This is a genomic window from Thalassococcus lentus, from assembly GCF_028023555.1.
Taxonomy (GTDB): Bacteria; Pseudomonadota; Alphaproteobacteria; order Rhodobacterales; family Rhodobacteraceae; genus Thalassococcus_A; species Thalassococcus_A lentus.
The window spans coordinates 684,384-740,357 of the sequence record NZ_JAQIOY010000002.1; the positions used below are offsets into that span (position 1 = coordinate 684,384).

Below are 55,974 nucleotides of genomic sequence, written 5' to 3' on the forward strand. Positions count from 1 at the left end.
CAGATCGTCATCACCAAAACCGCCGCGCAGCAGGTCGGCATCCGGGCCTCCCAGCAGGCGATCGTTGCCCGAGCCGCCAGACAGCGTGTCATCCCCTTCTCGACCCAGCAGAGTATCATTCAGGGCCCCACCATGGGCTACGTCGTCGCCTTCACCCCCATCAATGGAATCGCGCCCGTTGTGGCCGCTCAGGACATCGTCACCATCTCCGCCATCCAGCGTGTCATCACCGGTCGCGCCGAGCAGCGTATCATTGCCATCTTCGCCACTGATGTCGTCGTTGCCCACACCGCCGGTCATGTAGTCATTGCCCAGGCCTCCGCGAATGATGTCGTTCCCCCGCGCACCGTCTAGATAGTTGTTGCCCGCGTTGCCGGTCAGAACATTGCGTTGCGCATTGCCAACGCCATTCAAATCCGAGGCACCCATCAGGGTCAGCCGCTCGACAAAGTCAGGCAAAGCATAATCAACCCAGGATTCCACCCTGTCCGCATTGCCTTCACCCGCGACCTCGACGATTTCGACGGTCGGATCGTCAATGCGGAAAACATCGTTGCCATCATCGCCGCGCAAGGTCCCGTTCAGGATCCCGCCCCGACCATCGAAAAAGTCGGACCCGCCGCCAAGGCTGATATTGCCGTTAATGACACCCGAATTGATCAGATTGTCAGCGCCGCTTCCGCCCAAGTAGGCAAAGTCGGACGGGTTGAAGGGCTGGCCGCCTGTGATGGTGCCTGTGTTGGTAACAAAGGTAATCCCGTCTGCAGATGCGGAATTGTCGATGCCTTCGTTTGTTCCACTGATCACCCCGTGGTTCTGAAACTCGGTAAAGCCAGAGTTGGCTATCTCAAGAACCACAGCCGTTGAGGTCGAGGTGATCGTGCCTGTGTTCACCACATCATGGTTTACAGGTATCACGGCAGCGGCATCCGCTGTCAGGGAAAGTGCCGTTCCTACCGCGGAAATCGTCCCGCTGTTCAGAACGAGGCTTTCGGTCGTCACATCTGCCGTGATCCCGTTACCCGCAGATAAAATGGAACCCGATGCGCCAACCACCAACTCAAATTGCGTCGTCCCAGACGCTTCAATGGCCGTTGCAAAGGCCTGAATAGATCCGTTGACGATCAGGTCTGAATTCCCGGACATGACAATGCCATTTCCAAGGGTCAGGACCGACCCGTTTTGGCCGATTGATCCGCCTTCATTGTTGTTCAGGGTTTGTGTCGCGGTGACAGAATTGTCGATTAGAAAACTGGGCATGGTTGCGCTCCTTTCAGCATCAAGGAAAGCGGACCACACGCCGAAAAAGGGCAATAACAGGAACAAAATCAAAAGCGCTTTTGAAATACGTCAGCGCGAAGTCCCACCTATAGAATGCAGGCAGTGTGGTATTGGTCGGGGTGTTATGTCAAAGATTCAGTGAACGGCCCAACCATAGCGGGTACGGCGACAGGAGCGGAATTTGGCACAATTGCTGACAGCAGCCCAGATGCGGGCCATGGAACAGGCGGCGATTGACAGCGGCGCGGTGACCGGACTTGAGCTGATGGAACGGGCGGGCGCTGGGGTTGTCGAAGCTGTCATGGAAGAGTGGCCCGAGCTGGCCCAGGGCACGCATCGCGCTGTGGTGCTTTGCGGTCCGGGCAACAACGGTGGCGACGGGTTCGTCGTGGCGCGTTTGCTGAAGGAACTTGGCTGGACAGTCGAGGTGTTCCTCTATGGCGATCCGGAAAAACTGCCGCCGGATGCGAAGGCTAATTTCGAACGCTGGCAAGCCTTGGGCCCAACAAGTGACATGCTCGACATGGATGCGGCCAGTTCTGTTGCTCTGGATCCCTCCGAAGACGGGATCCTTCTGGACGCGATTTTCGGCACGGGCCTGAGCCGAGGCTTGGAAGCTGATTTGCGCCTTGCACTCAGCAGCTTTCGCAGCGTTGTTCCGGTTTGCTTTCTGAAGTCCGTCAATGTCGATGTGCCAAGCGGGCTTTGTTCAGACTCAGGCAAATGGCTGGTTGGAGAAGACGGCTTTGACACCGCATGGCGTACCGACCTGACCGTTACTTTTCATCGCCCGCGCGTGGCCCACTATCTGAGTGATGCGCAGGCCCAAAGCCTGCGCGTGAAGGATATTGGCCTCGATGCCATCCAAAGCCAGCGGCACGCCAGCTCGATTGCGCCAGGCCTCACCGCCCTTTTGTCAGACGCCGCGTCACGGACCTATCCGCTTGAGATAGAGAGCTCTAGCTTTGGCGCAAAGGACATGCTGGATGCTGTTGCGCCGCAACCGGCGATCACTGAATTGCTTCAAGGCTGCGACGGCTTGATCGACAAGGCCGAAACGGGTGGACACAAATACACCCATGGACACGCCTTGGTTCTGTCAGGTGGTTTTGGCCAGACCGGGGCTGCCCGACTGGCTGCGCGCGGGGCGTTGCGTATCGGCGCGGGGCTGGTGACTTTGGCGGTGCCCGGATCGGCGCAGATGGAAGTGGCCTGTCAGATCACCGGTTTGATGATGCAGCGGGTGGAAGACGCGGCAGAGCTGACCGAAGTGCTGAGCGACGCGCGTTTGAATGCGCTTTGCCTTGGGCCGGGACTGGGATTGGAACGGGCGCGGGACGTGGTGCCTGCGGCATTGGCTTTTGAACGGCCAACGGTCTTGGACGCTGACGCGCTCAGCGCCTTTTCCGACAATCCCGAAATGCTCTTTGCCAATCTCCACGGCGCTTGCGTGATGACCCCCCATATGGGCGAATTTGCCCGGCTGTTCCCCGACATTGCCCAAAAGCTCAACGCCCCGGCCAAAACCGGCCCGGCCTATTCCAAGGTCGACGCCACGCGAGACGCCGCAGCGCGGGCAGGCTGCGTGGTTCTGCTGAAAGGCCCGGACACCGTCATTGCCGCACCCGATGGCCGCACTGCCATCAATGCCGCACTCTACGAGCGCCAAGCCCCCTGGCTTGCCACTGCGGGATCAGGCGATGTACTTGCGGGCTTCATCACAGGGCTTTTGGCGCGCGGCTTTGAGCCGATGCAGGCCGCTGAAACCGCCGCTTGGTTGCATGTGGAATGTGGGCGAAGCTTTGGTCCCGGCCTGATCGCCGAGGATCTACCAGAAATTCTGCCAAAGGTTCTGCAAAGCAGGATGGGCTGAGCGACAGCGCCCGATCAGTCCCAGTCGAAGACCGCGAAAACACCGTGATGGTCCGAGCCCAATTTAGGTTGGGTCAAAACGGTCGCGGAAAAACCCTTGCTTGCCATGACGTGGTCGATGCCCACAGGCAGTGGAATCACCGGCAGCTCAAAGGTGGCAGAATAAGTGCCGACGCGACGCGTACCGCTGGCCTGCCCGATCCGAGAAACCGTATGTGACCACGCAACGGCGTTGAAGTCCCCGGCGAGGATTACCCGACCGTCCAATCCACTGAGGAAAGCCTCTAGTCTGTTAACCTGATCAGCCTGACCATAGGGCCATGGCCAATGCAGATGAATGGAGACCAACCAGATTGGCCCACCCTCTGACATGAGCTGAACAGCCGCGGCCCCTTCCCGACCAGCACAGCGCGCAGTGCCGGGAACCGCCGGGAGCCGGGACAGCACGGCCACACCACCGACCGTCGCAAAGTCGCAATAGATCTGCGTCGGATATTGGTCTTTTAAGGCCGCAAGAATGGTCTTGTTGCACCCTGAAACCTCTTGAAGGGTCAAAACGTCGGGCATTTGACGCGTGACAGCCTCCAGCCATGCCTGATCTTCCTTGCGACTGAAGAGCAGGTTCTGCTGATACAGGGTCAGCGCCTTGCCCGAAGTGTCGCCCGGACCGTTGGCGGGAATAAAACGGCTGTATCCATGCGGAACAAGGACCGCCACCATTGCGGCCACGCCAAGTCCGCGCTGCCATCCTCTGGCCCCCAGTGCGAACAACAGCATTGCACAAATCGCGAGAGGCACCCGGAACACCGCGAAACTGTCGGCAGCAGGATGCCATTGGCCAAAATACCCAGCCAGCACCAAAGCGGCCACCAGCCAGGCCCCTGCGCCAAGAACACCCCTGATCAAGCTCATGTGACAATTCCCGAAACAAAAACCCGACGGTTTGAAACATGCCTCACCGGGGCGAACACCTTATCTCACAGCGCCGTGACAGCACTGACACGCAGCTTGCCCGCGCATCCGGGAAAGCCCAGTCTATTAACGCAACACCAAAGGACCCTGCCATGCCTACAGAACGCCTTACCTTTCCCGGCCACTCCGGCGACATGCTGTCGGCGCGTCTGGACATGCCCGAAGGCCCACATCTGGCTACCGCTCTTTTTGCCCATTGCTTTACCTGCGGCAAGGACATCCCCGCCGCCCGGCGGATTGCCGCGCGGCTTGCGGCGATGGGGATTGCTGTGTTGCGGTTCGACTTTACCGGGCTTGGCCATAGCGGTGGCGAGTTCGGGAACACGACTTTCAGCTCGAATGTTGCAGACCTACAGGCCGCTGCAGCCTATCTGGATCAACGCGGATTGGCCCCTGATCTGCTGATCGGCCACAGCCTTGGCGGCGCGGCCATGCTGCGTGTTGCACCGCTGATCGAGAGCGCTCGGGCGGTTGTCACGATTGGTGCGCCCTATGATCCGGGGCACGTGACCCATGTATTCAAAGAGGCCCTGCCCCAGATCGCGGCGCGCGGTAAGGCGCAGGTCGATCTGGGCGGTCGCCCCTTCACGATCACGCAGGCCTTTGTGGATGATCTGAGTGCTGACCCCGTGGGTGCCTCTATTGGCACAATGAAGAAAGCCCTGCTGGTGCTGCACGCGCCTCGCGATTCAGTTGTCGACATTTCCAACGCGACAAACATCTTCACCGCTGCCAAGCACCCCAAGAGCTTTGTCACACTGGATGAGGCGGACCACCTGATCTCGCAGGCGGCAGACGCTGAATACACCGCCGAAGTGATCGCTGCCTGGGCCGGCCGCTACCTTTCGCTCACGCCACCGGCACCGCCCATTGGAACACCCGAAGGCGTGACCCGCGTATCCGAAGCCGATCCCAAAGGGTTCCTGCAGGATATTCAGAATGGCCCGTTCCATCACATGCTGGCAGATGAACCGCTGGCCTATGGCGGCACCAATCGCGGCATGTCGCCTTATGGATTTCTAGCAGCAGGTCTGGGTGCTTGTACGTCGATGACGGTACGCATGTACGCACGCCGCAAGGGCTGGCCGCTGACGCATGTGTCGGTGGATGTAACGCACGACAAGGTGCACGCACAGGACGCCGCAGCCAGCGCAGGTATGCGCGCGGACCGGTTTGTCAGACGGATCACGCTTGCCGGTGATCTGGACGACGCACAGCGCGCGCGGCTTTTGGAAATCGCCGACAAATGCCCGGTGCATCGCACCTTGGAAAAAGGGGCCGAGATCGCGACAGAGTTGGTCTGAATGCAAAAAGGCCGGGCACTGGGCCCGGCCTTTGAAATCCAGATCGGCAGGCGCCTTTTGCGCCCTACCCGGTTCAGCCGCGCGCGCGGCCCACCAGTTTCCAAGCGGCAGGCAGAACCAGAGCGGCCAGGGCCAGCTTGATCGCGTCGCCCAGCAGGAACGGTGTCAGACCCCACTGCAGGATCGGCTTGTCCCAGCCGTAGAGCATACCCAGCCAAATCAAGCCCGGAACATAGATCAGGGCATTGCCGATCAACATGGCGCCGGCCATTTTGCCAGCGCTGCGATCCCAGCCCGCGCGCGCCAGAGTACCCAGCGCCAGCGTGGCCAACACGTAGCCCACAAGATAACCGCCTGTGCCGCCCATCATGTATTCCAGACCGAACTTTTCAGCGGACGAGCCTGCAAACACGTCAAAGCCCAGTGCGCCAATGATCATGTATCCGAGGATGGTCGCCAGACCGAGGCGTGCGCCATAGGCTGCACCGATGGTCAGCACGGCAAAGGTGCCCATGGTCATCGGAACCGGCCACATTGGCACTTTGATTTTTGCAGCCACTGCCAGCACGGCGATGCCCAGAACAACAAGCGCGGCCTGCTTGAGACGCAGAGCGGCCCCTTCACTTGGCCCAAAGGCTTCGGCCAGCACCGGACGGTTGAGAGTCAATGTCATGATGGGGTCCCCCGTGTGATCGTCATGTATCAAGTAACATTGTGCAGGGTTTTGCCGCAAATGCCGCGCTGCCGCAAGTCCGCAACGCGCATAGTTTGCAAACCCATACTTTGCAAAAGCAAAGGGCCCGCTGTTTCCAGCGGGCCCTGCAATCGCTTTCATGCGGATTATGAGATCCGGTTAAGCAGCTCGTTCAGGCTGTCCTTGGCGTCGCCATAGAACATGCGCGTGTTCTCTTTGAAGAACAGCGGGTTCTCGATACCCGAGTAACCGGTGCCCTTGCCGCGCTTGGACACGAATACCTGCTTGGCCTTCCAGCATTCCAGAACCGGCATGCCGGCGATGGGGCTGTTTGGGTCATCCTGCGCGGCCGGGTTCACGATGTCGTTCGAGCCGATCACGATGGCGACATCCGTTTCCGGGAAGTCGTCGTTGATCTCGTCCATTTCCAGCACGATGTCATACGGCACCTTGGCCTCGGCCAGCAGCACGTTCATGTGACCAGGCAAACGACCCGCAACCGGGTGGATTGCAAAGCGCACTTCCTTGCCCTTGGCGCGCAGACGGCGGGTCAGTTCGGCCACGCTCTGCTGTGCCTGAGCAACCGCCATACCGTAGCCGGGGATGATGATGACACTGTCGGCTTCTTCCAGCGACTGGGCCACACCATCGGCGTCGATTGCGATTTGCTCACCTTCGACAGCCATCTGTTCGCCGGCAGGGCCACCAAAGCCGCCCAAGATAACCGAGATAAAGGATCGGTTCATCGCCTTACACATGATGTAGGACAGGATCGCACCGGACGAGCCAACCAGAGCACCAACGACGATCAGCAGATCGTTGCCGAGGCTGAAGCCAATGGCCGCAGCCGCCCAACCAGAGTAGCTGTTCAGCATCGAAACCACGACCGGCATATCGGCGCCGCCGATACCCATGATCAGGTGATAGCCGATGAACAGCGCTGCGATGGTCAACAGAACCAGTGTCCAGCTGCCTGCGCCGCCCAGATACATGACCGCCAGCAAGACCGACAGGGCCGCTGCTGCGATGTTCAACAGGTGGCCGCCGGGCAGTTTCTTGGCCGAGCTGTCCACTTTGCCAGCCAGTTTGCCATAGGCGATCACGGAACCTGTAAAGGTCACCGCGCCGATCCAGATACCCAGCACCAGCTCGACACGCAGAATGCCGATCTCGACGCCACTCTTCTTCGCAATCAGCTGACCAAAGGTGGACAAGGTTTCGTTGATTTCTTTTGGCAGGCCGATGGCTTTGTAACCATCCGCGCCAACCGCACCGAGCACTTGGCCATTGGCTTCGTACAGCCCCGAGACGTGGTTGATCATCAGATCAGCGTTGAAGCCGACAAAAACCGCCGCGAGACCCACCAGCGAGTGCATGATTGCCACGAGTTCCGGCATCTGGGTCATTTCGACCCGCGTGGCCAACTGATAGCCAACCCCCGCGCCCAGCGCGATCAGCACCAGCGATGCGAACCACATGCCCGAACCGGGGCCAACCAGCGTTGCCACAACGGCAATGCCCATACCAACGATACCGTACCATACGGCACGCTTAGCGCTTTCCTGCCCCGACAGACCGCCGAGGGACAGGATGAACAGGACGGCTGCGACAGCATATGCCGCGATCGTAAATCCGAATTCCATTGGTTCTGTCCCCTCTTAGGATTTCTGGAACATGGCGAGCATGCGCCGTGTCACGAGGAAGCCGCCAAAGATGTTCACCGCGGCCATGAAGACCCCGAGTGCGGCAAGCAAGGTAATCAGCAGACTGGACGAGCCGATTTGCACCAGCGCACCCAAAATGATGATCGACGAAATCGCGTTGGTCACGGCCATCAGCGGTGTGTGCAACGAATGCGCAACGTTCCAGATCACCTGGAAGCCGATGAAGACCGACAGAACGAATACGATAAAGTGCTGCATGAAGCTGGCGGGCATACCCGGGATCAAACCCAGCCCAAGAACCAAGGCACCACCGACCCCCAGCAGTGTGACCTGCTGCTTGGTCTGCGCCTTGAATGCGGCCACTTCCTGTTCGCGCTTTTCTTCCGGTGTCAGTTCCTTGATCGGCTCTTTCTTTTGCGCCGCAATCGCCTGCACCTTCGGAGGCGGTGGCGGGAAGGTCACGGCCTTTTCATGGGTGATGGTTGCGCCGCGAATAACGTCGTCTTCCATGTCGTGATTGACCTGTCCGTCCTTTTCTGGCGTCAGATCTGTCATCATGTGACGGATGTTGGTCGCATAGAGCGTCGAAGATTGCGTCGCCATCCGGCTTGGGAAATCGGTGTAGCCAACGATGGTCACGCCGTTGTCGGTGACGATCTTCTCGTCCTTGACGGTCAGTTTGCAGTTACCGCCCTTTTCGGCAGCAAGGTCCACGATGACCGAACCGGGCTTCATCGCTTCGACCATATCCTTGGTCCAGAGCTCTGGCGCTTCGCGGTTGGGGATCAGCGCCGTGGTGATGACGATGTCCATCTCGGGCGCCAGTTCACGGAACTTGGCCAGCTGTGCCGCAGCAAATTCAGGGCTGGAAACCGACGCGTAGCCACCGGTTGCAGCGCCGTCCTGCTGTTCTTCCTCGAAATCAAGGAAAACAAACTCGGCGCCCATGGATTCAACCTGTTCGGCAACCTCGGGGCGCACGTCAAAGGCATAAGTGATCGCGCCGAGCGACGTGGAAGTACCAATCGCGGCCAGACCGGCCACACCGGCGCCAACAACCAGAACCTTGGCCGGCGGCACCTTGCCCGCAGCTGTAACCTGACCGGTAAAGAAGCGGCCAAAGTTGTTGCCTGCTTCGATGACCGCGCGGTAACCGGCAATATTCGCCATGGACGACAGAGCGTCCATCTTCTGGGCCCGGCTGATACGCGGCACCATGTCCATTGCGATGACCGATGCGCCCTTCTTGGCGGCAGAGGCCATCAGCGCTTCGTTTTGCGCAGGATAGAAGAACGAGATCAGGAGCTGACCATCGCGCAGACGCTTGGCTTCTGCTTCCATCGGAGGGCGAACCTTGGCGACGATATCCGCGCCTTTCCACAGAGCTGCCGCCGTTTTGACGACCTCCACGCCCGCTTCCTTGTAAAGCGCATCCGAAAAGCCAGCCGCGGCACCCGCGCCGGTTTCGATCATGCACTCATAGCCAAGCTTTTGCAGCTGGCGGGCCGAATCCGGGGTCATTGCAACCCGGGCTTCACCCTGCTCTAGTTCTTTCGGCGTCCCGATTTTCACGTCTTGTATCCCCCTTGCGGTTGCATAGGTGTCGTAAACAAAGTTCACGTCGTCGGTTTGCGTCTACATTGCTGACCTAATGGTCACAAGCAGTCAGCGCGGCCATAACGATAGTGCTGTTGAGAGTCAAAGCCATCTTTTCGTTTGTTGCGCGTATCTGGCGAAATCCGCACGAAACTTGCGACGCAACCGATCCTCTTCCGGAACGATAAAGCGCTTTTCGATCACCCAAACAAAGATCGGCACAAGTGTGAGCGCAAACACGGCATCCCAATAGAGGATCATTCCGAGCAAGAGCATCGAATCACCCAGATAGATTGGGTTGCGCGTCCGTCGAAAGATCCCAGTGGTCACCAAATGATCCGCGTCCATATGCGGAATGACCGTGGTTTTGGCCCGTCGCATTTCGTAAACGGCCAAAGCCATGAGGAGCAGACCCCCGCCGACCAGCAGGCCACCCACGAGATCAGCCCAGACCGGGCCAAACCCCAGCCCCATGGGAAAATGGGTCTTTTGCAACCAGGCCACCACCAGGCCCCCCAAAAGCCAGACCGGCGGCAAATCAATCCACTTCAGCATGTTCTACATCTCTTTGACGGCAAGCGCCGCGCGTTGGCCCCGGCCTACAGCTGTTTCACTCTGGTTGATAGGCTGCATTCGCCTGCCAGCCGTCAAAGCCGCTTTGCAACACCACGACGTTCTCATGCCCCATCAGTCGGGCCGCAAAGGTCGCCTGCGCCGACAACGTGCCTGTGTTGCAATATAGAACGACCTTCTTGTCGGCAGGCAATTCGTCCAGACGCGCCGGAATTTCGCGCCACTCAATGTGGACCGCTCCGGGAATGCTCCCCGCATTGAACTGGGCTGCATCCCGCGTGTCCACGAAATACAGCGCATCCCAGATGTCTTCGGTCAGTTGTTCCGGCAGGATAATGCCCGCATCGTAGGTGGCAAAATCCATGTATCCGATAATTTCATCCGCCAGATCCTGCGCCGAAAGCGGCGAGGCGATCGATGCTATCAAGGCAATTGAAACGGCGGCCTTTTTGATCGTTCTGCGGATCATTCCCATTCCATTTCTTCAAACACGCGGCCCGCATTCTTGGTCGCCAGTTCCTTAAAGGTGTCCAGATGATCCCATTCGGACTGATCCACATAATAGGCCCCTGCCAAATCACCGCCCTCGTCGATATGGGCTGCAATCTTGGCGCGCAGGTCCTTGACGTATTCAGACGTGTATCGGGTGACCTGCGCCATGTTGGTCGGATGGCCATGGCCCGGGATCACATAGGTGGCACCCAGATCGGTAAAGGGCCCTTCAAAGGTTTCCACCCAGGCATCGGTGTCGGTTTCGGGAAAGATCGGCGGCATGCGTTCGTGAAAGGCAATGTCTCCCGCGATAACGATGTCCCACTGAGGGATCCAGACCTGAACATCGCCCGGGTCATGCGCCGGCCCAAGGTGCAGAACCTCGATCGTGACACCCCCCATTTCAACGATGTGCTTGTCTTCGAATGACAAGTTCGCCGGGACCACCCGGGTGCCTTCGGCCTTGTCGCGGTTATAGCGCTGCATGCCTTGCAGGATGAAGTCGCCGTTTTCCTCGACTTCAGCGGTCGCATCCACATGGGCCAGAATATCAACGCCCAGATCGGCCCAGTAGGAATTGCCGAGCATGGCATGTCCCTGCCCGTTCTCGTTGACTACCAACTTGACCGGTTGATCCGTGACGGCCTTGATCTCGTCGTGCAGCGCCGCCGCCAGACGCGCAGAAGCACCGCCGTTGACAACGATCACACCTTCGTTCGTCACAATGAAGGACAGGTTGTTGTTATGCCCGCTGTTCTCGTAGGTCGGAGGCGCCGTTGCGCCAATGGCGCTAAAGACATGAGGGATCACTTCCACCGGTTTGTTGTACAGCTCGGACTGCGGGTATTTGTCCGCGATATCCTCGCTCGCCGCAGCCATCGTGCCGAATGCGCACAAGGCAACCAATGCATATTTCATGGTGAGTCCTCCTAAAATTCAAATACACATTCGCATGCGTGAATGATTAAGCCAAGAGCGAACTGCAGCGCCCTTGTCACTTGGGCGGCAGCGGTTAGTCTTGCCCAAAACAAGGGAGACGCAGATGCTCGAGGGAAAACATGCACTGGTGACAGGCGGCGGCACCGGAATTGGCCTTGCGATTGCGCAATCGCTGGCGGCTCAGGGCGCCGTGGTCACCATCACTGGTCGCCGTGCCGGCCCGCTGGAAGATGCTGCCGCATCCTCGGCATCGCTCTTTCCCGCGGTCATGGACGTCACCGACGAACAGGCCGTCTGCGAGACCATCGACACCGCGGTTCAGGCCCGCGGTCCCATCCAGATTTGTGTTCCGAACGCCGGGATCGCCGAAGGCCGCGCCCTGCTCAAAACCGACATGCAGTTCTGGCGCCAGATGATGGCGACCAATCTAGACGGTGCATTTCTGACCATTCGCGAAAGCCTGCGGTCCATGACCCAGACAGATTGGGGCCGCGTGATCGCCGTCAGCTCCATCGCGGGTCTCAAGGGGCTCAAAGGGGCGCCCACCTACAGCGCCTCGAAACACGCCATGCTGGGATTGATCCGCGCGCTGGCGGCGGACTACGCGACCAAGCCTTACACCTTCAATGCGCTTTGCCCGGCATATGTGGACACGGATATCATCACCCGCAATACCACCTCGATCATGCAGCGCACAGGCATGGCCGAAACTGAAGCCAGAGCCCTGATGACGGATTTGAACCCGCATGGACGGCTGATTGCCCCCGACGAAGTGGCGCAGGCCGCGCTTTGGTTGTGTCACGCGCAGTCCAGCAGCGTGAACGGACAGGCCATTCAGATCGCCGGTGGCGAGGTCTAAAAGCCCAACAGCAACCGATCGCGGCAATGGACCGGACCGGCGTCAGCCGGGTTCGGGCTGATCCTGCGCGCCGCAGGCGCACCATGTAACAACGGATGCTTTATTTGGGGGTTGCCGCCAAGGCCCGCCCAAAAACCCGCGCGATACGCACCAGATGGGCCTCATAGTCCTCATAGGTTTCGCCCTTGCCAGCCTCCAGCGCCGCCAGCATCGACGCGGCCATGTCTCCCGCATCATCGTCCAGCACAATGCGGCCGGACGCAGCTTCGCGGCTCATCCATGCAGCAAACAATGCCCGCAACCGACCCATTCCCTGCGCCGACAAATCTGCCGCGACGCTAATCCCGGCATCCATGAGTTCCTGTCCGTGCGGGGACTCCATCATCACTTTGACCGAAGCCCCGCCCTTGGCACGAAAGGCCCGCTCCAGCACCTCGGCAGGCGCACCCTGCTCCTCCAGCGCTCTTTGCACGTTCATTTCAGCGTCCTCAAAGAACTTCGCAACCATGGTTCTTGCGATGTCGTCCTTGCCGCTGAAGTGCTGATAAAGCGCCGGGCGCGACATGTTCGCCGCCTGCGCTATGTCCGCCATCGACGTCCGGCGAAAACCGTAACGCGCAAAGACATCAAAGGCCGCGGCCAGAATGGCTTCGGTCTTGTCCTTGGGAACCTCTATGCGAACGGTCTGATCCATCATGTATACACTCTGACATTTACAGTCATTTTTGTCAATTGACGGCCTGACATTTTTTGCCTATATTGTCAGAAAGCCGAAACGCTTTCTCGGCGCCTGCTGCATCCAAGTATGAGGTTACCATGACCACGCAATTGACCATCAACGGCGACACGCATGACGTTGATCTGCCCGAAGACGTGCCCCTGCTGTGGGTGCTGCGCGACCAGCTTAACATGACCGGCACAAAATTCGGCTGCGGCGTTGCGGCCTGCGGGGCCTGCACCGTTCACATCGACGGCGAAGCGGTCCGATCCTGTCAGGTTGCGCTTGGTGATGTCTGGGGCGACGTCACAACCGTGGAAGGCCTCGGTACTCCGGAAAACCTGCATCGCCTTCAGGCGGCCTGGATCGAACATCAGGTGGCGCAATGCGGCTACTGCCAGTCCGGCCAGATCATGCAGGCCGCTGCTCTGCTCGCTGAAAACCCGAACCCGACCGATGATGACATTGATCAGGCTATGGCCGGGAACCTGTGCCGCTGTGGCACCTACCCCCGCATCCGTGCGGCAATCAAATCTGCAGTTCAGGGGGCATAGATCATGGCAAGTATCGGAAAAATCGCACGTCGTACCTTCTTGTTTGGCGCTGTTGCCGTCGCAGGCGGCGCGGCTTTTGGCGCTTGGTACGTTGCCAAACCGGCCCCGAACCCACTCGATCCGGCAGACGGCTCGCTCAATCCCTTCGTGGTGATCAATGGCGATGGCATTGCGCTGATCGCACCGCGCGCAGAAATGGGTCAGGGCACCCACACCACGTGGGCAGCTCTGCTGGCCGAGGAACTGGACGTCACTCTGGATCAGGTTTCGGTCATTCACGGCCCGCCTGCACAGGCCTATTTCAACAGTGCAATGATGTCCGAAGCCCTGCCGTTCAAAGGCTATGACGCGTCCAGCTTCCAGCACAGTCTGGGGCAGATGCTGGGCCAGCTGGGCAAGGTCTTCAACATGCAAGTCACCGGCGGCTCAACTGCCATGAAAGATGGCTTTGAACGCATGCGTGTGGCCGGTGCCGGCGCACGCGAAATGCTCAAACAGGCGGCTGCGGACCGGCTGGGCGTTTCGATTGCCGATCTCAAGACCGAAGCTGGGCAGGTCATCGCCCCGGATGGTACGGCTCTGGACTATGCGGATCTGGCTGCCGAGGCTGCCCAACTGGATGCCCCAAAGGTCACGCTGCGACCACGTTCGGAATGGACCTTGCTGGGCAAGACTCTGCCCCGCGTCGATATCCCGGGCAAAAGCACCGGAACCGCTGAATTTGGCATCGATGTGCGTCTGCCGGGCATGAAATTCGCGGCTGTGCGCATGGCGCCCACCCGCGCGGGCATGAAGAGCTTTGACGGCTTTGAGGCCTCCAGAATGGCAGGCGTTGAAAAGGTCATCGATCTGGGTGACGGCGTTGCCGTGATCGCGTCGAACACCTGGCTTGCGCAGCAGGCCGTGGATTCGATCCCGATCGAATGGGAACCGGCCGCCTATCCAGCCGATACGGACGGTATGTTCGCGGCACTCGAAGCGGGCTTTGATCTCGATCCTGACAGCACGATGCGGGATGACGGCGACGCAGCCAGCCTGCCCGTCGAAGGGGCCATCACGGCTGAATACCGCGTTCCGTTTCTGGCACATGCAACCATGGAGCCGATGAATGCGACCGCGTGGTTCGACGGAGGCAAGCTGCGCCTGTGGTGCGGCAATCAAGGCCCGACGTTCCTGCGCACCGCCTGCGCCGATGCGGCCGGGATCGCCGAAGAAGACGTGGACGTAACCGTCACCATGATGGGCGGAGGTTTTGGCCGCCGCGGCGAATTTGACTATGCCGTATTGGCCACGCGCGTCGCCAAGCAGATGCCCGGCACGCCAGTACAGGTCACATGGTCGCGCGAAGAAGACATGCGCCATGATTTCTATCGTCCCGCGGCCATGGCACGCATGCGCGCCGCGTTGACCGATGGCAAACCGAGCCACCTTGATGCGCAAATATCCGCGCCCTCGATTTCGGCGCAGGCCTTGGAACGCTGGATGGGTTTTGCGCCGTCCGGACCGGATCGCTCAATCGTCGATGCCGCGTTCAATCAACCTTACGGCATCCCGAACTATCGCGTGCGTGGGCACCGGGCCGATGTGAACCCGCCCATGGGGTTCTGGCGGTCCGTCGGCGCCAGCTTTAACGGGTTTTTCCACGAATGCTTCATGGACGAAATCGCCCACGCAGCGGGCGTAGACCCGATGCAGATGCGTCTGGATCTGACCCGTGATGAATGGCTGCCTGCCTTCCTGTGCCTCGAAGCTGTCCGGGATATGTCCGGCTGGACCGGCAGCACGCCGGACGGTGTCGGGCGCGGGCTGGCCATGGTTTACAGCTTTGGCACCCCGACGGCCATGGTGGTCGAGGTCAAGGATGAAGACGGCCTGATCCGCATGACCAACGCCTGGATCGCAGCCGACCCGGGCATCGCACTGGACCCCGGCAATGTCGAGGCACAGTTGACAGGTGGCATGGTCTACGGTCTGTCCGCCGCGATCGGCGAGCAGATCACCTTTGCCGATGGCATGGTTGAGCAGGGCAACTTCCCGGATTACGAGCCGCTCCGCATGCCGCAAATGCCTCAGGTCGCCGTGCAAATTCTGGAAAACCAGGAACACCTGCAAGGCATCGGCGAACCCGGCACACCGCCGGCAGCCCCGGCACTGGCCAATGCGATCTTTGATCTGACCGGCCAGCGTATCCGCGAAATGCCCCTGAACCAGCACGTCGATTTCTATATCTGACCGTTGGAACGATGATTAGGCGCCCGGCCCCACGTGGCCGGGCGTTTTTCGTTTGGCCCGCGGACACTGCACTAAGGCCGCGCAAAATCCTGTGCACTCAGACGTCCCTGAACCAGCAAATGCTGGAAAACCCGCGCAACCGATTGCGCATCCCCCAAAGCATCGTGCGCCTGTTCGCCCTGCTCGGGCAAATCGAAATACGGCAGCATCGTATGGCTGCGCATCTGCAGGATATCCTCGACCGGCACACCGGCCTGCATCATCAGGCTTGGCCCATTTCCAAACTGGGTCGCAGGCATCGGCGGAGCAATCCCTTCGACATAGCAGCTGATTGCCACTGCGTGGAACTCATCCTTGCCCCAGGCCCAGACGGGCGCGCCCCTGCAGTAATCCGCGAACCGCTCCAGTGCCTCGGCCAATGGCACGCCATCACGCGCCACCGCATCGGCGCTCAAACCCGTCAGTTTACAAAAGAAGGCCGAGGGCTGGATCGCCTCTCCAAACCTGTCGCGCGGCCGAACCAGCATCCTGAACGGTGATGAAATTTCAAAGGTCCCTGTCATAGACAGACGGACTGCCCCCAACTGAACCAAAACCGGATCAGGATCGGTGGGACCGCACCACATGCGCTGCATCGCGCCTTGATCTGTCAGAAATTCCGCGTCCCAAACGATGATTTCGCTCGGAACCGCCATCGGTCAGGCGCTGCGCTTGTGCGGCAGCCCGCGTCCATCCGACCAAGCCCGGACAGCCTCGCCAAAGGCGGCGAACAGGGGCCGGGACACCGGGTCATTTGCAGCATCCCATTCCGGATGCCACTGCACCGAAAGGGTGAAACCCGGCGCGTCCTTGATGAAAATTGCCTCAGGCGTTCCATCTGGCGCATGGCCATCAATCTCGACCCGCGCGCCGGCAGTCTTGATCCCCTGCCCGTGCAATGTGTTGGTCATCACTTCGCGTGCGCCAAACAGACGGTGAAACACACCGCCCTCACTCAATGTCACGATATGGCGCAGTGCGAATTTTTCTTCCAGCGAGCCGTCCGGCGGCATGCGATGGTTGTCACGCCCCGGCAAATCACGGATTTCCGGGTAGAGCGTTCCGCCCATGGCCACGTTCACTTCCTGAAAGCCGCGGCAAATTCCAAGAAAAGGCTGCCCCCGCTCCACGCAGGCCCGTACCAGCGGCAGGGTGATCGCATCACGGGCGCGGTCATAATCGCCATGGGCATCCGTGTGCTGCTCCCCATATTCTTCCGCATGCACGTTGGGGCGCCCGCCCGTCAGCACAAAGCCGTCACAAACCTCCAAAAGCTCTTGCACCGAAACAAAGCGCGGGTCCGCAGGGATCAGCAGCGGCAGACATCCCGAAACGTCCGAAACCGCTTCGGAATTCATCGTACCGCCTGCATGCGCGGGGTACTGATCATTGATCAGATATTGGTTGCCGATAATTCCGACGATGGGGCGGGTCATGCGCGGGCCTCTTTGGCACTACTCAAAGGCTATGTACCCCACATCTGCGGCCGGCGAAAGATGTGCCGCGCGCCTCAGCGCGCAACACCTGTGCAAAGGCCTGTCACTGCCTGCAGATTAATCTGCGCAGCGCTACTGATTACAGATCGGCCACAAGACCGACAGCTTCCACCGCGGCTTTGCCCGCCGCCGCATCATTGTCCGAGGTATCCCCTGTCACGCCAACTGCCCCCAGCACCGCGCCTTTGGAATCGCGTAGCAAAATGCCGCCGGGCACCGGAATAACCTGTCCGCCAAAGACACCGTTCACAGCGGCCATGAAATAGGCCTGGTCTTCAGCGCGCTGCATCTGCGCACTGCCCGGCATCCCCAGCATCACGGCGCCGTAGGCCTTGCCGTGGGCAATCTGAAACCGGCCCGGGCTGGCACCGTCTTCGCGCTCAAAGGCCATCACGTGGCCCCCCGCGTCCAGCACCACGACGGACAAAGGCTTCAGCGCCATCTCGCGCCCCTGCTCCAGTGTCTTGCGAATAATCGTGCGCGCGCGGCGCAAAGATAGGTTGGCCATCAGGAAAACTCCTTCATCCTGTCGATTGTGTGTTTCTTCTCTGGTCAAATACTCCGGGGGCGCAGCGGGGCAAGACTCCGCTGCGGGGGCAGAGCCCCCGGTGCAAACCGGTCTGTCCTGCGCCCCACGGTCCATCCATAGGTTGGCGCGTGCTGGCAAAGCCGGCACGCGCCCACGGCGACCCGCAACGCGGGGCGCAAAACCTCTTTTCCTCAGCCCAGGCTGGCTTTCAGCTCAAGCCGGCGGCGATGCAGAACCGGCTCGGTATAGCCCGAAGGCTGCACCCGGCCTTCAAAGACAAGATCGCAGGCCGCCTGAAAGGCAATCCCGTCAAAACCGGGCGCCATGGGGCTGTAGGAAGCGTCCCCAGCATTCTGCTGATCCACAACCTCGGCCATGCGTTTCATGATTTCCATCACCTCGTCGCGCCCGATAATCTCATGATGCAGCCAGTTTGCGATGTGCTGCGCCGAGATGCGGCAGGTGGCCCGGTCTTCCATCAGGCCCACATCGTTGATGTCAGGCACTTTCGAACAACCGACACCCTGATCAACCCAGCGCACCACGTAACCAAGAATGCCCTGCGCGTTGTTTTCCACTTCGCGCTGCACCTGCGGACCACTCCACTTGCGATAGGACGCCAGAGGTATGTCCAGAATGGTGTCCACATGCGCCCGGCGTCCGCCCTTGCGCAGTTTGTGCTGTACGGCAAAGACATCCACCTTGTGATAATGCAGGGCATGCAGGGTTGCCGCTGTCGGCGAAGGCACCCAGGCACAATTCGCACCCGACTTTGGATGTTCGATCTTCTGCTCGATCATGGCCGCCATCATATCCGGCATGGCCCACATGCCCTTGCCGATCTGGGCCTTGCCCGACAGTCCGCATTCAAGACCGATATCGACGTTGCGGTTCTCATAGCCGCCAATCCAGGCCTTGCGCTTGATAAAGTCCTTGCGGCTGAATGGCCCTGCTTCCATCGATGTGTGGATTTCGTCGCCGGTGCGATCCAGAAAACCCGTGTTGATGAAGGCCACGCGATGCTCGGCTGCCCGAATGCACTGCTTGAGATTCACGCTGGTGCGGCGCTCTTCGTCCATGATTCCCAGCTTTACGGTGTACTGCGGCAGCCCAAGAACCTGCTCCACGTGGCTGAAGATTTCATCAGCGAATGCCACCTCTTCGGGGCCATGCATCTTCGGCTTTACCACATAGACCGATCCCTGCGTCGAGTTGCGGGTGCCTTCGGTCTTGTTCAGATCATGCCGCGCAATCATCACGGTGATCATGGCATCCATTAGCCCTTCAAAGATCTCAGAGCCGTCCTTGAGCAAGATGGCCGGATTGGTCATCAGGTGGCCCACATTGCGCACCAGCATCAGGGCCCGGCCCTTCAGTGTGATCGGTCCGCCATCCGCACCGGTCAGCGCCATATCAGGGCTGAGCGAACGCGTGACGGTTTCACCGCCCTTTTCAAACGATTCCGACAGATCGCCCTTCATCAGGCCCAACCAGTTCGAATAGGCCTGCGCCTTGTCTTCGGCATCCACACAGGCGACGGAATCTTCGCAATCCATGATGGCTGAAATCGCAGATTCGAGACGCACATCAGCCAATCCGGCCTGATCGCGGGCACCAATGGGATGCGTGCGGTCAAACACCAGCTGCACGTGCAGGCCATTGTTGCGCAGAACAACGCTGTCCGGCGCCTTCGGGTGCCCGGTGTAGCCGATGAACTTCTCTGGCTGGCTCAGCGGCTGGTCATCGACCAGCAAAGCGCCCTTGTCCACAAAGTACCGCCGCGCATCCGCATGGCTGACACCATCAACCGGAAAGGCTTCGTCCAGAAAGACCCGCGCCCGCGCAACAACCCGCGCGCCCCGGCCTTTGTCATATGGCCCCTTGGGCGCCGCGCTGCCCATGGCATCCGTGCCATAAAACCCGTCATAAAGACTGCCCCAACGCGCGTTGGCGGCATTCAGCGCGTAGCGGGCGTTGGTGATTGGAACAACCAACTGCGGGCCGGGAACCGAGGCAATCTCGGGGTCGGTATTCGCCGTCTTGATCTCGAATGCGTCACCCTCGGGCAGCAGATAGCCGATCTGTTCCAGAAACGCCTTATAGCCCTCGTGGTCATGCGGCTGGTTTGCATGCGCCTTGTGCCAATCATCGATCTGCTTTTGCAGGTCTTCGCGCTTTTCCAGCAGCGCCGCATTGCGGGGGCCAAAGTCATGGGCAAGCTCCGAAAGCCCGGCCCAAAACGCGTCTGCCTCGACACCGCTGCCCGGCAACGCCTGCGTTTCAATGAAATCCGAAAGGTGTTTGTCCACCTGCAATCCGTGACGATCTACCCGCTCAGCCATCGCTCTCCCCTTGCGTATTGTATGCAGCTGTCCACCATCTAGAAAACTTGTTTCCGATAGGCAACAGGCTGCAACGCGGAAGGCTTTCAAAAAGACCCGAATAATCGCCGAACCGCCCGGAATCGCGGCAAAGACCCACCTCTGGCATGCAATCTCTAGCCAAGACCGCTATCCCGAGAGGCTCTTGCGGCGTGATCTACAACGGGAACGCAATCTATTTTGTCATCAACCTGTTACATTCCCTCGGTAGGTGCAAAGTGCATAGAAAGAGAAAACACAGGAGGCTCCGATGACCTCTCTCGACAATCCGCTATGGGAGCGGATCGCAACGCACGAAATGCCTGAGGATGCCGCAGGCAAGCCGTTTCTGAAACAGATGATGGCCGAATACCACATCTCTCGGGACACCGCTGAAGTCGCGATTTCCGAATATCGCAAGTTCATGTACCTGTGCGCGACGCGGAGATCACGCAACGTGCCATCCAAAGCGGTAGATCTGGTTTGGCATCTGCACATGCAACACAGCCGCGACTATTGGGAAGTGTTTTGCGTGAAGCTGAATAAACGCATACACCATAACCCCGGCGTGCCGCGTGCGCGTCACCTCGAAGACTACAAAGCCACTGTGGAAGCGTACAAAGACCTGTTTGGCACACCGCCCAAAGGCATATGGAAAGAACACAACAGGGTAAGCGCAGTGTTAAGCCTTGTGTTCTCGGCGGCGTTTGTATTCCTCGGGTTCATCGCCATGCTCTCGGGTTTCAATCCGATCTTCACTGCGGTTTTGCTCAGCCTGCCAATGCTAATACTTGCGAAGTCGCTGCTCAGCCTGACAAGCAGAGGAGAATTCACCCTGACCTTTGAAACCGGCGATCCCTTCTCAGACAACCAAGCTGGGGACTGCGGCTCAGGCGATTGCGGCGGATGCGGCGATTGATCTGATTAACCAGCCCAACAACCCGCACCAAAGAGGATCTTGTTAGCCGTTGGGTGGCAGATGCCAGTTCCCAATGAACAGCACCCAGTTTCATGCATGGCAGAAACTGGCAAACACGGGTCTATTACATCGCTGGACGGAATCCGCTGTCAGGCTGCGTCGTCTTCGGCCTGTTGGCGATGCCAGAGCTGTGCGTATCGTCCCGATTTGGCCAGCAGCGCGTCATGCGTGCCTTCTTCGACCACTTCGCCTTTCTCCAGAACCACGATCCTGTCGGCATCGGCAATGGTCGACAGCCGATGTGCGATGGTGATCACCGTGCGTCCTTCGCCAGCAAGGCGCAGCGCGTCCTGAATGCTGGCTTCCGTTTCGGTATCAAGCGCCGAGGTCGCTTCATCCAGAAGCAGGATCGGCGGGTTCTTGAGCAGAGTGCGCGCAATGCCAACGCGCTGTTTTTCCCCGCCGGACAGTTTGAGCCCACGTTCGCCCACGGCTGTGTCGTAGCCTTCCGGCAAGGCCTGAATAAAGTCGTGGATCTGGGCCGCCTTGGCGGCCTCGACAATTTCGTCCTCGCTGGCTCCGGCTTTGCCATAGGCAATGTTGTAGCGGATTGTGTCGTTAAAGAGCACGGTATCCTGAGGCACGACCCCGATCACCGCATGCAGGCTGTCCTGCGTCACGTCGCGCACGTCCTGCCCGTCAATGGTCAGCGCGCCGGCCTGAACGTCGTAAAACCGGAACAGCAAGCGCCCGATCGTGGATTTCCCGGAGCCCGAAGGCCCAACCAACGCGACGCTTTTCCCAGCCTCGGCCTTGATGGAAACGCCTTTCAGGATGGGCCGCGCTGCGTCATACCCAAAGGCCACATCCTTCAGTTCGACAATGCCGCCCTGCACATCAATGTCCGGCGCACCGGGTTTGTCTGCCACCTCGCGCGGCTGGCCCAAAAGGCCAAACATCTCGCCCATATCGACCAGCGCCTGACGGATTTCACGGTAGACCGTGCCAAGAAAGTTCAGCGGCATGGTGATCTGGATCATATAGGCGTTGACCATGACGAAATCGCCGACAGTCAGCGTGCCGTTTTGCACACCCAGCGCCGCCATCACCATGACGATCACCAACCCCGAAGTGATCAGTAAGGATTGGCCGAAATTCAGGAAAGCCAGCGATGTGGCTGTCTTGATCGCCGCGCCTTCATAGGCGCGCATGGCACTGTCATAGCGCTGCGCCTCGCGCTCTTCCGCGCCAAAGTATTTGACCGTTTCAAAGTTCAGCAGGCTGTCGATGGCCTTTTGGTTGGCATCGGTGTCCTGATCATTCATCTCACGGCGCAGCTTTACCCGCCATTCGGTGACCTTGAAGGTGAACCAGACATAAAGCGCAATGACCCCCGCGACGACAGCGAGATACCAGATGTCGAACAGGAAAAACAAAACTGCGCCCACCAGCAGCAGTTCCAAAATAAGTGGTCCGACGCTGAAGAGCATGAACCGCAACAGGAAATCGACGCCCTTGACCCCACGCTCGATGATCCGGCTGAGACCGCCGGTCTTGCGGGTGATATGGTAGCGCATCGAGAGGCGGTGAATATGGGTAAAGGTCTCAAGTGCAAGCGTGCGAAGCGCGCGCTGCCCAACCTTGGCAAACACCGCGTCCCGCAACTGCTGAAATCCCACCGTCATCAGCCGCGCGACACCATAGGCGATGGTCAGGCCCACTGCGCCGAGCATCAGGTCAGGCACGTCACCTGACAGGCTGTCGACTGCGCGCTTGTAAAGGATCGGAGTGAAGACCGCGATCAGCTTGGCCAGAATGAGAAAGGAAAGAGCGATGACGACGCGCTGTTTGACCCAGGGTTTGTCGTCCGGCCAAAGGTACGGGCCCACACGCCGGATGGTACGCCAGCCAGATGCCCGTTCTTCGCGGGCAATTTCGGCATCGGTCATTTCTGGCGGCATCGCGCGTCTCCTGTCTTGTCCTGCACCCCTATCGTTTGAACGCAGCAACCGCCAGCCCCGGGGGCTGCACTTTGGACGCGGACAAAGACCATGCGGACCACATCAAATAGGCGCGCGTCCTCAGCGCGCCAAGACCATCGGAGCCGAAATGTATGAATTTTTGGCCAAGCGACCTGCCCGGCTGCCCGCAAGTCCGCCGGGTTGGTTCAATCAGTCCTCGGGCAGATCGAAAATCTGACCGGGGTAGATCAGGTCCGGGTTGCGAATACGATCCTTGTTGGCTTTGAAAACCTTGACGTATTCCACGCCCTCACCATAGCGATCCTGCGCAATGGCCCAGAGCGTCGCGCCCGGCTGCACGGTGACCGACCGCACCGGTCCCTCGCCTGCGGCTGCGGCTTCGAGCACTTCGGGGCTTTCGCGCAAAAACGGGCTTTCGACCCGCGCCGTCACGTCGCCGGTTTCATCGATCTGATCGACACGCAACGTGTAGGTTCCGGTATCGACTTGCGGCAGCGTGATCCTCCAACGGCCGTCGCCTTCGATGCGGCTGTCGGTTAGCGGCTTGTTGTCCAGATAGACCCGGACATAGCCGCTTGTATCGCCGCGCCCGGACAACAACACTTCACCTTCGGCATCATAGCTGATGGCATCCAAAGCAACATCGCCCGGCGCAAGTGGGGCCGACTGCAGAACTTCAACGCCGCGAGCGCTGCTCAGCAACACTGCGGGCGCGGAAGGCGCGGCAGGTTCGGCCACATCCGCTACCTTGGGCGGCGCGGCTGGCTGGCGTTCCGGCGCGGCGTCTTGCTTGGCGACAGACACGCCCGGTTCAGCAGGGATTTCAGCGGGTGCGGCAGGTGCCGCCGGATCCGCCAGAGCGGCCTCGACCTGTGCGGGCGCCGCCAGATCGTCACCGGCATCCGGATCGACCATCGCCATTTCCAGTGCTGCCACGACCTCGGCCTCTTCTTCAGTCTGTTCGGGATCAGCCTCGGCCAACGCTTCCTGCTCTGCAGGCACGGCGTCTGTGGCATCTGCAGCCACTGCTGTCTCTTCAGCAACCGGATCATTTTCGACAACCGGCTCTGCTTCGCCCTGATCATCAGCCTGAACTTCGGCCTCAACGATCACGTCCGCTTCGGCCTGGTCAACGGCAGCCTCGGCTACGGTGTCGGCCGGTTGCTCGGGCGCATCCTCAACAGCCTCGGCAACGGCCTCCGGCTCTGCTTCTGTGTCCTCAGGCACGGCCTCGGCCACCGGCTCGGGCGCAACCGGATTGGGTGCAATGATGACCTCTTCGTCAGACATCACCACCACGTCGCCCAAAGTCTGTCTCAGGCTCAGCACACGTGCGTTTGCAGAAGGTGGCAAATCCAGAAACCCTGTAAAGCCGCCACCGGGCGACACTTCAGCCGCGGCCAGCATCGATCCGTCCACCATGAAGTCGACCATGGCTCCGGGCGCGCCCTTGCCTGCCACCAGCGTCAGCCCTTCAGGCTCCACACGCACCAAATCAAAAACCGGCGAGGCCACGGTTGCGACGGCGGCGGGCTCCTCCGGTTTGTCCGGAACTGCTGCGATCTCCTTGTCAGAAACAACCGCCACTTCGGCCGGGGTCTCATCCAGGCCCTTTTCGGCAGGCTGCACCAAAGCAACCGGCTCTTGAGGGGCAGAACGCCGTTGCGACAGATCCAGCACGCCAGTGGCGACGGCAACACCGACGGCACCGGCCGTACCCAGCCCGCCCCACAGGCTATAAGCGGCGATCTTGCTCATGGCAGCAACCCTTTCGAAAGCGGTGCCTTTTTACCTTGCAACCGCATGCAGCTAGCTGTGTATATCAAGGGCATACGTCGCGGTCAAAACCGCTGTAAAACCGGCCTCAAGGAGCCCTGTAATGACCCTGAAATCCGTCTGTGTCTACTGTGGGTCCCGCAATGGGCGCGAAGCTGAATATGCCGATCAGGCCACGGCGCTTGGCAGCGCCTTGGCGCAGGAAGGCTGGCGGCTGGTCTACGGTGCCGGGGATGTTGGCCTGATGGGCACCGTTGCGCGCGCTGCGCAGGACGCAGGCGGTGAAACCTTTGGCGTCATCCCGACCCATCTTTTGGAATGGGAAGTCGGAAAACGCGACCTGAGCACCTTTATCATCACAGAAACGATGCATGAGCGAAAAAAAGTCATGCTGATGAACGCGGATGCGGTGGTGGTCATGCCCGGCGGGGCCGGTTCGCTCGACGAATTTTTCGAGGTGCTGACATGGCGGCAACTGGGTTTGCACAACAAACCGATCGTTCTTCTGGACGTTCTGGGGTACTGGGGACCGCTGCGCGGTTTGCTGAGCCATGTTGTCGATCACGGCTTTGCTGACGCGTCACTGCTGGATTTTGTTCAGACCGGTGTGTCCTGCGAAGAGGTCATGGCTATCCTGCGCCGCGCCTTGTCCTGAGCCAGCGCATTGGCCGAATAAAGCGCCAGCGCGACCCAGATCAGCGCAAAGGTGACGGCGTGGACGATGCCAAAGGGCTCTGAGAACACCAGAACGGCGCAAAGAAACTGAAGCGTCGGATTGATGAACTGCACCAATCCGACGGTCGCCAGCCGGACCTGCTGTGCCCCGCGCGAAAACAGCACCAGCGGAAAGGCCGTAATAAACCCGGAAAAGACCAGCAGCGCCGAAGTTGCGATATCCTGCCCAAACACTCCGGGGCTGGGTACGTCGCGGCCCAGATGCAGCCACATCAGCCAACCCAGCGCGAATGGCATCAGCACCAGCACCTCGGCTGTGACACTGACGACGGGGCCTGCGGCCATCTGCTTTTTGATCAGGCCATACAAACCGAAGGTAAAGGCGAGGATCAGCGAAATCCAAGGTGCAACACCCTGCCCGACCGTCAGAACGCAAACCGCAACACAGGCCAGTGCCACCGCCAGCCATTGCGCCCGGCTGAGGGTTTCGCGCAAAACAATCACCCCCAACAGCACGGCAACCAGTGGAAAAATGTAGTAGCCCAAAGCGGTTTCCGTGACCCGGTCAATTTGAACCGACAGGATGAAAAGGCCCCAGTTGATGGAAATCATGATCGCCGACACCAAGGTGATCCATAGGGCCCGTACCGAGCCCAAGGCCATCCCCAATGCCTTGACCCGACCCTGCGCGGCCAGCAAGGCCAAAAAGATAATCGCAGACCACAGCGTACGATGCGCCAGTAATTCGGGTGGCGGGACGTGGATCAAAAGCTTGTAGTAAAGCGGCGAAAGCCCCCAGATCACACAGGCCGCACAAAGTGCGACAACACCGCTGCGAGCCTGATCCATACGTGCCTCCTGCCTATGGCTCTATGCCTGTGTTGCGGTCAGGTCCAGAAAAACCGGTGAGTTGTCATTTGATTGTCTCGGGCTCGGCCTTCCCTGCGCGTGGGGTTGCACAACGAAAACGGGGCGCGGCCACGCCGCACCCCGCAAAACTTGACTGTCCGGAACGGATCAGGCGCTGGCCAAACGGGCCGCGACGTTTTCCCAGTTCACGAGATTGTCGAGGAAGTTGGCAAGGTAGGCCGGACGCTTGTTGCGGAAATCGATGTAGTAGGAATGTTCCCATACATCGCAGCCCAGCAGCGCGGTCTGACCAAAGCACAGCGGGTTCACGCCGTTTTCTGTCTTGGTCACCTTCAGGGTGCCGTCTGTGTCTACAACAAGCCAAGCCCAACCCGAGCCGAACTGACCCGCGCCTGCAGCCGAGAACTGTTCCTTGAACGTCTCAACGCTGCCAAAGCCGTCCTTGAGACGCGCTTCCAGCTCACCGGGCATACCGCCGGTACCGGGACCCATCATTTCCCAGAACTGGGTGTGGTTCCAATGCTGCGAAGCATTGTTGAAAATGCCGTTCTGAGCGACCGCGCCAGCATCATAGGTGCCCTTGACGATCTCTTCGACGGATTTGCCTTCCCACTCAGTGCCTGCAATCAGCTTGTTGCCGTTGTCCACATAGGCCTTGTGGTGGATGTCGTGGTGATACTCCAGCGTCTCCTGGCTCATGCCTTTGGAGGCTAGCGCGTCGTGTGCGTAGGGAAGGTCGGGAAGTTCAAATGCCATGGTCTCACCCCTCGTTGTGTTGTGGCGCATTCACTCGCATACCTGTGCCGACGCCCCGCTGGCGTCAAGGGGCTTTGCACCCGAGACACAGACAATCTGACGATCAAAGCGCCTTGAGCGCCTTATTTTGCGACCTTTACTTTACATGTCCCAGAGGCGTGAAAGTTATTGGCATAGCCCAAAGGCGTTGCATTGAGCTGCAGCTTTCCTTCGGACTTCACATAGGTCGCCCGGTAGTTCATCTTGGCCCGCTGGTTCGATCTGCTCTTGGTCACGACAACCCATGATACTGTCATGCGTTTGTCATTGTTCTTGACCAGTTTGCCCTGCATCGGTTGGCGGTCGTTGTTGTACAGAATGATTGGATCGGACACGATCACTTCGTCGGTTTTTTCGTTGTGCCCGATGAACAGCACCGATGGCAGCCAACCCCTGTTGCTGCGGTTCTGATCAATTTCACACTGGTAAGTCACGGTTTTTGCAACGGCGGGCGCGGCGAAAGCGGCAATAGCCAAACCAACAATAGCGAAAGTCTTTTTCACGGGAAGCTCCTGTTTTTCAGGAGAAAATAAGCATTCAACCAGAGGGCGCAAGTCAAAAGTGACGTTATTTGACGTCAGACCTAACCGCGTCAATGATGCTGCTCATGTCAAAGGCAGCGGCCACGTTCAACGCACGCAGCCACCGGCCAATATCAGAAAAAGTCGACTGCCGACGCCGGATCAGATGCAACGCTCAGAAGATCAAACATGTACCGCGCCACAGACCGGAAGCAGACCACATGAACCGTTTCCTGATCTTCCATCCAGAAGGCCCCCGCGACCTGTGCAAAGCGGGTCCGGCGAACCATGCCGGGCTCAAAGGCACCCGGCGCCATATCCACCGGAGCCAGTTTGGCAATCACTTCGCGTGCGGCCGGCCCACGCAGGGAAAACATCGCGCGGGCGTCCGATACATTGACGGCAAGGGCGTGCACTTTGCCCAATGACTTGGTCAATTTGGCCAGCGCCGCGTCTACCTCGGCGTAGGGGACCAACAGCATGGCTTCGTCCGGGGACATCCACAAAACGCCCTGCTCCTCTTGCACTGATGCGCCGCGGATGTCCGGCATGGTTTGGCCAGTGGCCGCCTTGATGGCCTTTTTCACAGCTGCATCAGACAAGTCCGCCCGAAGCGTGATCATACCCTGCAAAGGAGCCTCAGACAGGTGCACCAAGCCGTCAAACGCGCTGCCGCCGAGCGGCTGTACTGCTTCAGACATTTTGCTTCTCCCCTTCGGGGTCATAGAAAACCGGGCTGACAATCGTGGCCTTCATCTCGGTTTCGCCGTCTTCCTTGATGAAGGAAATCACCTCGCCCATTCTGTCAGGCCCGTTCAGCACCAGACCCATGGCGATGCCCTTGTCCAGAGTTGGTGAATAGTAGCTGGATGTAACCCGCCCTTGGGTGTTGCGCTGTCCGTTGTCGTTGGTTCCGTCCGCCGCTGCATAGGCACCATCCGGCAGCACCGATCCGTCCAGCGTTTCCAGACCAACCAGCTGCCAACGGTTCGGGTCTGTCATATGGCTGCGCTGTTGCGCCCGTTTGCCCAAATAGTCTTCTTTCTTTTTGGACAGCGCCCAGTGCAGGCCCAGATCCTGAGGGATGATTGTGCCATCGGTTTCATCGCCGATCATGATGAAGCCCTTTTCGGCCCGCATCACGTGCAACGCTTCGGTGCCATAGGGGGTCGCGTTCCATTCGGCGCCCTGCTCCATCAGCATGTCCCAAAATGCACGGCCCTGATTGGCCGGAACCGCGATTTCGTAGGACAGCTCGCCCGAGAACGAAATGCGGAAAACCCGCGCCTGAATGCCACCAAGGGTGCCGTCTGCCCACTGCATGAAAGGCAGTGTTTCCTTGGACACATCCATCCCGCCCAGCTTTTCCAGCAGCTTGCGCGCGTTCGGGCCGACCACGGCGATCTGTGCGTATTGCTCAGTGGCGTTCACGGTCCAGACTTTCCAGTCCCACCATTCGGTTTGCAGCCACTCTTCCATGTGCCCATGGATGCGGTCCGCGCCGCCGGTGGTGGTGTGGCAAAGCCATGTGTCTTCATCCAGACGCGCCACGACACCATCGTCCGTCAGGAACCCGTTTTCCGTACACATCAAACCATAGCGGCATTTGCCGATGGGCAGTGTGCTCATCATGTTGGTGTACATCATGTCGAGGAAACGGCCCGCGTCAGGCCCCTTGACGATGATCTTGCCGAGCGTTGAGGCATCCAGCAGTCCAAGGCTGTCACGGGTCGCTTTGATTTCCCGATTGACCGCATCGTGCACGCTTTCCCCCGCGCGCTGGAAGCAATAGGGCCGGCGCCAGTGGCCGACAGGCTCCCAATGGGCTCCGTTTGTCTCGTGCCATTCATGGATCGGCGTGCGCCGGATTGGTTGGAATACGTCGCCGCGCGCCTCACCGCCGATCGCGCCCATGGAAATGGGTGTGTAAGGTGGACGGAATGTGGTCGTTCCAACCTGTGGGATCGCTTCGTTCAGAGCATTAGAAAGCGTCGCAAGACCATTGATATTGCTCAGTTTACCCTGATCCGTTGCCATGCCGAGCGTGGTGTAGCGCTTGGTGTGTTCGACGCTCTCAAAGCCTTCTCGCGCCGCCAGCTGCACATCGCTGACCTTTACGTCATTCTGGTAGTCCAGCCAGGCTTTGGCGCGCAGATCACGGCTTGCGCCCTGCGGCATAAGCCAGACCGGTACAAGCGCGGCCTCATCCTCGGAAACGGCTTCGGGGGCCTTGGTGCGCTTGGGTTTGAAACCAGCCATCTTGGCAGCAGCTTTGCCGACTGCATCACCATCCAGAACACCCTGCGCCAGACCCATGTAGCCATTGGCGCTGCCTGCAACGCTGACAAAGGCTGCGCCATCGGCGCCGGTGGGCGCGCGATCGGCATCTGGCCGGAAGAAGGCCTGCTCATCGTCCCATGTCAGCTTGCCGCCGCAGTGCGACCACAGGTGCACAACCGGAGACCAGCCACCGGACATGGCCACCACGTCACAGGGGATTTCTTCGAGCATGGCGCCAGAGCCCGCTTGATCGCACATGTAGACACTGCTGACGCGCTTGCCGCCCTTGACCTTGGCGATGCCGCGTCCGACTTCGACCCGGATGCCCTGATCCCTTGCCGCTTGCATCAAAGCCCCGCCCCCATTGGGGCGCGCATCGATAATGGCCGGAACCGCGAGACCGGCGGCCTTGAGGGCCAGTGCTGTGCGATAAGCATCGTCATTGTTGGTCACGACAACCGTGCGGTCACCCGGTACCACACCGTAGTTCACGACATAGTCGCGCACCGCAGAGGCCAGCATGACGCCGGGAATATCGTTGCCTGCAAAGGACAAAGGCCGTTCGATTGCGCCTGTTGCGGTGACAATCTGCGCCGCGCGAATGCGCCACAACCGGTGCCGCGGCCCGTCCATCTGCGGGGCGTGATCTGTCAGGCGCTCGTAGCCCAGAACATACCCGTGATCATAAACCCCAGCGCCCATGGTCCGGCTGCGGACCGTGACGTTTGGCATGGCCTGCAGGGCGGCAAGCGTTTCGTCGATCCATGCCTCGGGTGCCTGACCGTCAATGGAACCGCCATCCACAGGTGCACGGCCGCCCCAATGGGCGTTCTGCTCAATCAGCAAAACCTTGGCGCCCGCATCCCCAGCAGCCTTGGCTGCCTGCAATCCGGCAACACCGCCGCCAATCACCAGAACATCAACGAATGCGTAGAAATGTTCATAGGTGTCGGGATCACGGGTTTCCGGATCCGGCGCCCGGCCCAGACCCGCCGACTGGCGGATGAAAGGCTCGTAGACGTGTTTCCACAGCGGACGCGGGTGAATGAACATCTTGTAGTAGAAGCCCGCAGGCAGGAACCGCGACAGATGGGTGTTTACCGCGCCCACGTCAAACTCAAGGCTGGGCCAATGGTTCTGCGAGGTCGCCGCCAAACCGTCAAACAACTCGGTGGTGGTTGCCCGGGCGTTTGGCTCGTGCGCCGTACCCTTGCCCAGATTTACGAGGGCATTCGGCTCTTCGGCACCCGAGGCCACGACACCGCGCGGACGGTGGTATTTGAAGCTTCGGCCCATCAGCATCTGGTCTTCGCCCAGCAAAGCCGAGGCCAGCGTGTCACCGGCATAGCCCTTGAAGCGCTTGCCGTTGAATGTGAAAGCCTGCGCTTTGCTACGATCGATCAGGCGGCCGCCTGTGGCAAGACGGGTGCTCATGGCTCAAGCCTCCGGGATTGAGGAGAGGTGCGTTCAATTTGAGTATTTTTGCAGAAAAGAAGGATCATTTGAGATCTCTCCACGTCCAGCCGGGGCGTTTCTTGGCAAGAATTTTGTGGATTTCCTCGGGCGGTTCGGTGGTCTGGGCGCTGTAGGTGCCGAACACTTCGAGCGTGTTGGTGCAGCGTGCGGCGTGGAACCACTTGCCGCAGCCATTGGCATGGCGCCAGCGTTCGAAATGCACACCGCGCGGGTTTTCACGCATAAACAGGTAGCCCTCGAAATCGTCATCCGAAGAGCCGGGGCCAAAGCGTGTCAGATGCGCTTCGCCGCCTGCGTGCAATTCGGTTTCTTCGGCATCGATGCCGCAGTAGGGGCATTGGAGGGTTAGCATGAGAACGGCTCCACGCTGTGCTGTTGCAAGTGCTTTTCACTCTTGCTTGTGGCTATTGGGCTATCTGTCCGAACCAATAAAACAACATATTGACGGAAATTGCCGGGATGACACCAAATACGGGGGGCGCTTTTACCCCCAGAAACATACATTTTTTTCCCTGTTGAGTGACGCGCGCGCCAACGCTTATCTTGCGAAGCTGGTTCTTGCTCACACGACTCTGGGGACATATATTGAACAATTTTCGACGCCACTTGCTTATGGAATACCAAAATGTTTGCGACAACGAAGATGACGCACGCCGTGAGATGTCGCGCAGGGCGCGCATCTACCAGCGCGCTGAAGCCACGACTCAAGCATGTGAAAAACGGCTGGAAAACGCCCAGCAGGCGCAACGCTTTGCGAAAGAGAGTTTGCGAAGAGTGAGCCTTCGGCATGCATCTGTTGCTCAAGACAAGGGTGAGATTGAGGATGAGCTTTTCGCAAACGATGAGGAGATTGAAGAATACTGGCGGAACCATCAGTGAGCCACCCCCGCGGCGACGCTTTCGTCGATGAACTTGCCTTCGCGGAAGCGCCACATGGAGAACTCGTCTGTCAGCGGCGATTGTCCCTTGGCCATCAGTTCGGCAAAGCCCCAGCCAGATCCGGGGATCGCCTTGAAGCCCCCCGTTCCCCAGCCGCAGTTGATGAAGACATTCTCGACCGGAGTTTTGGACAAGATGGGTGAGCGGTCACCGGTCACATCCACGATCCCGCCCCATTGGCGCAGCATCTTGAGCCGCGACAGCATCGGGAAGGTCTCATTGAGCGCCCTTACGGTTTCCTCGATGTGGTGGAACGATCCGCGCTGGGTGTAGTTGTTGTAGCCGTCGGTACCGCCGCCGATGACCATTTCGCCTTTGTCCGACTGGCTCATGTAGCCGTGAACCGTGTTGGCCATCACGACGCAATCCATCACCGGTTTGATCGGCTCGGACACCAGCGCCTGCAACGCCACGGATTCGATTGGCAGGCGGAAGCCAGCCATTTCCGACACCACGCCGGAATGCCCGGCAACCACGACACCCAGTTTTTCACAGGCGATGTCGCCCTTGGTGGTGGTCACGCCCTTGACCTTGCCGCCTTCGACCTGAACGCCGGTGACTTCGCATTTCTGGATGATATCCATGCCCATGGCCGAACAGGCACGCGCATAGCCCCATGCCACCGCATCGTGGCGGGCGGTCCCTGCCCGTTCCTGCCAGAGCGCCCCGAGAACCGGGTAGCGCGGGCCTTCGATGTTCATGATCGGGCAGATTTCCTTGACCCGTTTGGGGGAAATAAATTCGGTCTTCACGCCCTGCAGCGCATTGGCATGGGCCGTGCGGCGGTATCCGCGCACTTCGTGCTCGGTCTGGGCCAGCATCATGACACCGCGTGGGCTGAACATGACATTGTAGTTCAGATCCTGACTCATCGTCTCATAGAGAGAGCGGGCCTTTTCATAGATCGCCGCCGATGGATCCTGCAGATAGTTGGAGCGGATGATGGTGGTGTTCCGGCCAGTGTTGCCGCCGCCAAGCCACCCCTTTTCCAGCACCGCCACGTTAGTGATGCCAAAGTTCTTGCCAAGGTAATAAGCCGTGGCAAGCCCATGGCCGCCTGCGCCGACAATAATCACGTCATAGCGTTTTTTCGGCTGGGCCTTGCGCCAAGCGCGTTCCCAGCCTGTATGGCCTCTCAGGGCTTCGCGGGCGATGGCAAAGGCAGAATAGCGTTTCATGGTCACCTCGGGCAGATGGGCTGGCGATGCCGAATCCGGTTGGATCGCCATGCTGCCTAGATGGACCCGCAGCGCCTCGGAGCGCCGACCGCAACCGTCACAATCCCGTTGGTTTGCGACATGTCTGCGACAGGGGGCGAAGTGCCGCGTCCCTTTGCCCTTTTTATCGTGCCGCTGCGTCTATATCTGGGTACTGAGCATGGATGGGAGGTCACATGACGCTGTTCTGGATCGCAACCGGATTGATGGCGCTCAGCGCAGCCGCGCTGATGGCGCTGGCCCTGTTGCGCGGTCGGCGTGACACCGGCCCTGCCGAGGCCTTTGACCTTCAGGTCTATCGGGACCAGCTCAAGGAAATCGAGCGCGACACGGCGCGTGGCGTAATCGCCCCAGATGAAGCCGAGCGCCTGCGCACCGAAGTGTCCCGACGTATTCTGGCGGCTGATAGCGCGGCCAGCGCGGCCCGAGATGCCGATGGCCAACCGCTGGGACGCGGCGGTTTGATCGTTGCGGGATTGATGGGCGCTGTCGTTCTTGGTGGCGGCTTTGGTCTTTATAGTCAGCTGGGCGCGCCGGGTTATCCGGATCTGCCGCTCAAACAGCGGATCGCCGCGGCCGCCGAGGCCATGCAGGACCGCCCCAGCCAAGCCGAGGCAGAGTCGCAGGTTCCTGCCCAGCCCCAGGTCGACGCGGATGAAAAATATCTGGATCTGGTGGTCAAGTTGCGCGGCGCCGTGGCGGAACGGCCTGATGATCTGCAGGGCCTGCGTTTGCTGGCGCGGTCCGAGGCTGCCTTGGGCAACTACTCTGCAGCGTGGAAAGCGCAGGACCGGATCATCGCCCTCAAAGGCGAAGACGCGACGGCCAAAGATTACTCTGATCTGGCGGATATGCTGGTTCTGGCAGCAGGCGGTTATGTGTCCCCCGAGGCGCAGACCGCGCTGGAACAGACGCTGATCCGTGATCCTCAAAACGGCGTCGCCCGTTATTATGGCGGCCTGATGCTGGCACAAACCGGACGGCCTGACAGCGCCTTCCGGCTTTGGGATCGTTTGCTGCGTCAAAGCCCGCCCGATGCCCCGTGGGTCGCGCCGATCCGGCAACAGATCGAAGATATGGCCTGGCGGGCCGGCGTCGCGGATTACACCCTGCCCGAGGCTGATACATTGCGCGGGCCAACCGCTGAAGACATCGAAAACGCAGGCGAGATGAGCGCCGAAGACCGCGCGGCCATGATCCAGAATATGGTTGCGGGACTGGCCGAGCGTCTGGGCAGTGAAGGTGGGCCACCCGAGGAATGGGCGCGCCTGATCAATGCTCTGATGGTCTTGGGCCGCGCCGACGAAGCCAAGGCCATCCTGACAGACGCCCGCATGGCCTTTGCCGACGCGCCCGAAGCGCTCGCCTTGATCAACCAGACCGCGACACAAGCGGGATTGGGCGAGTGACGCTGCACGACGACATCACCACATTCGAAGCCGCCCTGCCCCCGATGGCTGCCTTGGCGGGGTTGGACCTTGGCACCAAAACCATTGGTGTGGCCGTGTCGGATCGTTTGTTGACGGTCGCAACACCGCTGGAAACCATCAAGCGCCGCAAGTTCACACAGGATGCCGAAAGCCTGCTGGCCATTCTGGCGGCACGGGAAATCGCTGGTGTGGTGCTGGGGCTTCCGCTGAACATGGACGGAAGCGAAGGCCCAAGGGCGCAATCGACCCGCGCCTTTGCGCGCAATATCGCAAGGCTTTGGGATGGCCCCATCGTTTTCTGGGACGAACGTTTGTCAACGGTGGCAGCCGAACGTGCCCTGCTTGAGGCGGATACGACGCGAAAACGTCGCGCAGAGGTTATCGACCACGTTGCGGCCGGTTATATCCTCCAAGGAGCACTGGACAGGATTCGCCATGTCCGGACATGAGGAACGCGCAGGATGACCATGAAAGACGACGTCTGGAGCCGTGACGAGATTGAAAGCCCCTGCGTAAAGATCTGCGTGGTGCATCCGGAATCGCGGCTGTGTACCGGCTGCCTGCGCACCATTGACGAAATCACCCATTGGTCAAAGATGAGTTCCGAGGATCGGCGCACGATCATGCAGGATCTGCCCGGCCGCGCGGGCCAGTTGACCAAGCGTCGGGGTGGCCGCGCCGCCCGGCTCGCCCGGTAACAAAAACGCCGCCCGAAACCGGACGGCGTTTTTCATCGCTGTTTCGAATTTCTAGGCGACTGCGGCAGGCTCTTCCACCACAGGTGCAAACAGCGTTACGTTTTCGGCTGTCACGACACCGTTGCCACCGCTGAGGCGCGCAACCGTTGTGACCTCTTCGTCAACCGTCAGATTGACAAGGAACGTGCCTTCTGGACCGCTGTCGATGCTGATCGATGCATCGTCCAGAATACTTGCCGGAACTTCGACCAACAATTCATCGCCACCCTCGCCCGGCATGAAGTCCGTGATCAGAGGCGCTTCTTCGGCGGTCTGGATTTCAGCCAGATCCACAAAGAAGTCATCTGCACCGGCACCACCGGTTGCCGTGGTGTTCGCGTCGAGGTGCAACTCGTCATCACCATCGCCGCCATCCATGACCAAACCGTTGGACAGGTAGTCGTCGCCGGTCCCACCAATCAGGGTGTCATCGCCTTCGCGATCGTAGTCTTCACCGACCAGCACATCATCGCCTTCTTCACCATCGAGGAAGTCGTTGCCGCCATCGCCGAACAACGTGTCGTTGCCCGTGCCACCGCGGATCGTGTCATCACCGGACTCACCGTCGAAGTCATCGTCGCCAGCGCCGCCCTGCATGAGGTCATCACCCAGACCGCCATCGATCGTATCATTGCCAGCCTCGCCCAGCAGCGTATCGTCGCCATCGTTGGCCTCAAGAACGTCATCGTTGCTGCCGCCGTTCAAGAAATCGTCGCCAACACCGCCAATTAGGATGTCTTCGCCCAGACCGCCGAACAGACGGTCCATACCGGCGCCACCTTTGATGACATCATCGCCGAGCCGCCCACGCAGTGCGTCATCGCCGAAGCGGCCAAGAATTGTGTCGTCGCCACTACCGCCGTCGACGCTGTCGTTGTCATCGCCACCGTTCACGAAATCGTCTGCTGAACCGCCGTTGATTTCATCTGGACCAGAGCCACCGAGGATGTTGTCGGAACCGGGTCCACCGCTGATGATGTCGCCGCCGCTGCCCCCGTCGATAACATCTTCGCCGCCAAGGCCTGAAATGATGTCCGCACCTGCGAGACCGAAAATGAAGTTAGCGCCATCTGTGCCTGCGATGTCATCGTCGCCGGTGGTGCCGCGGATCTCGCCGTCATCGCCACCATCGTCGCCTCCACCGCCGCCACCGCCGTTTTCATCGTCACTGTCGTCTGTGCCGCCAACCAGCGCGCCCAATAGCAACAGTGGTAAAAGAGTTAACAACCAGATCATTACATTTCCCCCAGAAATTCGCGCTAAGCATTCAGCAATGCCACAATTTTGCCAAGGTAATTCGAGGATTAGCGAGTTTAGGGAAACAATGATTGGCAAATCTTGTGATTGGAAACGTTAATCTATCTATTTACCAATCGCACAGGTTGTATCCGAAATAAAATTTTATCGCTTTGGCTGTTTGCCAAAGATCTTCAGAGGCTTCTCTCAGAAGATTCAACAGAAGCTCAGCGCAGCCAAGCAGCGATTCCCGCTGCTAGGATCGGCCGGAAATACGCAATCATCCGCGCGCTGCCCTGCGCTGACGCACCCTCCTTCCATGGCGCGATCCCGTGCAGGGCCAAACGGTGAACCAGCACCGCTTCACCCGGTCGCGCGGGCACCGTGACACGGTCACACTGTTCAAAAACCACGCGGCGTGCAGCCTGATAGGCCTCGGTCACATCCACGTTGGGCCAGTGCTTCGGATCGTGTTGCGCCAGCGCCTCTGTCAGGGCCTCTCGCATAATCGTTTGACTGCCTTCCCAGACCACAAGAGGACTGGCCTCAGGCGATGCGTCATTTAGCGGGAGTCCCAGAATGAAAGCGTGCGGTTCGGTGATGAACCGGCGCTTGTCCGGACCCTCGGCGGTGATACCGTCGACATGCGCCGCGTCCCGCTTGAGCCGGTAGGCGAAATTGGCGTCGCTTTCACCGGCCCGTGGTTTTGGATAGCCGGGATAGGTCACCGAAAGCTGGGCCCGGTGCAAGGGCGGCAAGGGCGACAATGCATCGATCACGTCCCCTTTGAGCGCCGTGCCGGCGATGCTGCCATTCGGTTCGGTGGGCAAGGCATCAACACCGACAAACCACGTTCCCTGACATTGCAACCATTTGGCCCGCATGTCTGGATCTGCCAGCACATCTTGGGCAGGTCCCTGCGCCGCGGCCACCCAGGCTGCAATTCCGGCATCTTGAGGGGCCCGGATCCAACCGCGCGTCTCGAGCTGCCTCAAATCCACAGCGCCTGCCTCAGCATGTTTGCGGCAACGAACAGGATAAACGCCGCGAAAACCCGGCGTAGCCGCACGGGGTCCATCGCATGAGCAAGGCTTGCACCCAATGGCGCGGTCAAAAGCGTCATCGATACCGCCACAACGAAAGCAGGCAGATTGACCGCGCCGACGGTGCCCGGCGGTGCCGCGACGACAGGCACCAAAAGGAACGCCAGAACAGACGGCACGGCGATCAGCACGCCAAAGCCCGCCGCAGTGGCAACGGCCCGGTGCATGGGAACCGAATACAGTGTCATCAGCGGCACGCCAAAGCTTCCACCGCCAATTCCCATCAAGACCGACAAAAAGCCCACTGAGGGCGAAAAGACGGCGCGGGCTGGCCCCGTGGGCATTTCAGCACCCAAGCGCCAATGCTCGCGACCGAAAGCCAGATAGAAACCCACCAGCGCCGCCACGACGGCAAAGATCAGTTCAAGCTGCTCTGACCGCAACTTGGCCGCAATGAACACACCCAATATAGCGCCGATGGCAATACCCGGCGCCCAGCCCCGCAAAATGGACCAGTCCACCGCCCCACGTTTGTTGTGCGCCATCACAGACCGAACAGCCGTGACGATGATCGCCGCCAACGATGTGGCCAGACAAACCTGCATCAGCTGATCGCTCTCATATCCCAAATGGTTGAAAACGAAAAAGAACGCCGGGACATGCACAATTCCGCCACCGACCCCAAGCATACCAGCCAGAAGCCCGGCGAAGGCACCGGACGCCATCAACAGCCCAATCATGGGCAACAGGTCTGCAAAGGTCATGAACTCAGGCCGCCTTGTTGTGCATCGCGTTCAGCGCGTCTTCGACAAGCTCTGTACCTGCGCCGGGCCGGCTCGCCCCTTCTGACAATGTGCGGCGCCATGCCCGTGCACCGGGTTTGCCAGTGAACACACCCAGCATGTGCCGGGTCACCTGGTTCAGCTTGCCGCCCCCGACCAGATGGTTGTCGATGTAGGGCAACATCGCGCAGACCGCTGCTTCGGCGGACGCAAGAGCGTTGGTTTTGCCCCATATCGCGGCATCAGCAGTGCCCATAATATCCCATGGTTGGTGATAGGCCGCGCGTCCGATCATCACCCCGTCCAGCCCCGCATCCAGCAAGTCCTGCGCTTGCTCCAGCGTTTCAATCCCACCGTTGATCGAAATGTGCAGGTTCGGAAACAGCTGCTTCATGCGCTGAACCAGTTCATAGTCCAAGGGCGGGATGTCCCGGTTCTCCTTGGGGCTGAGCCCCTGCAGCCATGCCTTGCGCGCATGAATGGTGACCCGCTCGCAGCCAGCCGCGACGATCTGAGCCAGAAACTCGGGCAGCACAGCGTTCGGATCCTGGTCGTCAACTCCGATGCGGCATTTCACCGTGATCTCGACATCAACCGCATCGCGCATCGCGCGCACGCAATCGGCCACGAGCGCCGGGGATTTCATCAAGACCGCGCCAAAGGTGCCCGACTGCACGCGATCCGACGGGCAGCCACAGTTCAGGTTGATTTCGTCATAGCCCGCCTGTGCACCCAGTTTGGCCGCTTTGCCCAACTCAACCGGGTCAGAGCCCCCTAATTGCAAAGCAACAGGATGTTCTTCGGGGTTATAGTCCAACAAATGCAAAGCGCCGCCCCGAACCAAGGCCGGCGCTGTGACCATTTCGGTGTACAGCAATGCCTCCTGCGACATCAGCCGATGGAAAAACCGGCAATGCCGATCCGTCCAGTCCATCATCGGCGCGACAGAGAGACGAGCACTCTTGTGCAGGTTATATCTTTTATTTTCAGACACTTGCCTTGCCGCGTATTTCGAAGGGTTTCGGCTGTCTAGTTAGTGCATTCCGGACAAAACGACAATGGCCACCGCGACGACATCTTCAAAGCCCGATTTGCACCGCCTCTTCGATCGTTGGCTCTGTGTGTTTTTTGCAGTGCCTCATGCACGTTCTGCGCCGCTTCTGGCTTAGTGCCGAACTCAGAGCGCCGTTACCGCGACGAGCGTCATAATCAGCAGCTTCATAACAGGCTCCTAATCGTCAAAATACGCTTTGTGGGTCGTGTAAATGGCGTCAATCGTCGGGCTAAGCCGATCAAGATGAACCCGCAGAACAGCGACGGCCGCTTCTTCATCGCCACCGAAAAGTGCTTCGAGAAGCTTTGCGTGATCGTCGTAAAGGACATCCATCGCATCCTTGCTGGTCAGGGCCAGCATGCACAGACGGTCAACCTGCGCCTTGTTTTCTGAAATGATGTCAAAGGCAAACGCTTGCTTGGCCGAGGCACAGAGCAACCGATGGAAATCGTAGTCGAGCTCATGAAAAAGGCCCGCATCTCCGGCCGCTATCGCATCGCCCTGTTTGCGAAGGTTGGACCGCAACTCATCATCCAGTGCAGTATCACGATCCCGCGCGGCGGCACGCACAACTTCAAACTCAATCGCGGCCCGCACAAAACGCGCATTCGCGATCAGTTGTCTCGAAAACGGACGAACCAGAGTGGCGCGCTGCGGGCGTATCAGCAACAGATTGAGGTTGGCCAACCTTGTGAAAGCCTCGCGAACAGGTTGACGTGAGTATCCAAATGCCTTGGCGATCTCCGTCTCGGAAATCTTGGTCCCGGGAAGCAGATCAAGCCGCGTAATCTGTTCAAACAGCTTGTCAAAAACAACGTCACTTCCCGTGGTGCGTGCAAGTGTTCCTTGTTCGGCCATAGTCCAATTTTCCAAATGTTGAGTGCCGCGATTCTGGTGGTCGGACGGAGCGAACGACTGCCCAACGTTGGATACTAGACAACATTATTGGCCTGATTTCAAAGAGAAAAACCTCAACCTAACAAAAGTCGGAAAATATTTTTGTTGACTAGTATCCAAGTTTGCGTGTTGGTTGAATGCCAGAACCGAGCCCGTGATCGGACTTCGCTGCTGTTCCAACGCCCGTCAAAAACGCCGTGACGGAGGGCAATGGAAGGGACTGAACGAGAGCGGCTGGGGCAATGGACGGCCACGAAGGCTGTCAAATTTTTGAACGTGATCTGGGAGGATAAAATGTTCATTTTTTCACTAAGGACGATTGCAGCTTCGGCCATTTTGCTGGGCAGTGTTTCTATTGCAGGGGCTGACGTTACACTGCGCGGCGCAAGCATGTTCGACGAGGATCACTCTTTCACCAAGACACTGCGCGAATTTGAGCGTCTCGTGGCCGAAAAATACGACGGCGAAATCGCATTCGATCTGCGACTAAACGGCGAATTGGGTGTTGAATCGGACTACGTCACATACCTGAACCAAGGCGTGGCCGTCGACTATACGATCCTTGCCCCATCCAACATGGCCGTGTTTTCCGAGAGCATCCCACTGATGGACATGCCATTCCTGTTCCGTGATCTGGATCACTGGAACGCAGTTCTGGGCTCTGACGCATTTGCCCCGCTTGAAGCCGATCTGCGTGAAGCCGCAGGCATCGTGATCGTAGGCTACCATGGCGGCGGTGTTCGCAACCTCGCCTCGGCTGAGCCGATTACAAACATGGAAGAGCTGGCCGATCACCGCATGCGTGTGATGGGTGCCCCTATTCAGGCCAAGACCTTTGACGCTGTCGGCGCTGCTCCGGCTGCAATCGCCTATAACGAAGTCTACAATGCGATCCAGACAGGGGTTATCGCCGGATTTGAAAACGAGGCTGCGTCCATCCAGAACCTCAAGTTCTACGAAGTTGCCCCGCATATTTCGCTGACCCAGCATACCATTACGGTTCGTCCGATCGTGATGTCGGCTGCAATCTACGACAAACTGCCGGAAGACCTGCAGACAGCGATCATGGCCGCTGGTGCCGAGGCAGGTGCCTTTGGGCGCGCTCTCGAAAGCGGCGCTGACGGCGAAATCCTGCAGGAAATGGCAGACGCGGGCCAAATCAAGATCCATGCGTTCGAAGGCCGCGAGAAGATGCTTGAACTGGTTCAACCTGTTCAGGATGCCTACGCCGCCGAGCTGGGTGCGACCGAACTGCTTGAAAACGTTCGCGGAATGTAAACGACGGCTTGGCGGGGCGCGCAAAGCGCCCTGCCCGCCTGCCGGTTGCGCAACCGTCACCACACAAGGCAGCACATCGCATGATTGGAAAGTTTCTTGACCGCTTCTGCCTGGGGCTGCGCGTCTTGCTGGGAGTGTTGATGGGGGCCCTGTCGGTCCCCGTCGCGATGCAGGTCCTGTCCCGATACACCGGCATCATTCCGTCGTTTCTCTGGACCGAAGAGTTGGCGACCTTCCTGTTCATCTGGATCGTCATGATCGGATCGGTGGTTGCGGTCTGGGACGGAACGCATTTCGATGTGCGCATCACGCGTGATTTCAAATCTCCCTTTTTGGCCTTTTTGCAGAATGGCATCGTTCATTTGGCAATCATGGTCTTTGGCCTGCTGTTTTTGTTCTACGGCATTGAATACGCCGAGTTCGGCGGCAAACAGCGATCTGTGATGATGCGCGCCAATCTTATGATCACGCATATTTCCGTCCCGATCGCCGGTGGCCTTTGGATGTTGTTGGCGGGCTACCGATTGTCTCAGGACATCTCGACATTTCTTGGCCGGAAGGGCGTGAACACATGATCCTCGATACGGCAACCGCCGCGACGCTTCTGATCGCCGGGTTCCTCGTGCTGATCTTTATCCGCATACCCGTGGCTTTCGCCTTGGGTCTCGCGACGATCCCGGTCGTACTGCTCGAAGTGCGCCTGACCCCGTTCATCGTTCTGGACCGGATGTTTCAATCCTATAACTCGTTCATTCTATTGGCTGTTCCGTTTTTCTTGCTGGCGGCCAATCTGATGAACTCCGGCAAGGTCACCGATCGTCTGATCGAACTGGCGCGGGTTCTGACCGGTTGGATGCCCGGCGGATTGGGCCATGTAAACGTAGCCGTATCGATGTTGTTTGCCGGCATCTCGGGCTCGTCCACGGCAGATGCCGCAGGCATTGGAAAAATCCTGATCCCGGCCATGAAGAAAGAAGGCTACGACACGCGATTTGCCGTCGCGATCACGGCCTGCTCTTCTGTCATGGGAGTGATCATTCCCCCGTCGATCCTGATGATCGTCTGGGGAGGCGTGATGCAGGTTTCGGTGGGCGCGCTGTTTCTAGGCGGCGCCCTGCCCGGACTGTTGATCGGTTTGACCTTGATGGCCACAGTCTACGGCTTTGCAAAGGTCAGGAGCTATCCGGTCACGGCCACCCCAAACTGGGGAGAATTCTGGTCCGCATGGAAAGGCGCTGCCCTTGCGCTTCTGACACCCGTATTCGTAATTGGCGGCATCGTCGGCGGCCTTGTGACCCCGACCGAAAGCGCGATTATCGCCGCGGCCTATGCTCTTGTGCTTGGCATGTTCGTCTACAAGACCGTCACGCCAAAAGACCTCGGTCACATATTGTACGACACAGCCCGGTTCGCGGCGATTTCCCTGTTTGCCATTGGCACGGCCTCGGCCTTTGGATGGCTTTTGTCCTTTTACAACGCGCCGCGTCTGATTGTCAGCATTCTGACCGCGTGGGAGTTCGGCCCGTTCGGAACTGCATTGTTGATCGCAGCCCTGTTCCTGATCTTCGGGCTCTTTATCGATGCCATCCCGACGATCATCATTCTCGGCACGGTGCTGATGCCTGTTGCAGCCGCTGGCGGGGTTGATCCGATCGCCTTTGCAATCATCGGGATTGTCTCTCTGGCCTTTGGCTTGGTGACCCCGCCCTATGGGCTGTGCCTTTTGATCTCGGCTGCAATCGGCGGATTGAACGTCGTGCAGGTCCTGCGCGAAGTCGTGATCATCCTGGCGCCGATGCTGATCATCCTGATTTTGCTGGCCGCGTTCCCCGAAATCATTCTTTGGCTGCCCAAAAACCTGATGCCCGGGGCGTTCCCATAGACACCAACGCCCTAACACGGCTGACAACCAAAACACCAAACGTGATGTTGAAGCATCGCATTGAGAAAGGTTCGATATGAAACTTGCAGACAAGACCGCCATAGTGACCGGCGGGGGGCGTGACATCGGTCGTGCCGTTGCGATGAAACTTGCCTCCGAAGGCGCAAATGTCGCGATCAACTATTTCTCAAGCTCAACGGGCGCCGATCAGACCGTTGCCGAGATCGAAGCAATGGGCGGCAAGGCAATCGCCGTTCAGGGTGATCTGAACAAGACAGAAGATGTAGGTGCGCTGGTGTCTGCGACTGTCACGGCATTTGGCGGCGTGGACATTCTGGTCAACAACGCAGGTGGCCTGATCGCCCGCAAAACCATAGCCGAGATGGAGCTTGAGCACTGGAATGCGGTGATGACGCTCAACCTGACGAGCACCTTCCTGATGACCAAGGCCAGCCTTGCCCATATGAAGTCAGGCGCAATCGTGAACCTTGCCAGTCAGGCGGGCCGCGATGGTGGTGGCCCCGGCGCGGTCGCTTATGCGACGTCCAAGGGCGCCGTCATGACGATGACACGTGGTCTGGCAAAAGAGGTCGGCCCCGACATCCGTGTGAATGCCATTTGCCCCGGGATGATCGACACAGACTTTCACAACGTTCACACACCGGATGCGGGTCGTCGTGGCTACGAGGCAAACGCGCCTATGAAACGCCAAGGCCACGTTGACGATGTTGCCAATCTGGTCCTGTTTCTGGCCTGCGATGACAGTGCCTTCATGACCGGGACCAACATCGACATCAACGGCGGCGTGTTGTTTTCATAGTAGCGAACGGAGGCAAAATTGTCCGATTTTCCAATCGTATCAACGGGCGAACATGTGACCCGGCAGGTTCTGTCAGATCACCCCGAATTGATGGTTGTTGCTTTTCGGTTTGAAGAAAAGGGCGCTATCGGCGCCCCGCACAACCATCCCCACGTCCAGTCAACCTATGTGCATTCTGGCCGGTTCCTGTTCACGGTTGACGGCGTGGAACAAGAGGTCGGGCCCGGCGACAGCTTTGTCGTGCATTCGGACAAGACGCATGGATGCGTTTGTCTTGAGCCCGGCACGCTGATTGACTGCTTTACGCCGCGCCGGGACGATTTTCTCTAGCGAGCACGAGGCAAGCCGAGCCTATACCTTGGCTGGCAGCAATTTCCCCGCGCAGGCACCAAAACCGACGCGGAAGCCATCGCCCACGGCGGCACCGCGCAGGGTCAGGGTGTCGCCGTCGTGCAGGAAACTGCGGTCTTCGCCCCCATCCAGCGTGATCGGCTCCTTGCCGCCCCACGCCAGTTCCAGCAGAGCGCCACGGCTTTGCTTTTCGGGACCAGAGATCGTCCCTGAGCCGAGAAGATCACCCACACGCATGGGGCAACCGCTCGTGGTGTGATGGGCCAACTGCTGCGCGCTCGAGTAGTACATTTCGCGATAGTTCGTCCGGGCAATGACCGTCTCGGCCTGTCCTTCCGGTGCCAGGCCAACCTCGAGATCAATGTCGTACAGCATCGGGCCCGTGTCCTGCAGATGCGGCAGAAGGTCGAATTCCCGCTCAGGTGTCGATACGCGGAACGGCTCAAGCGCGGCGGCGGTCACAATCCATGGGCTGATGCTGGTCGCGGTGGCCTTGGCCTGAAACGGCCCCAGCGGCTGATACTCCCATGCCTGTATGTCCCGTGCGGACCAATCGTTCAGGATCACGTAGCCAAAGATGTTCTCAAAGGCCTGATCGACGCTGATTGGACCGTCCGACGCACGCCCGACGATCGCGCCCATCTCCAGTTCGAAGTCAAACCGCGCAGAGGGCGCAAAACGCGGCACGGTATCGTTCGGACCTTTGAGCTGGCCATGCGGACGGATGATATCGGTGCCATCGATCACCACGGATGATGCGCGACCATTGTAGCCAATTGGGATATGCAACCAGTTTGGCGGCAGCGCATTTTCTGGCCCCCGGAACATGGTCCCGACATTCGTGGCGTGATTACGCGACGCATAAAAATCAGTGAACTCTGTCACGAAAAAGGGCATGTGCAGGCGCGCGTCGGCCATCGGCACCATCAAGGCCGCCAGACTGTCCTGTCCGCTGCTGCCTTCGGCCAGCATTTCGGTCAGGGTTGTTCGCAGACTGGCCCAAGCCTGACTGCCCTTTTCCATGAAGGTATTCCAAGCACCGGTTTGCAGCGCACCGCCAAAGTCGATCAGGCCTTGGGCTTCCATCCCGGCCACGTCGAGGATCTGATCCCCGATGGCAACCCCGCAGCGTTTGCCGCCGGACGCCTCTGAGAAAACCCCGTAAGGCAAGTTGTTCAGCGGAAAATCAGTCTGAGGCGCATTCGCGCTTTCGACCCAGGAACGTTTCAATGTCATTGTCTTCTCCGTCTAGCCTGCATCAGGCTGGTTTTCCGGGCGCGCCGCGTCAAAGGCGGGCAAGGCAAGGCAGCGCGCTTCAATCTCTGTCAGGCGCGGATAGGGCGTCAGATCCACACCCCAGCGATGCGCATTGTAGAGCTGCGCCACAAGGCAGATATCCGCAAGGCTTGGCGCACTTCCAAAGCTGAAATCACCGCCCGGGATCACTGCATCGAACGCAGTCAAGCCGCGGGTCATCCAATCTTGCATCCATGCGATGCCCTCGTCCTGACTGTGCCCCATCGCTTTGAGCTGCTGCACGACCTTCAGGTTGTTCACCGGATGCACATCCGTCGCCATGATCAGCGCTGCAGCACGCACCTGCGCGGCTTGCACCGGGTCTGCCGGGATCAGGGCTGGCGTAGGATACGCCTGCTCGATCCATTCAAGGATCGCCATGGACTGGGTCAGGACAGTGCCGTCATCCAGCATCAAAGACGGCACCCCGGCAATCGGATTGACGCCAAGATAGGCCTCGGTGCGCTGATCCCCGGCCACGAGATCAACCGGAACAGTGTCGAACACCACACCCTTGAGTGCCAGCGCAATGCGCACGCGATAGGATGTTGTGGACCGCCAGTAGGAATACAGCTTCATTTCTTGCCCGGCGTCCCGTCGAATTTCTTTTCCAGCGATGTCCAGCAGTCGATGTAGTTATCCTGCATCGGGGCTTCCTTGCCGGCGAATTCGGTCAGATGCTGCGGGAACCGTGTTTCAAACATGAACGACATTGTCCGGTCCAGCTTGTCCGGGCCAAGGTTGGAATTTGAGGCCTTTTCAAAGGCATCCATGTCTGGTCCATGCGGAAGCATCATATTGTGCAGGGACATGCCGCCCGGAACAAAGCCCTCGGGTTTTGCATCATACTGACCATAGATATTCCCCATCAGTTCCGACATGACGTTCTTGTGGTACCAAGGCGGGCGGAAGGTGTCTTCGGCGACCAGCCAGCGTTCGCGGAACAGAACAAAGTCAATGTTGGCGACACCGGGCTGGCCGGACGGCGCAGTCAGCACCGTAAAGATCGACGGGTCGGGGTGATCGAACAGGATAGCCCCCACAGGGCAATAGGCGCGCAGATCATATTTCATCGGCGCGTAATTTCCGTGCCATGCCACAATATCCAGAGGGCTATGCCCGATATGTGTTTCATGGAACTGCCCGCACCATTTCACGGTTACGGTCGAAGGTACGTCACGATCCTCAAAGGCGGCCACAGGCGCCTTGAAGTCCCGTGGATTGGCAAGACAGTTGGCCCCGATCGGACCGCGATCAGGAAGATCGAATTTGGCCCCGTAGTTTTCACAGACAAACCCCCGGGCCGGACCCTCCAGTACTTCAACCCGGTAAACGAGCCCACGCGGGATAATCGCGATTTCCTTGGGCTCGACATCCAGAATGCCCAGTTCAGTGGCAAAGCGCAGTTTGCCTTCCTGCGGGACGACCAGAAGTTCTGAGTCTGCCGAGTAGAAATAGGAGTCCTTCATCGACTCGGTCACCAGATAAACGTGGGCGGCCATTCCGACCTGTGTGTTCACATCCCCCGCCGTTGTCATGGTCCGCATACCCGTCAGCCAAGTCAGCGATCCATCAGCCTCAATCGGGTTCCAGCGGTACTGGCCCAGACTGGTGACATCCTCGACCACATGAGGCGCGGACTTCCAGTAAGGCAGTTGGATGCGTTCAAACCGGTGGGTGTGTTTGACCGAAGGCCGAATGCGATAGCACCACGTTCTCTCGGGACCGGGCTGAGTAAACGCGGTTCCCGAGAGCTGTTCGGCATAGAGGCCGTAGTTCACCTTTTGCGGCGAATTCATGCCCTGTGGCAGAGCGCCCGGCAGGGCCTCGGTTTCAAAGTCGTTGCCCCACCCCGGCATATAGCCCGGCGTCGTGCTGCTGCCGTCTGACTGGATCAGAGAATGCTGCTCCATGGTTGTCATGTCCTAGCTCCTTTCGCGGTACGCAACGCCTCTGACAGAACAGCGCGTTCGCCGATGTGGTTGGCCAAAATCAGTATGAGCCGCGCATTGAAAGCCGCGCTTTCATCGTCTGTCAGGCCCTCATGGGCATCCAGAAGTTCTGCATAAAACCCATCCGGATCCGGGATGTTCGGGTTCAGGTTCAAAGCAGTCATGCGGCACCTCCGGTTGCGATGTTAAGGGCGGCCTGAATGTCCAATGGCGCGGCACTGGCCCAGCGAGCAACAACGTGCTGGTCTGGCCGGATCAGATAAACTGCCCCGTCGGCATCCCCGAGATAACGCTCTGCCAGTTCTGCAGAGGGATCCGGGATGGTGATGGAGTTGATACCCGGCACTTCGGGTGCATCGGTCCCAATCGCCAGCACCGAAAATTCGCCATCCAGAACATCGAGCAAATACCCGTCGCCAAATGGCGCATCCGGGCAAGGCGCACCCGGCCGGGTACGCGGCGGTCCATCCAGCGCATCGACCCCGTTCAAAGGCGAGCCATCATAAACACTCGGCACGCTCAGTCGGCCCGAATTGATCATCGGGCGGGCAAAGGCGTTGTCTTTGGCCAGATCAAGCACAGCATTGCGAAAGATCTTGGAGTTAGCTGTTTTCGGTGTCAGGAAATCCGTCGCACGGGTCGAGTTCAGTATGTTTTCATCCGCCGCCAAAACACGCTCTGTATCATAGCTGTCCAACAAAGCGTCCGGTGCCCCTTGCAGGACGGCGTGCAGCTTCCAGCCGAGATTATCGGCGTCCTGAACACCGGAGTTGGCCCCACGCGCTCCGAAAGGTGACACCTGATGCGCCGCGTCGCCTGCAAACAGAACGCGCCCATGCCGGAACCGTTCCATCCGGCGGCATTGGAAGGTGTAGATCGAACACCAATCCAGCTCGTACTCCACATCCGCGCCCAGCATCTGATCGACTCGCGCGCGAATGTTCTCTTCTTTCATCTCTTTTTCGCGGTCGATGTTCCAACCAAGCTGGAAATCAATCCGCCAGATTCCATCGGGCTGTTTGTGCAAAAGCGCGCTGTCGCCTGATTTGAACCAAGGCTCGAACCAGAACCAGCGTTCTGTCGGGAAATCAGCCGCCATCTTGACGTCCGCGATCAGGAAGTTGTCTTCGAAAACGCGTCCTTCGAAACCCAGCCCCAGCATGTCACGCAAAGGGGACCGCGCTCCGTCACAGGCCACCAGATAGTCTGCTTCGATCTGATAAGGGCCGTCCGGCGTCATGACGTCCAGAAGCACATAGCCATCTTTTTCGGTGACAGCATCCACCCGGTTTTTGCCGCGCACCTCGATGGGTGCATCGAGGCCATCGATGGCATCCATCTGGTACTTTTCGAAATGGATCTGACTGAGGTTGATAAAGGCCGGACAGCGGTGGCCTTCCTCGGGCAGCAGGTCAAAGTTGAACACTTCGTCCTTGTCACGGAACACCCGGCCCTTTTGCCAGACGACGCCTTTGTCGAGCATCTGCGCCCCGGCCCCCAGACGGTGCATGATTTCCAGCGTGCGCTTGGCAAAACAGATCGCACGGGACCCCTGCCCGACGCCTTCGTGGTCATCCAGCACCAGTGCCGGCGTGCCGCGCTGGCCAAGATCCATGGCCAGCGCCAAACCGATCGGCCCGCCGCCGACGATAACAACCGGGTGGCGCACCGGGCGGGGTGCATCCTGATCTGCTGAACGTGCGTAGGGATAGAGCTTGAACGCCAGCGGATACCGATCAATCAGCGGGGCATTCATCCCTGCAAAGCCTCCCACATGTCCAGATCGAGCTGCGCGGTCCAGATGCGCGGGTGCGCGATGCCACGCGCTTCGTCATAGGCGCGGGCGACATTGAACGGCAGGCAGTGTTCGTAGATTGCATAGTCAGCGAATTTGGGGTCGCAGGCCTCGCGCACCGCGTCCCAAGCATCCTTTAGAGAGCCTCCGCGCGCAGCCACTGGCTTCACGGCGTTATAGGTGCTGTCCACGAAGTCGCGGGTGTTTGCGATGGCCGCATCAACCATCTCTCGCCCGACCAAAGCATCGCCCCGCCCCGGCGCGATGGACTGCGGATCATAGGACTTTACCGCATCCAGCGTCGCGCCCCATTCTTCATAGTGCCCGTCGCCGCAATAGCAGGCCGAATGATATTCAACGATATCGCCAGTGAACATTGTCTGTTGATCCGGCACCCAAACAACGCTGTCGCCTGCGGTATGCGCGCGCCCGATCTGCTTGATGTCTACCCGGCGGCTGCCAAGGAAAACCGTCATGCTGTCCGAGAACGTGGTTGTTGGATAGGTCAGGCCCGGAATGCTTTCGTGGCCTTCGAATAGCCGTGGAAAGCGCTGAAATTCGCTATCCCAGTCTTCTTGACCGCGCTCCATCACCATGGACCGCGCCGCGTCGGACATGATGATCTGATTGGCGCCAAAGGCAGATGCGCCCAGCACTCGGACCGCGTGGTAGTGGGTCAGCACAACATGAGAGATCGGCTTGTCCGTCACCGAGCGCACGCATTCGATGACCTTATTGGCCAGTCGCGGCGTTGCTTGTGCTTCGACGATCATCACGCTGTCGTCGCCGATGATCACACCGGAGTTTGGATCCCCTTCGGCGGTAAATGCATAAAGCCCCTCTCCGACCTCGGTAAAACTGATCTTCTTTTCGGTCAGATCGCCTGCCGACGCGAATGCCTTGGCCATTGCGTCCCCTCCCCTGTTCGTTGCGCTTGCAACAAAAATATCGTTGCAGTTGCAACGAAAGTCAATATTCTTTGCAGGGAACCGGGGGCGCCGATGACAGACAAATTCGATCTAGCGGAATTCCTGCCGTACCGGCTGGCCTATATCTCTGAACGTGTCAGCCAGAGGCTGTCTGCCGACTACGGCAAATCCCACGGGCTTACGGTCGCCGAGTGGCGCATTCTGGTGAACCTTCAGCGGCTCGGCACTGCATCCGTGCGGGACATCCAAGTCTTTACCAATCTTGAAAAATCCCGCGTCAGCCGCGCAGTCACCCGCATGGAAAAAGCCGGGCTGGTCGCAAAGCAGGCCGGCACGGATGATGCAAGGCTGGTCGAAATCGGTCTGTCGGAAAAAGGCATCGACACCCTGAACAAGGTCCTGCCTTCGGCCATCGAGGTCGAACATAGGCTGATCGCAGATCTGACAGAGGCCCAGCGCGAAACCTTTTTCGAGGTGATCGAGAAATTTCACCGGATACTGGACGACGACCCCGACGCGCGTCCGAGATTCGAAAAATCCCGCTAAGGTCAGTGCAGCGGCCGCTCAGCGCATCACAAAGGGATTGGCCATGGGTTTGTCCGAGGTGCTGATCCAGGTGGTCTTGGTGCGGGTGTAGTCATGGATGGCTTCTATTCCCGCCTCTCGCCCATAGCCGGATTGATTGTAGCCCCCAAACGGCGCGATTGGCGATACCGCGCGATAGGTGTTTACCCAGCATATCCCTGCCTTCAGCCGCGATGACACACGATGCGCTCGTGCCACGTTCTGCGTGAACACACCCGAGCCCAGTCCGAAATCGGATGCGTTGGCCAATGCGATTGCCTCGTCTTCGGTGTCGAAAGGCAGCAAGGACATCACCGGTCCGAACATCTCGGTCTTCAGCGTGGCCGTTTCGGGGCCGCTGCACTCAACGAGCGTCGGCGCCATGTAGTTACCGGGGCGCTCTAACGGTGCACCACCAAACCGGATGCGCGCCCCTCCCTCGACAGAGGCTGCAAGCGTCGCTTTGATCTTGTCGATCTGCGCCGCAGTGCAAAGCGGGCCGATATGCGTTTCACCTTCGAGCGGATCGCCAATCACGACCTGTTCCATCTTTTCGGTGATCCGGGCCACCAGCGCTTCAAAGATCGGTCGGTGGATCAAACCGCGCGACCCGGCCACGCAACTTTGGCCCGATGCGCCAAAGTTCCCTGCGATCAACCCGTTTGCCGCTCCATCAATGTCAGCATCATCAAAGACCAGAATGGGCGATTTCCCACCCAGTTCCAGCGTCGTGACAGCAAAGTTCTCGGCGGAATTGCGTACCACGTGACGGGCCGTTTCAGGCCCGCCGGTAAAGGCGATGCGATCTATGTCGGGGTGCCGTGTCAGCGGGATAGCGCAGTTTTCCGCATCCCCTGTGATCACCGACACCACCCCCTTTGGAAAGCCCGCCTCTTCGATTAGGCGCGCAAACTCCAGCATTGGCGCCGGCGCAATTTCCGAGGCTTTCAGAACCACGGTACATCCGGCTGCCAAAGCGGGGCCAAGTTTTGTTGCGGTCAGGAACATTTGCGCGTTCCAAGGCACGATTGCCGCCACCACGCCAATCGGCTCGCGCCGGGTAAAGACGTGCATATCCGGCTTGTCGATTGGCAGAACCGCGCCTTCGATCTTGTCGGCCAAGCCTGCGTAGTAACGATAGTAGTCGCCCACATAGGCCGATTGGCTGGCCGTTTCCGCCAGCAGTTTGCCACTGTCGGTGGTCTCGATACGGCCGATCTCTTGCGCATCCCGCTCGATCAGTTCCGCCAGCCGGTACAGCAGTTTCCCGCGCTGCGTCTGCGTCAGATCACGCCAGTCCGGATCATCCAAAGCCCGCCGCGCCGCTGCAACAGCGCGTTCCACATCCTGCGGAGCGGCACAGGCGAAACTGGCCCAATCCTCACCGGTCGCCGGGTTTTGCGAGGCCATGACTTGCCCAGATGCGCCTTCGGTCCATTGGCCGTCAATGAATAGCGGATAGTGCGGTAGTGCCTGCATGGAAGCCCTCATTGAAAATGCGGCATGACATCTTCGACAAAACGTTCGAGCGAGGCGCGCTTGCGCTCAAAGCTCATGCCGCTGTCGATCCAGAACGAGAACTCGTCATACCCCAGGTCCTCATAGCGTTTGATCCGGTCAATGACGTCGCGCGCAGTTCCTATTGTCAAGTCGCGGCGCATATTGGACGGGGCCATCATCGCATTGGCGTCCAGTTCTTCCTGAGTGAGCGGATCAAGCCGCCCCTGATGCACCGCGCGCTTGTTCTGGAACCAAGCGCCGAAGTTGCAATAGAAGCGTGACAGCTCTTGCGAGGCTCTTTCCACATCTGCTTGGTCTGATCCGACATAGGTGTGGTGCAGCAACATGATCTTGGGCCTTGGGCCGGAATAGTCGTTGCAGGCGTCATTGAACCGCCCCATCAGTGTTTCGATCTCTTCGATGCCCTGCCAAAGCGGCGTGACCTGAATGTTGAACCCGTTTTGCACCCCAAATTCATGGCTGCTGGGATCACGCGCTGCAATCCAGATCGGCGGGCCGCCGTCCTGAACCGGTTTTGGTGCGGCCGTCGCCGAAGGAAAGCTGAAATACGCGCCTTCGTGGGCGCAGTCGCCCTCCCACAGCTTTGGCAAAAGCGGCGCGATTTCCCGCATACGCTGCCCGGCTTCCCAAGCATCCATGCCCGGCATCAGCCGTTCGTATTCATAACTATAAGCGCCGCGTGCGATGCCCAGTTCGATCCGCCCACCAGTCAGCATATCTGCTGCGGCCGCTTCGCCTGCCAATTTGATCGGGTGCCAGAAAGGCGCAATGATCGTGCCCGTGCCCAATCGCAGATTTTTGGTGTGGTTGGCGATGTTCACCAGTTCCATCAGCGGGTTTGGCGAAATCGTAAAATCCATCCCATGATGTTCGCCGGTCCACAGGGCGCGCATGCCGGATTCATCGGCAATTTTGCACAGGGACATAAACTCGGCATGCAGTGTTTCATGCGATTGTTCAGGGCTCATACGATCCATATGCGCAAAGAGTGAAAACTCCATCTTTCAACCTTTCTCGCTTTGACGGTTCACATCCGACGCAAACACTCGCCCGGCAAAGGCCAGCAGTTCGCGGTTCACATCCAGAGGGTGGGTCATCGGCATCATGTGTGCCGCGCCTTCGACAATCACAGCCCGCCCTTTTGGTGCCAGATCGGCCATGGCGCGGGACATCTGCGGGGTCGAGTTTGGCTCTTGTGCGCCGGTCATGAAAAGCGCGGGACATTGCAGCCCTTTCAACGCTTCTGCGCTGGGTCCATTGCCACGGGCGAAGACGCCATAGGCGGTTTTATAGTTCGCTGGATTGACGGACCTCAGCCATCTTTCGCAGGCGTTACGCTCCGGACTGGTGACCCCGGCAAACCACCGGTCCAATGTGGCCGATGGATCAGCGGTCCGATCTTCGTGCAAGCTTGCATAGCGGACCTCAGCGGTCATCTTGGCCTTGTGTGTCCGTTGGTAAATCGCATTGAGCGCCACCACCCCGGCAACCCTGTCTGGATAGCGATGGGCAAGATCCAGTGCGATCATCGCCCCCATGGAATGACCGATCACAATGGTCCGGCGATCTATGCCCGATGCTATGGCATCCGCAAAATCGGCCAGCGTCTTTGTGCCCGGTGGCATGAGGCTTTCGCCATGTCCGGGCATGTCGACCGCGTGGGTTTCGTAATCCTGTATCAGAGCCTCTGTCTGACGTTGCCACGCCTCGGCCCGCAGCCCGACGCCATGGATCAAAACAATGCTAGGCCCCTGCCCGACCGAAATCGAACAGAGCGCGCCGAACTCAGACCGCGGCTGGGTTGTCCAGGTCATGTCCCAGATCCTTCAAATCTTGGTAGCGATCCCCAATTCGGTGATGGGGCCGCCCGCTGGTGGCGGCGCCCAGAACCACGACGATTTCATCAGCGCGCGGCGCATCCGGAATCGCGAACTGAATGGTCAGGTAATGCGATCGGCGTCCGGCATCATTCTTGTCCATCAGGGGCACCATGATTGGCGCATTCGCCGGACCGCGCGTGTTCGTGAACGCCAGATAGGATTTGGCGCCAACCGCTTCTCGATAAAAATTGCCGAACCGCAATGTATGGATCAGGCCCGACGCATGTTCGACCTCGCCATCCAGCCCGACAACTGCGGCCTTACCATAGGCCTCGATGGCCTCACCGCTGCCGGCAAGTGCGATCATCCGTGCTGTCATCATCTCACCCAACACCGGCCCGTAGGCCTGAATTTCAGGTTTGAGGTCCTCCACAAACCGTCCGGCCCATGGGTTCCGAACAACAGCGGCCACCGCGAACATACGCCATGGCCTTTCGGCAGCCCGAAAGCCTTCGATCAGAACCTCTTCGTCATAGGTCACGATCTTTCGAATATCCGGCTGCATGTCGTTCTCCTGAATGGCGCGCCGTAACCTTCTGCCAGCCCGGTTTTTTTGACAAACGAATGAATTGCAGTCTTAGGTATTAGCAACACTAATGAGTTGCTTGACCAATGAACCGCTCCCTGCCGCCCCTGACCTGGATTCGGGCCTTTGAATCTGCCGCGCGCCATCTCAGCTTTACCGCTGCGGCCGAAGAGCTGGGCATGACCCAATCCGCTGTCAGCCAGCAGGTGAAGGCGCTGGAAACCCGATTGCGCATTCCGCTGTTTACACGCCGTGCCCGCGGTCTTTCGCTGACAGACGGCGGGCGGCAATTGCTGCCTCAGGTTGGCGCGGCACTGGAACAACTTTCCGGTGCAATCGAAGGGATTGATGCCGGGCCAAAGGAAAACCAACTGATC

Annotated in this window: 55 protein-coding genes (2 of these 55 running past the window's edge); 18 read left to right on the forward strand and 37 right to left on the reverse strand. The window is 59.3% G+C overall.

Going from position 1 to position 55,974, the window contains the following annotated elements:
• Positions 1-1,260 carry the 5' portion of a calcium-binding protein gene (locus PFY00_RS08410; protein ID WP_271432086.1) on the reverse strand. It extends 360 nt beyond the left edge of the window, so 1,260 of the gene's 1,620 nt are visible here — the first part of the coding sequence; it begins with the start codon at positions 1,258-1,260; its stop codon lies off the left edge, out of view.
• Positions 1,261-1,462: 202 nt separating this feature from the next.
• Between PFY00_RS08410 and PFY00_RS08415 the strand changes: the two genes are divergently transcribed.
• On the forward strand, positions 1,463-3,154 hold the full coding sequence (locus PFY00_RS08415; RefSeq protein ID WP_271432087.1) for an NAD(P)H-hydrate dehydratase: 1,692 nt from the start codon (positions 1,463-1,465) through the stop codon (positions 3,152-3,154).
• A gap of 14 nt (positions 3,155-3,168) precedes the next feature.
• Here the strand turns inward: PFY00_RS08415 and PFY00_RS08420 are convergent, their stop codons facing one another.
• Positions 3,169-4,065, reverse strand: coding sequence for an endonuclease/exonuclease/phosphatase family protein (locus tag PFY00_RS08420; RefSeq protein ID WP_271432088.1), 897 nt, complete (start codon positions 4,063-4,065; stop codon positions 3,169-3,171).
• A gap of 152 nt (positions 4,066-4,217) precedes the next feature.
• On the opposite strand from PFY00_RS08420, the gene PFY00_RS08425 reads away from it, so the two are divergent.
• Positions 4,218-5,429, forward strand: coding sequence for a bifunctional alpha/beta hydrolase/OsmC family protein (locus PFY00_RS08425; RefSeq protein ID WP_271432089.1), 1,212 nt, complete (start codon positions 4,218-4,220; stop codon positions 5,427-5,429).
• A 73-nt stretch (positions 5,430-5,502) separates the two neighbouring features.
• Here PFY00_RS08425 and PFY00_RS08430 read toward each other — a convergent pair whose 3' ends face one another.
• The 6 genes from PFY00_RS08430 to PFY00_RS08455 form a co-directional block, all read right to left on the reverse strand.
• Positions 5,503-6,102, reverse strand: coding sequence for a biotin transporter BioY (locus tag PFY00_RS08430; protein WP_271432090.1), 600 nt, complete (start codon positions 6,100-6,102; stop codon positions 5,503-5,505).
• A 167-nt stretch (positions 6,103-6,269) separates the two neighbouring features.
• A complete protein-coding gene (locus PFY00_RS08435; RefSeq protein WP_271432091.1) occupies positions 6,270-7,766 on the reverse strand; it encodes an NAD(P)(+) transhydrogenase (Re/Si-specific) subunit beta in 1,497 nt (498 codons plus the stop codon).
• Between the two features lie 15 nt (positions 7,767-7,781).
• A complete protein-coding gene (locus tag PFY00_RS08440; protein ID WP_271432092.1) occupies positions 7,782-9,359 on the reverse strand; it encodes a Re/Si-specific NAD(P)(+) transhydrogenase subunit alpha in 1,578 nt (525 codons plus the stop codon).
• A gap of 126 nt (positions 9,360-9,485) precedes the next feature.
• Positions 9,486-9,938, reverse strand: coding sequence for a methyltransferase family protein (locus PFY00_RS08445; protein WP_271432093.1), 453 nt, complete (start codon positions 9,936-9,938; stop codon positions 9,486-9,488).
• A gap of 55 nt (positions 9,939-9,993) precedes the next feature.
• Positions 9,994-10,425, reverse strand: a complete 432-nt coding sequence (locus tag PFY00_RS08450; protein WP_271432094.1) for a rhodanese-like domain-containing protein — start codon at positions 10,423-10,425, stop codon at positions 9,994-9,996.
• Entirely contained in the window at positions 10,422-11,366 is a 945-nt protein-coding gene (locus PFY00_RS08455; protein WP_271432095.1) for an MBL fold metallo-hydrolase, read from the reverse strand. The genes PFY00_RS08450 and PFY00_RS08455 overlap by 4 nt, the downstream gene beginning before the upstream one ends.
• Before the next feature lie 124 nt (positions 11,367-11,490).
• Between PFY00_RS08455 and PFY00_RS08460 the strand changes: the two genes are divergently transcribed.
• Positions 11,491-12,246 carry an SDR family NAD(P)-dependent oxidoreductase gene (locus PFY00_RS08460; protein ID WP_271432096.1) on the forward strand — a complete coding sequence of 252 codons (756 nt, stop codon included), beginning with the start codon at positions 11,491-11,493 and terminating at the stop codon, positions 12,244-12,246.
• Positions 12,247-12,346: 100 nt separating this feature from the next.
• Here PFY00_RS08460 and PFY00_RS08465 read toward each other — a convergent pair whose 3' ends face one another.
• Positions 12,347-12,943, reverse strand: coding sequence for a TetR/AcrR family transcriptional regulator (locus PFY00_RS08465; protein WP_271432097.1), 597 nt, complete (start codon positions 12,941-12,943; stop codon positions 12,347-12,349).
• Between the two features lie 119 nt (positions 12,944-13,062).
• Here PFY00_RS08465 and PFY00_RS08470 point away from each other — a divergent pair, with 119 nt between their 5' ends.
• Positions 13,063-13,518: a (2Fe-2S)-binding protein gene (locus tag PFY00_RS08470; RefSeq protein ID WP_271432098.1), complete on the forward strand. Its 456-nt coding sequence runs from the start codon at positions 13,063-13,065 to the stop codon at positions 13,516-13,518.
• A gap of 3 nt (positions 13,519-13,521) precedes the next feature.
• The gene (locus PFY00_RS08475) at positions 13,522-15,750 is read left to right on the forward strand and encodes a xanthine dehydrogenase family protein molybdopterin-binding subunit (protein WP_271432099.1); all 2,229 of its coding nucleotides are present in this window, start codon (positions 13,522-13,524) and stop codon (positions 15,748-15,750) included.
• 71 nt (positions 15,751-15,821) lie between these two features.
• Here the strand turns inward: PFY00_RS08475 and PFY00_RS08480 are convergent, their stop codons facing one another.
• The 4 genes from PFY00_RS08480 to PFY00_RS08495 form a co-directional block, all read right to left on the reverse strand.
• Positions 15,822-16,445 (reverse strand): 3'-5' exonuclease family protein, encoded by a 624-nt coding sequence (locus tag PFY00_RS08480; RefSeq protein WP_271432100.1) that lies wholly within the window; start codon positions 16,443-16,445, stop codon positions 15,822-15,824.
• A gap of 3 nt (positions 16,446-16,448) precedes the next feature.
• On the reverse strand, positions 16,449-17,225 hold the full coding sequence (locus PFY00_RS08485; protein WP_271432101.1) for a gamma-glutamyl-gamma-aminobutyrate hydrolase family protein: 777 nt from the start codon (positions 17,223-17,225) through the stop codon (positions 16,449-16,451).
• Positions 17,226-17,364: 139 nt separating this feature from the next.
• Positions 17,365-17,793 (reverse strand): GlcG/HbpS family heme-binding protein, encoded by a 429-nt coding sequence (locus PFY00_RS08490; RefSeq protein WP_271432102.1) that lies wholly within the window; start codon positions 17,791-17,793, stop codon positions 17,365-17,367.
• A 212-nt stretch (positions 17,794-18,005) separates the two neighbouring features.
• A complete protein-coding gene (locus PFY00_RS08495) occupies positions 18,006-20,156 on the reverse strand; it encodes a malate synthase G (RefSeq protein ID WP_271432103.1) in 2,151 nt (716 codons plus the stop codon).
• 289 nt (positions 20,157-20,445) lie between these two features.
• Here PFY00_RS08495 and PFY00_RS08500 point away from each other — a divergent pair, with 289 nt between their 5' ends.
• On the forward strand, positions 20,446-21,093 hold the full coding sequence (locus PFY00_RS08500) for a glycine-rich domain-containing protein (RefSeq protein WP_271432104.1): 648 nt from the start codon (positions 20,446-20,448) through the stop codon (positions 21,091-21,093).
• 149 nt (positions 21,094-21,242) lie between these two features.
• On the opposite strand, the gene PFY00_RS08505 is transcribed toward PFY00_RS08500, so the two are convergent.
• Positions 21,243-23,054: an ABCB family ABC transporter ATP-binding protein/permease gene (locus tag PFY00_RS08505; RefSeq protein ID WP_271432105.1), complete on the reverse strand. Its 1,812-nt coding sequence runs from the start codon at positions 23,052-23,054 to the stop codon at positions 21,243-21,245.
• 210 nt (positions 23,055-23,264) lie between these two features.
• The gene (locus PFY00_RS08510; RefSeq protein ID WP_271432106.1) at positions 23,265-24,833 is read right to left on the reverse strand and encodes a LysM peptidoglycan-binding domain-containing protein; all 1,569 of its coding nucleotides are present in this window, start codon (positions 24,831-24,833) and stop codon (positions 23,265-23,267) included.
• Between the two features lie 121 nt (positions 24,834-24,954).
• Here PFY00_RS08510 and PFY00_RS08515 point away from each other — a divergent pair, with 121 nt between their 5' ends.
• Complete coding sequence (locus tag PFY00_RS08515) at positions 24,955-25,506, forward strand: LOG family protein (RefSeq protein ID WP_271432107.1); 552 nt, start codon at positions 24,955-24,957, stop codon at positions 25,504-25,506.
• On the opposite strand, the gene rarD is transcribed toward PFY00_RS08515, so the two are convergent.
• The 6 genes from rarD to PFY00_RS08545 form a co-directional block, all read right to left on the reverse strand.
• A complete protein-coding gene (gene rarD / locus PFY00_RS08520; protein ID WP_271432108.1) occupies positions 25,449-26,375 on the reverse strand; it encodes an EamA family transporter RarD in 927 nt (308 codons plus the stop codon). The two genes, PFY00_RS08515 and rarD, sit on opposite strands and share 58 nt — an antisense overlap.
• 168 nt (positions 26,376-26,543) lie before the next feature.
• Positions 26,544-27,152, reverse strand: coding sequence for a superoxide dismutase (locus tag PFY00_RS08525; protein ID WP_271432109.1), 609 nt, complete (start codon positions 27,150-27,152; stop codon positions 26,544-26,546).
• 122 nt (positions 27,153-27,274) lie between these two features.
• On the reverse strand, positions 27,275-27,694 hold the full coding sequence (locus tag PFY00_RS08530; protein ID WP_271432110.1) for a hypothetical protein: 420 nt from the start codon (positions 27,692-27,694) through the stop codon (positions 27,275-27,277).
• Positions 27,695-27,846: 152 nt separating this feature from the next.
• Positions 27,847-28,413 carry a sarcosine oxidase subunit gamma gene (locus PFY00_RS08535; RefSeq protein WP_271432111.1) on the reverse strand — a complete coding sequence of 189 codons (567 nt, stop codon included), beginning with the start codon at positions 28,411-28,413 and terminating at the stop codon, positions 27,847-27,849.
• Positions 28,406-31,426, reverse strand: coding sequence for a sarcosine oxidase subunit alpha family protein (locus tag PFY00_RS08540; protein WP_271432112.1), 3,021 nt, complete (start codon positions 31,424-31,426; stop codon positions 28,406-28,408). Before PFY00_RS08540 ends, PFY00_RS08535 begins: the two co-directional genes overlap by 8 nt.
• Before the next feature lie 64 nt (positions 31,427-31,490).
• A complete protein-coding gene (locus PFY00_RS08545; RefSeq protein ID WP_271432113.1) occupies positions 31,491-31,820 on the reverse strand; it encodes a sarcosine oxidase subunit delta in 330 nt (109 codons plus the stop codon).
• 260 nt (positions 31,821-32,080) lie between these two features.
• Between PFY00_RS08545 and PFY00_RS08550 the strand changes: the two genes are divergently transcribed.
• Positions 32,081-32,347, forward strand: a complete 267-nt coding sequence (locus PFY00_RS08550) for a hypothetical protein (protein ID WP_271432114.1) — start codon at positions 32,081-32,083, stop codon at positions 32,345-32,347.
• On the opposite strand, the gene PFY00_RS08555 is transcribed toward PFY00_RS08550, so the two are convergent.
• The gene (locus PFY00_RS08555; RefSeq protein ID WP_271432225.1) at positions 32,341-33,585 is read right to left on the reverse strand and encodes a sarcosine oxidase subunit beta family protein; all 1,245 of its coding nucleotides are present in this window, start codon (positions 33,583-33,585) and stop codon (positions 32,341-32,343) included. The two genes, PFY00_RS08550 and PFY00_RS08555, sit on opposite strands and share 7 nt — an antisense overlap.
• Positions 33,586-33,800: 215 nt before the next feature.
• Here PFY00_RS08555 and ccmI point away from each other — a divergent pair, with 215 nt between their 5' ends.
• Genes ccmI through PFY00_RS08570 form a run of 3 tightly spaced genes read left to right on the forward strand, consistent with a single transcriptional unit; the run spans position 33,801 to position 35,752 of the window.
• Entirely contained in the window at positions 33,801-35,033 is a 1,233-nt protein-coding gene (ccmI, locus tag PFY00_RS08560; protein ID WP_271432115.1) for a c-type cytochrome biogenesis protein CcmI, read from the forward strand.
• Positions 35,034-35,077: 44 nt separating this feature from the next.
• Entirely contained in the window at positions 35,078-35,503 is a 426-nt protein-coding gene (ruvX, locus tag PFY00_RS08565; protein WP_271432226.1) for a Holliday junction resolvase RuvX, read from the forward strand.
• 18 nt (positions 35,504-35,521) lie between these two features.
• Positions 35,522-35,752 (forward strand): DUF1289 domain-containing protein, encoded by a 231-nt coding sequence (locus PFY00_RS08570; RefSeq protein ID WP_271432227.1) that lies wholly within the window; start codon positions 35,522-35,524, stop codon positions 35,750-35,752.
• Positions 35,753-35,803: 51 nt separating this feature from the next.
• Here the strand turns inward: PFY00_RS08570 and PFY00_RS08575 are convergent, their stop codons facing one another.
• The 5 genes from PFY00_RS08575 to PFY00_RS08595 all read right to left on the reverse strand — a co-directional run bounded on the left by PFY00_RS08575 (position 35,804) and on the right by PFY00_RS08595 (position 40,764).
• Positions 35,804-37,027: a calcium-binding protein gene (locus PFY00_RS08575; protein WP_271432116.1), complete on the reverse strand. Its 1,224-nt coding sequence runs from the start codon at positions 37,025-37,027 to the stop codon at positions 35,804-35,806.
• Between the two features lie 227 nt (positions 37,028-37,254).
• The gene (locus tag PFY00_RS08580) at positions 37,255-38,028 is read right to left on the reverse strand and encodes a phytanoyl-CoA dioxygenase family protein (protein WP_271432117.1); all 774 of its coding nucleotides are present in this window, start codon (positions 38,026-38,028) and stop codon (positions 37,255-37,257) included.
• Complete coding sequence (locus PFY00_RS08585; protein ID WP_271432118.1) at positions 38,019-38,834, reverse strand: sulfite exporter TauE/SafE family protein; 816 nt, start codon at positions 38,832-38,834, stop codon at positions 38,019-38,021. The genes PFY00_RS08580 and PFY00_RS08585 overlap by 10 nt, the downstream gene beginning before the upstream one ends.
• Positions 38,835-38,838: 4 nt before the next feature.
• The gene (gene dusA / locus PFY00_RS08590) at positions 38,839-39,846 is read right to left on the reverse strand and encodes a tRNA dihydrouridine(20/20a) synthase DusA (protein ID WP_271432119.1); all 1,008 of its coding nucleotides are present in this window, start codon (positions 39,844-39,846) and stop codon (positions 38,839-38,841) included.
• 237 nt (positions 39,847-40,083) lie between these two features.
• Positions 40,084-40,764, reverse strand: coding sequence for a GntR family transcriptional regulator (locus PFY00_RS08595; protein WP_271432120.1), 681 nt, complete (start codon positions 40,762-40,764; stop codon positions 40,084-40,086).
• Between the two features lie 333 nt (positions 40,765-41,097).
• Here PFY00_RS08595 and PFY00_RS08600 point away from each other — a divergent pair, with 333 nt between their 5' ends.
• The 5 genes from PFY00_RS08600 to PFY00_RS08620 all read left to right on the forward strand — a co-directional run bounded on the left by PFY00_RS08600 (position 41,098) and on the right by PFY00_RS08620 (position 45,113).
• Positions 41,098-42,081 carry a TRAP transporter substrate-binding protein gene (locus tag PFY00_RS08600; RefSeq protein ID WP_271432121.1) on the forward strand — a complete coding sequence of 328 codons (984 nt, stop codon included), beginning with the start codon at positions 41,098-41,100 and terminating at the stop codon, positions 42,079-42,081.
• A gap of 80 nt (positions 42,082-42,161) precedes the next feature.
• On the forward strand, positions 42,162-42,656 hold the full coding sequence (locus PFY00_RS08605) for a TRAP transporter small permease (protein WP_271432122.1): 495 nt from the start codon (positions 42,162-42,164) through the stop codon (positions 42,654-42,656).
• Positions 42,653-43,963, forward strand: coding sequence for a TRAP transporter large permease (locus PFY00_RS08610; protein ID WP_271432123.1), 1,311 nt, complete (start codon positions 42,653-42,655; stop codon positions 43,961-43,963). The genes PFY00_RS08605 and PFY00_RS08610 overlap by 4 nt, the downstream gene beginning before the upstream one ends.
• 76 nt (positions 43,964-44,039) lie before the next feature.
• Positions 44,040-44,783 carry an SDR family NAD(P)-dependent oxidoreductase gene (locus tag PFY00_RS08615; protein ID WP_271432124.1) on the forward strand — a complete coding sequence of 248 codons (744 nt, stop codon included), beginning with the start codon at positions 44,040-44,042 and terminating at the stop codon, positions 44,781-44,783.
• An 18-nt stretch (positions 44,784-44,801) separates the two neighbouring features.
• Positions 44,802-45,113 carry a cupin domain-containing protein gene (locus tag PFY00_RS08620; protein WP_271432125.1) on the forward strand — a complete coding sequence of 104 codons (312 nt, stop codon included), beginning with the start codon at positions 44,802-44,804 and terminating at the stop codon, positions 45,111-45,113.
• Between the two features lie 21 nt (positions 45,114-45,134).
• Here PFY00_RS08620 and fahA read toward each other — a convergent pair whose 3' ends face one another.
• Genes fahA through PFY00_RS08650 form a run of 6 tightly spaced genes read right to left on the reverse strand, consistent with a single transcriptional unit; the run spans position 45,135 to position 51,085 of the window.
• A complete protein-coding gene (fahA, locus tag PFY00_RS08625; protein WP_271432126.1) occupies positions 45,135-46,370 on the reverse strand; it encodes a fumarylacetoacetase in 1,236 nt (411 codons plus the stop codon).
• A 12-nt stretch (positions 46,371-46,382) separates the two neighbouring features.
• Positions 46,383-47,009, reverse strand: coding sequence for a maleylacetoacetate isomerase (gene maiA, locus PFY00_RS08630; protein WP_271432127.1), 627 nt, complete (start codon positions 47,007-47,009; stop codon positions 46,383-46,385).
• Positions 47,006-48,352, reverse strand: a complete 1,347-nt coding sequence (hmgA, locus tag PFY00_RS08635) for a homogentisate 1,2-dioxygenase (RefSeq protein ID WP_408648449.1) — start codon at positions 48,350-48,352, stop codon at positions 47,006-47,008. The genes maiA and hmgA overlap by 4 nt, the downstream gene beginning before the upstream one ends.
• Positions 48,349-48,546: a DUF2783 domain-containing protein gene (locus PFY00_RS08640; protein WP_271432128.1), complete on the reverse strand. Its 198-nt coding sequence runs from the start codon at positions 48,544-48,546 to the stop codon at positions 48,349-48,351. The genes hmgA and PFY00_RS08640 overlap by 4 nt, the downstream gene beginning before the upstream one ends.
• Positions 48,543-50,138 (reverse strand): FAD-dependent oxidoreductase, encoded by a 1,596-nt coding sequence (locus PFY00_RS08645; protein ID WP_271432129.1) that lies wholly within the window; start codon positions 50,136-50,138, stop codon positions 48,543-48,545. The genes PFY00_RS08640 and PFY00_RS08645 overlap by 4 nt, the downstream gene beginning before the upstream one ends.
• Complete coding sequence (locus PFY00_RS08650) at positions 50,135-51,085, reverse strand: MBL fold metallo-hydrolase (RefSeq protein ID WP_271432130.1); 951 nt, start codon at positions 51,083-51,085, stop codon at positions 50,135-50,137. The genes PFY00_RS08645 and PFY00_RS08650 overlap by 4 nt, the downstream gene beginning before the upstream one ends.
• A 93-nt stretch (positions 51,086-51,178) precedes the next feature.
• Between PFY00_RS08650 and PFY00_RS08655 the strand changes: the two genes are divergently transcribed.
• Positions 51,179-51,652 (forward strand): MarR family winged helix-turn-helix transcriptional regulator, encoded by a 474-nt coding sequence (locus PFY00_RS08655; protein ID WP_271432131.1) that lies wholly within the window; start codon positions 51,179-51,181, stop codon positions 51,650-51,652.
• 18 nt (positions 51,653-51,670) lie between these two features.
• On the opposite strand, the gene PFY00_RS08660 is transcribed toward PFY00_RS08655, so the two are convergent.
• From PFY00_RS08660 to PFY00_RS08675, 4 genes are read right to left on the reverse strand one after another with little or no spacing between them, the layout of a single operon-like run.
• Complete coding sequence (locus tag PFY00_RS08660; RefSeq protein WP_271432132.1) at positions 51,671-53,149, reverse strand: aldehyde dehydrogenase; 1,479 nt, start codon at positions 53,147-53,149, stop codon at positions 51,671-51,673.
• Between the two features lie 8 nt (positions 53,150-53,157).
• Complete coding sequence (locus PFY00_RS08665; RefSeq protein ID WP_271432133.1) at positions 53,158-54,192, reverse strand: LLM class flavin-dependent oxidoreductase; 1,035 nt, start codon at positions 54,190-54,192, stop codon at positions 53,158-53,160.
• Between the two features lie 3 nt (positions 54,193-54,195).
• On the reverse strand, positions 54,196-55,005 hold the full coding sequence (locus tag PFY00_RS08670; RefSeq protein ID WP_271432134.1) for an alpha/beta fold hydrolase: 810 nt from the start codon (positions 55,003-55,005) through the stop codon (positions 54,196-54,198).
• Entirely contained in the window at positions 54,977-55,576 is a 600-nt protein-coding gene (locus tag PFY00_RS08675) for an amino acid synthesis family protein (RefSeq protein WP_271432135.1), read from the reverse strand. Before PFY00_RS08675 ends, PFY00_RS08670 begins: the two co-directional genes overlap by 29 nt.
• A 107-nt stretch (positions 55,577-55,683) precedes the next feature.
• Here PFY00_RS08675 and PFY00_RS08680 point away from each other — a divergent pair, with 107 nt between their 5' ends.
• A protein-coding gene (locus PFY00_RS08680; protein ID WP_271432136.1) for a LysR family transcriptional regulator crosses the window boundary here: on the forward strand, positions 55,684-55,974 show its beginning. It continues 567 nt past the right edge of the window; only the first 291 of its 858 coding nucleotides appear in the window; the start codon lies at positions 55,684-55,686; its stop codon lies beyond the right edge, outside the window.

What these genes read in the sequence shown, in the direction of transcription:
- PFY00_RS08420 (WP_271432088.1), bottom strand. Translation starts at nt 4,065, where the DNA reads ATGAGCTTGATCAGGGGTGTTCTTGGCGCAGGGGCCTGGCTGGTGGCC.
- PFY00_RS08425 (WP_271432089.1), top strand. Translation starts at nt 4,218, where the DNA reads ATGCCTACAGAACGCCTTACCTTTCCCGGCCACTCCGGCGACATGCTG.
- PFY00_RS08430 (WP_271432090.1), bottom strand. Translation starts at nt 6,102, where the DNA reads ATGACATTGACTCTCAACCGTCCGGTGCTGGCCGAAGCCTTTGGGCCA.
- PFY00_RS08435 (WP_271432091.1), bottom strand. Translation starts at nt 7,766, where the DNA reads ATGGAATTCGGATTTACGATCGCGGCATATGCTGTCGCAGCCGTCCTG.
- PFY00_RS08445 (WP_271432093.1), bottom strand. Translation starts at nt 9,938, where the DNA reads ATGCTGAAGTGGATTGATTTGCCGCCGGTCTGGCTTTTGGGGGGCCTG.
- PFY00_RS08450 (WP_271432094.1), bottom strand. Translation starts at nt 10,425, where the DNA reads ATGATCCGCAGAACGATCAAAAAGGCCGCCGTTTCAATTGCCTTGATA.
- PFY00_RS08455 (WP_271432095.1), bottom strand. Translation starts at nt 11,366, where the DNA reads ATGAAATATGCATTGGTTGCCTTGTGCGCATTCGGCACGATGGCTGCG.
- PFY00_RS08460 (WP_271432096.1), top strand. Translation starts at nt 11,491, where the DNA reads ATGCTCGAGGGAAAACATGCACTGGTGACAGGCGGCGGCACCGGAATT.
- PFY00_RS08465 (WP_271432097.1), bottom strand. Translation starts at nt 12,943, where the DNA reads ATGATGGATCAGACCGTTCGCATAGAGGTTCCCAAGGACAAGACCGAA.
- PFY00_RS08470 (WP_271432098.1), top strand. Translation starts at nt 13,063, where the DNA reads ATGACCACGCAATTGACCATCAACGGCGACACGCATGACGTTGATCTG.
- PFY00_RS08475 (WP_271432099.1), top strand. Translation starts at nt 13,522, where the DNA reads ATGGCAAGTATCGGAAAAATCGCACGTCGTACCTTCTTGTTTGGCGCT.
- PFY00_RS08480 (WP_271432100.1), bottom strand. Translation starts at nt 16,445, where the DNA reads ATGGCGGTTCCGAGCGAAATCATCGTTTGGGACGCGGAATTTCTGACA.
- PFY00_RS08485 (WP_271432101.1), bottom strand. Translation starts at nt 17,225, where the DNA reads ATGACCCGCCCCATCGTCGGAATTATCGGCAACCAATATCTGATCAAT.
- PFY00_RS08490 (WP_271432102.1), bottom strand. Translation starts at nt 17,793, where the DNA reads ATGGCCAACCTATCTTTGCGCCGCGCGCGCACGATTATTCGCAAGACA.
- PFY00_RS08495 (WP_271432103.1), bottom strand. Translation starts at nt 20,156, where the DNA reads ATGGCTGAGCGGGTAGATCGTCACGGATTGCAGGTGGACAAACACCTT.
- PFY00_RS08500 (WP_271432104.1), top strand. Translation starts at nt 20,446, where the DNA reads ATGACCTCTCTCGACAATCCGCTATGGGAGCGGATCGCAACGCACGAA.
- PFY00_RS08505 (WP_271432105.1), bottom strand. Translation starts at nt 23,054, where the DNA reads ATGCCGCCAGAAATGACCGATGCCGAAATTGCCCGCGAAGAACGGGCA.
- PFY00_RS08510 (WP_271432106.1), bottom strand. Translation starts at nt 24,833, where the DNA reads ATGAGCAAGATCGCCGCTTATAGCCTGTGGGGCGGGCTGGGTACGGCC.
- PFY00_RS08515 (WP_271432107.1), top strand. Translation starts at nt 24,955, where the DNA reads ATGACCCTGAAATCCGTCTGTGTCTACTGTGGGTCCCGCAATGGGCGC.
- rarD (WP_271432108.1), bottom strand. Translation starts at nt 26,375, where the DNA reads ATGGATCAGGCTCGCAGCGGTGTTGTCGCACTTTGTGCGGCCTGTGTG.
- PFY00_RS08525 (WP_271432109.1), bottom strand. Translation starts at nt 27,152, where the DNA reads ATGGCATTTGAACTTCCCGACCTTCCCTACGCACACGACGCGCTAGCC.
- PFY00_RS08535 (WP_271432111.1), bottom strand. Translation starts at nt 28,413, where the DNA reads ATGTCTGAAGCAGTACAGCCGCTCGGCGGCAGCGCGTTTGACGGCTTG.
- PFY00_RS08540 (WP_271432112.1), bottom strand. Translation starts at nt 31,426, where the DNA reads ATGAGCACCCGTCTTGCCACAGGCGGCCGCCTGATCGATCGTAGCAAA.
- PFY00_RS08545 (WP_271432113.1), bottom strand. Translation starts at nt 31,820, where the DNA reads ATGCTAACCCTCCAATGCCCCTACTGCGGCATCGATGCCGAAGAAACC.
- PFY00_RS08550 (WP_271432114.1), top strand. Translation starts at nt 32,081, where the DNA reads ATGGAATACCAAAATGTTTGCGACAACGAAGATGACGCACGCCGTGAG.
- PFY00_RS08555 (WP_271432225.1), bottom strand. Translation starts at nt 33,585, where the DNA reads ATGAAACGCTATTCTGCCTTTGCCATCGCCCGCGAAGCCCTGAGAGGC.
- ccmI (WP_271432115.1), top strand. Translation starts at nt 33,801, where the DNA reads ATGACGCTGTTCTGGATCGCAACCGGATTGATGGCGCTCAGCGCAGCC.
- ruvX (WP_271432226.1), top strand. Translation starts at nt 35,078, where the DNA reads ATGGCTGCCTTGGCGGGGTTGGACCTTGGCACCAAAACCATTGGTGTG.
- PFY00_RS08570 (WP_271432227.1), top strand. Translation starts at nt 35,522, where the DNA reads ATGAAAGACGACGTCTGGAGCCGTGACGAGATTGAAAGCCCCTGCGTA.
- PFY00_RS08575 (WP_271432116.1), bottom strand. Translation starts at nt 37,027, where the DNA reads ATGATCTGGTTGTTAACTCTTTTACCACTGTTGCTATTGGGCGCGCTG.
- PFY00_RS08585 (WP_271432118.1), bottom strand. Translation starts at nt 38,834, where the DNA reads ATGACCTTTGCAGACCTGTTGCCCATGATTGGGCTGTTGATGGCGTCC.
- PFY00_RS08595 (WP_271432120.1), bottom strand. Translation starts at nt 40,764, where the DNA reads ATGGCCGAACAAGGAACACTTGCACGCACCACGGGAAGTGACGTTGTT.
- PFY00_RS08600 (WP_271432121.1), top strand. Translation starts at nt 41,098, where the DNA reads ATGTTCATTTTTTCACTAAGGACGATTGCAGCTTCGGCCATTTTGCTG.
- PFY00_RS08605 (WP_271432122.1), top strand. Translation starts at nt 42,162, where the DNA reads ATGATTGGAAAGTTTCTTGACCGCTTCTGCCTGGGGCTGCGCGTCTTG.
- PFY00_RS08610 (WP_271432123.1), top strand. Translation starts at nt 42,653, where the DNA reads ATGATCCTCGATACGGCAACCGCCGCGACGCTTCTGATCGCCGGGTTC.
- PFY00_RS08615 (WP_271432124.1), top strand. Translation starts at nt 44,040, where the DNA reads ATGAAACTTGCAGACAAGACCGCCATAGTGACCGGCGGGGGGCGTGAC.
- fahA (WP_271432126.1), bottom strand. Translation starts at nt 46,370, where the DNA reads ATGACATTGAAACGTTCCTGGGTCGAAAGCGCGAATGCGCCTCAGACT.
- maiA (WP_271432127.1), bottom strand. Translation starts at nt 47,009, where the DNA reads ATGAAGCTGTATTCCTACTGGCGGTCCACAACATCCTATCGCGTGCGC.
- hmgA (WP_408648449.1), bottom strand. Translation starts at nt 48,352, where the DNA reads ATGACAACCATGGAGCAGCATTCTCTGATCCAGTCAGACGGCAGCAGC.
- PFY00_RS08640 (WP_271432128.1), bottom strand. Translation starts at nt 48,546, where the DNA reads ATGACTGCTTTGAACCTGAACCCGAACATCCCGGATCCGGATGGGTTT.
- PFY00_RS08645 (WP_271432129.1), bottom strand. Translation starts at nt 50,138, where the DNA reads ATGAATGCCCCGCTGATTGATCGGTATCCGCTGGCGTTCAAGCTCTAT.
- PFY00_RS08650 (WP_271432130.1), bottom strand. Translation starts at nt 51,085, where the DNA reads ATGGCCAAGGCATTCGCGTCGGCAGGCGATCTGACCGAAAAGAAGATC.
- PFY00_RS08655 (WP_271432131.1), top strand. Translation starts at nt 51,179, where the DNA reads ATGACAGACAAATTCGATCTAGCGGAATTCCTGCCGTACCGGCTGGCC.
- PFY00_RS08660 (WP_271432132.1), bottom strand. Translation starts at nt 53,149, where the DNA reads ATGCAGGCACTACCGCACTATCCGCTATTCATTGACGGCCAATGGACC.
- PFY00_RS08665 (WP_271432133.1), bottom strand. Translation starts at nt 54,192, where the DNA reads ATGGAGTTTTCACTCTTTGCGCATATGGATCGTATGAGCCCTGAACAA.
- PFY00_RS08670 (WP_271432134.1), bottom strand. Translation starts at nt 55,005, where the DNA reads ATGACCTGGACAACCCAGCCGCGGTCTGAGTTCGGCGCGCTCTGTTCG.
- PFY00_RS08675 (WP_271432135.1), bottom strand. Translation starts at nt 55,576, where the DNA reads ATGCAGCCGGATATTCGAAAGATCGTGACCTATGACGAAGAGGTTCTG.